We start from the raw sequence: 57,671 nt of genomic DNA on the forward strand, positions 1-57,671 counted from the left end.
CTGTGCAGGTCGACGGGCACGTCCGGCGGGGCGACTATGTGAGCGCCGAGACCGCATCGAGGAGAGCCAACTTGCTGGCCAACATTTCGATCGGGATCTTTGTGGCTATGGTGGTGTGCGGGATCTTGTTTGTGATCGTCGGCGTCGCGACAGGGCAGATGCATTAGCTCCAACCGATTGCGATAAGGCAAGTCGGCCCTCCTGTTGGAGGGCCATGAAGAACTAATGCTTCTTCTTTCGGCGGCGGCCAAGCGAGAGAATGCCCAGCCCAAGCGCGGCGAACGATGCAGGCTCCGGTACAGGCGATCCTCGCAAGCCCATAGAAAAGTCGTACCTTCCGTCGAAATCGGTCCCGACCGAATTAAAGAAGGCTCCATTTTCGGCCGAGGTCCAGAAGGAATTTCCATTCGCTAATGGGCTGCCAATTCCGTTGTCGCCCGATGTCGTCGCTACGAAGTACCACGATGTTGGATGGTCGACCGCTAGACCAAGGAAATAGGTCCCTGGTTCCAGAACGAAAGAATCCACATCGCTATCGTATAAGTAGCCAGGATTGCTGCCATCGATAATGTCTCCATTGGACGTCACTGTTGCGTTACTGACAGTTCCGTCGTGAACAACAGTTCCTCCGTCGTGTGGGGTAATCCCTTTCCGGATTTCCCAGTAAAGGGTGTGGGAAAGCGTGGGATTCCCGATTGTGAAAAAGTTGCCGAAGACTCCGTCTATGCGGGTTTCCGTCGTGACCGTAAAGTCGTCGTAAACGACCGAGTTGTAGTAGCTTTCAGGGAAGATAGAATTGATTTCAGCGACGAGTGCGCTCGCGCCATCCCAGTCGCCGCCGTAAAAGACGGTCTGAGCTTGTGCCCCAATCGAGAGGCCAAGGCAAGCGATAATTGCAAGTTTCTTCATAACCATTCCGCTTATCGAAGAGATAAACAATTGAATCGTATCACTTGAATTTACTGTATAAAGCGCTCTAGCTGACAAATGAAATAAATTACTGAGAATCTGACATCTATCCTACGAAGATTAGTCTATGTAATGAGTTAGTATATTATATAGGCATAGCAATACTTAAGGCAAATTGCCTTATTGTATCGCTTAAGATATCGCCCCAATGTGAGGTTACTTTTGATCCTTTGACGCCAAGGCGAGGTAGTTGTTCCGCCATTGCTGAATAACCGAAGATTCTTTCGTTTGGGGGAGAGGGCAGTTTGTTTGAATCGCTAGCTGATCTCCATTTGCGACTCTACCCAAAACTTCGTTTCCTGGCTTCGTTGCTCCTTGTGCCGTTAGAAGGCAGAGAGCAGAGAGCAGGGAGCAGTGCCGAGTGCGGAGTGCAAAGTGCAGAGTGCATTGAGCGCAGAAGGCAGAAGCCAGAAGGCTTCCTTCGCCGCACTCCCATTCCTGTATAATCCGATTTCGATGATGGTTTCTTGGTGGGGATGGGGCGAAAGTGCCTGACTATTATGTGATTGGTCCAGAAGGGGAGAAATTCGGCCCTGCGTCGGCAAAGGTTCTCAACGAGTGGGCGAACCAAAACCGCGTCAACTCGTTCACGATGGTCGAAGAGCAAGGCACCGGGCGGCAAATGCGGATCACCGGCGTTCCCGGCTTTATCGCACCACCGGCCCACGCACCGCCGCCGATGGGTTACGGACAGGCGTACAACCGGCCGTACATCCCGGTTGAGAACCACCTCGTCAAAGCGATTCTCTCGACGTTTTTCTGTTGCCTGCCGCTCGGAATCGTGGCGATCGTGTACGCCTCGCAGGTGGATGGACACGCGCGTCGCGGCGACCATCAGATGGCGCTCGACACTGCTCGCAAAGCGGACATCTGGGCGAATTGGTCGATCGGCCTCGTGGTGGTGTACATCTTTGGCTATCTGCTTTTGGTTGGCCTTGCCGCCTCGTCGGGGCATTCGACGTATCGGTGAGGGAGCTCCTAGCCGCAAGCTGTGCAGAGTGCACGGAAAGCAGAATGGGGTTCATCTTTCCTGAATCCGTCACCCCCCTCCGGTTCGCCTACGGTCTGCTCACCGACTCCCCTTCAGGGGCGTAGCGTGGCTAATAGGCTTGGGCAGAGAGCAGTGCAGAGTGCGGAGAGCACAGTGCGGAGAGCACAGAAGCCAGAAGGCCACAAAGCAAAAACCAAAAAGCCCCAAGCTACAAACAAAACCGCTTGAGGCTAGAGGCTAGAGGCTAGAAGCTAAACCCTACTGATTCAGCTTGTTATACAAGTACCGCATGATCGTCGCCATCACGTGCGGACGCGACGTATCCTTCCCGATCGAGTGGTTGTCGCGCGGGTAGAACATGATGTCCGGGTGCTTGCCCGCATCGATCATTCGCTGGACCAGGCGCGCCGTGTCCTGGAACAGCACGTTGTCGTCCAGAATGCCGTGCACCAGCAGGAGATTGCCCTTCAGGCCATCGGCATACGTGATCGGCGAGCACTTGTCGAACCACTCCTTGTCGTCCTTCACCAGGCCGAGGCGTCGGCGGGTGTACCACTCGTTGTAGCTCTTCCAGTCCGTCACGCTGGCCACCGCTACGCCGGCATAGAACTCGCCCGGCTTGGTCAGCATGGTCATGCAGGTGAGGAAGCCGCCATAGCTCCAACCCCAGATTCCCACTCGGTCGCCGCGAACGTACGGCAGGCTGGCCAGGAAGTTCTTGGCCGAGACCGCCTCGTCGGCGTCCACGATGCCCATGCTTCGGTAGTAGCTGGCGTTGAAGTCGCCGTCGTAGCCCCAGCTTGATCGGAAATCGACCGACAGCACGACCATATCCAGGTTCATCGCCGCGTAGTTTTCCATGAACCCGGCCCACGCCGCCTTGCCCGAATCGGCGTAGATGTTGCTGAGGAGCGCGGGATGCTTCTTGGTCATATCGAGGCCCGGCTTGGTGTACATCAGGCCGTGGATCTCGCGCCCGTCGGGCGACTTGAAGGTCACTTCTTTGATGTCGGCCCATTGAACCTTTTTGTAGTCGGCCGTCTGGCTCTCGGTCAGGCGCTTTTCGACCGGCTCGACCGCGTACAGCTCAGGGTTCAGCTTGCGCTCGCTGGCGAGGGTGGCCATCTTCTTGCCGTCGTCGCTGATCAGCGGCAGTTCGGCCCAGTTGAAGGCCTTTGGCGTCGAATAGCCGTCCTTCATCACCACGTGCACGGTCTCCTTGCCGTTGGGCTCCAGCACGCGAATCTCGGTGGTGAGCGGGCTTCGGGCTGCGGTCACCAGGATCAGGCGATCGCTGTCCTTAGGTCGCATAAAGCCGCCCACGTCGTGGAGCTTCATGTACACCGGCTGGATGTCCGAGCCATCGGCGTTCATCGAGAACACAGAGCGGTTGATGAAATGGTTGTCGTGGATGTCGGTGCCGAACAGGATTCGCTTGGAATCGCGGCTCCACGTCGCGTCGCGCCAGTCGTTGAGGGTGTAGCGAGGGGCGACCTCGTGGTACACGTCCTTCTTAACTGCCGTCGTGGGGTCCACCACCGCGATGGTGTACTCCTTAAAGTCGTCCTTGAACCAGCCGACCTCGACCTTCTTGCTGTCGGGCGACCAGGTGACGTTCTTGATCCAACTGTAATGCGGGATATCGGCCACGAACTTGATGAGGCCGCCGTCGGCCGAGACGATGCCGATTTGGTTGTCCTGCGAGAGATCGCCGTTCCAGTCGCGCTTGATCGGCACCACGGTGGCGCGATCCTTGCTGAAGTCCATCATCTGGTAGTTGCCAGTCTTCGAGCTGTCGCTCCACTGCACCACGATCCATTTGCCGTCGGGCGAGAACTGGTAGTCGTCGATGGACGTGTTGGCTTTGGAGATGAAGGTGAGCTGTTTGGTGACGCCGGTCTTGCGGTCGCGTAGGAAGACGTTTTGGCCGTTGCTGTAGCTCATCGACTTGCCGTCCTCGGTGTACTTGATCGCACCGATGCCAGATGCGCCATCGAAAATGGTTCGCAGGTTGGAGCCGTCCGGGCTAACCAGCCAGACGCGGCCCTTGTAGCTGAACATCAGCTCTTTGTCGTCGGGTGACCATTCGGCCCCGCCAATGCCGCCGTCGTACAACTCGGCTTCCTTCTTTTCCAGGTCGGTGCGGCTGTCGTCTTGTCGCGGCAGGTCCTTGATCGAGGCAGCTTCGACGATGCGTTTGGGCTTGCCGTTGGGAAAATCGGTGACGTAGAGGTCCAGCTTTCGGTCGCCGGTGAGGTTCCATCCGAAGGCGATCTTTCCGCCCTCGTGGGACATGGCCGGTGCTGAGGGTGATCGTCCTTGGACGAGGGGATAGGAGTTCAGCCGCTCGATGCTAAGGTCGGATTGCGGTAGGTCTTGGGCGAAGAGTGTGGCAGAGGCGAAGACGAGCGCTAAGGCTGTTTTCGCACGGGAAGAGAGCTTGATCATAGCAATGAAGTCTGGCGCAGAGCTTACCGCGTACTTTGGTTTGGGATCAGCTTCTAGCCTCCAGCTTCTAGCTTCTAGCGGGTGGCGCTCAGATTTCTGCCTTCTGCTCTCTGCTCTCTGCTCTCTGTGCTCAGTGCTCTGTGCTCAGCGCTCTGTGCCCTCGGCACCGCTTGCGGCTTGTAGCTAGTAGCTTGAAGCTAACAGCTCACGCCGCCTCATCCACCAAGACTCGCGGGACCGAACAGTCGGGTTGACGGATTGGCAATCGAATAAAAAATGTCGTGCCTTTCCCCACTTCGCTCTCGAAGGTCAGCGAGCCGTTATGCGTCTCTTCGACCACCTGGCGAGAGATCGCGAGCCCTTGGCCGGTGCCTTTGCCGATCTCTTTGGTGGTAAAGAATGGCGCGAAAATCTTGCTCTGAATGTCCTTCGGAATACCGCCTCCGGTGTCGGAAATCTCGACCACCACGTCGCTCTCGTCGCGACGCGTGCGAACCACGATACGGCCCATTTCGCCGGTGCAGGTCGTCACTTCTTCGACGGCATGCGCCGCGTTCACAATCAGGTTCAAAAACACTTGGTTGATCTCACCGCTGTGGCACTCCACGACCGGAATCGGGTTGAATTCGGTTTCGACGCTGGCGAAGTACTTGTATTCGTTTTTGGACAGCGAGAGCGCCATTTTGAGAGCGGCGACGAGATCGTAAGGTGCCATCGCCTTCTGGTCAGGATAGCTGAACGCCTTCATCGACGCGACGATCTCGCGGATACGGCCGAGGCCTTCGACGGCGCGTTCCAGCGCGCGGGGAAGTTGTTCGGCCAGGTACGGCAAGTCGTATTGGTCCTTGAGGTGGCGAATGGTCGCCATCGCCTCTTGGCACTTCGGCGAAAGATGCTCGGTTCCATGGTCCATCAGGGCGTTGAGTTCACCCATCAGGCAAAGCAGGTCCTGCACGCCTTCTTGCACGAAGCAAACGCTGTCGCCAACGAACTGAACCGGCGTATTGATTTCATGGGCCACGCCGGCGGTCAGGCGTCCGATGGCTTCCATCTTCTGCGCCTGCAAGAGCTCGGATTGGGCCAGATTGAGGGCCGAATAGACCTTCTCAAGCTCTCGCGTTCGCTCCGAAAGCTCACGCGACTTGCACTCGACCATGCGGTTGAGCGCGATGGTGATATCATCGTGGGTCGCCTCGGCTTCCTGTCGGTAGATCTTCTCAATCAGCCGATCGAGAAGGTCGGCCTTTGCCTGGATCTCCTTTTGGTACGAAGACTCAAATTCGCTCATTTTCTGCCCTGTAAGGTTCACTACGGGATCAAGTTGTCCCATAAATAGGTACTATTTATATCGGCTTATCTGTGATAAAAACTTAGCTTCTTGCAGTTTTCCTAGGCCGCCGTCTGATGGACGATGCCGGTCTGCTCGACGGGGAAACGGAGGAAGAACGTCGTACCCTTGCCCAGTTCGCTTTCGAACCAGATCTCGCCACCGTGCATCTGCGTGACCACCTTATGAGCAAGCGCCAAGCCTTGGCCGGTGCCCTTGCCGACCTCTTTGGTCGTAAAGAAGGGATCGAAGATTTGATTGCGGATTTCGAGTGGGATTCCTGAACCGGTATCGGAGATTTCGACCACGACACTGCTTCCGTCTCGCCGGGTGCGAAGGGTGATCTTGCCCTGCTCGCCGGTCTTCTTGTGGACGTCTTCGATGGCATGAGAGGCGTTGATGATCAGGTTCAAAAAGACCTGATTCATCTCGCCGAGATACCCTTGCACGAACGGAATCTCGCCGAATTCGGTCTCAACGTTGGCGACGTATTTGTACTCGTTCTTCGCCACGGTCAGCGTGGTCGCAAGGCCGCTGTTGATGTCGACCGCCGACATTGTTTTCTGGTCGGGATGGGCAAACGCTTTCATCGACTGCACGATCTCGGCGACGCGCGCAAGGCCATCGGCCGACCGCTTCACCGATTTAGGAATATTCTGCGTCAGGTACTCGTAGTCGTATTTTTCGCACAGGGTCTCGACCGTTGCCTCGACCATCTGAATCGACATCTGCCCGTTGGCGATGTCGTTCATGACGACGAGGAGCTCGGACATCAGCGAGAGGATGTCATCGATGCTTTCGGCCAGAAAGTGGATGCTATCGCCGACAAACTGAACCGGCGTGTTGATCTCGTGGGCGACGCCCGAGGCCAGACGACCGATGGACTCCAGCTTTTGGGCCTGGAGGAGTTCGGACTGCGCCATGCTAAGCGCTGCATGGGCGTTTTCCAATTCCATATTTCGTTCCTCTAGTTCGTGCGTCTTCTTGGTGACGATGTGCTTCAGCGTCGTGTTGGTGGCCAAAGTTTGGAACGCGCTGGTGCCTTCGGCTTGCTCCTTACGGAAGCGGTCGACGAGGACGGTCAGTGTTTTGTCTTTGGACGCAAGCTGTTGCTCAAGCTCAGTCACCCGAGCCTTCAGCGCTTCGATCTCGGTCGTGGGTGTCGATACTTGGTCCATGACTAGGCTCCGATGGCGATTCCTGTGAATGTCTGGTTGACGTGGACCGCGTCCCACTGTTCGCCATAGGTGTTAAAGCCGACGACGTTGTTCATCAAGTAGATTTCGCTCATTGGCCCATTGATGTTCTTTTCGTTGAACTCCAGTCGGCGCAGAATGCAACTGCTTCCGATCGTCAACTGGGGACGGCCGATCTGAGCCGCAACCTTGTCGAATGCCTTTCGGGCTGTTTCCATCGGGTCGAGAGCTCGACCTACGGAGAGGATGACGCCGTCTTCGATCGCGCAGAAGAGGGTCAGCGATCCATCTGCATTCGCCGATTGGATCGAGCGCACATAAACCTCACCACTCAATTCGAGGATGAGCGGATGGCTAGCGAAAAGCGTGGAATTGAAGTCCTCGACGGATACGCCCAGTTCGGCGGCATAGACCTCGGCCGCGGGCAATCCGTTGATCTCCTTCACGACTCGAATTGCAGGATCCGAAGCGGTCACAACCAGCGGATTCGGCGTTGGCTCAAAGTGTTGGAACTTCACGGTCTGAAAGGCGTGATGGGTGGCGATGGTGGTGAAGACCGCCATACCACTCTGAAACTTGCCATCAGAGAAGACGTAGGTCTTTTCAAACTTTAAGTCGTCTCCGGCCGAACCTCCAATAATCGGAACCTCGCCCAGCTCTTGGTACAACGCTGCGACCAGGTGTTCTTCGGACAGCGACAGGCCATCGACGAGCAGGACGGCAAAGCTCCGTTCTGCATCGCTACTTTTTGGCTTATCGGCGATCGCTTGTCCAATTCGGTGGGCTTCGCCCGAGCAATCTTGCAGATCAATCGCATAAAGATCGGCTCGGACATCCCCAGAGAAGCTCATTCCCGTAATGCTCGAGTTTGTAAACCCGCTTGGCCCAATTTCGCCAGCGGTTGTACAGCCGACCACCTTACCAGGGAACAACCGATTGACCTCGGCCTCGATTTCGGCAAGATTGTAGTTGGAAGAACAGAAGAACATGGTTAGTTCCACGTCTTCCTGATGAAGCGCTTCGTATAGCTCCCGAACTGCAGTCGCAGCATCATTGGACTGCGAACATCCGCTTCGAATTTGAAGCGGCGAAATATTAGAAGTTTTCATACCCCGTATCCATATCTTAGGTCTTACATTGATAAAACATTACGTATAAGAATTGAGTCATCCAAATTTAGGACGAAGCCTAAAGATTTGGCCCTAAGCTGCCGAACGAAGGCGTTCGTCTGTCGTCGATGTCTGAGCGATCGGGAGCGTAATGGTAAAGGTGGTGCCTTGACCCTGCCTGGTTCGAAAGCAGATCGTTCCCCCGTGCATCTTCTGAATGACCTTCTTGGCGAGCGAGAGCCCCTGCCCAGTTCCTTTGCCCACCGGCTTGGTGGTAAAGAAATCGTCGAAAATCCTTGCCTGAACCTCGGTTGGGATTCCGGTACCGGTATCTGAAATCTCGATCACGACGTTCTCATCCTGGGTTCGAGTTTCAACGGTAATGGTTCCGCGGATGTTGTCGCTGGACTGCGCTTCAGTAATGGCGTGGGCGGCGTTGACTACGATATTGAGAAAGGCCTGATTGAGTTCGCCGGCGAGGCAGCGAATCTTGGGGATTTCTCCGTATCGAGTCACAACATCGGCGACATATTTGTACTCGTTCTTGCTGATTGCGAGCGTGCTTCTGAGACCCTCGTTGACATCTGCCATGGTCATGGTCGTGCGGTCGGGATGTGAGAACGACTTCATAGATCGAACGATTTCGGTGACGCGGGCGATGCCCTCCCCGGCTCGCTTTAGCGAGGCCGGAAGCTGTTCGCGAAGGTACTCGTAGTCGAGCTCTTCGCGAGCCGTTCCCACCTGCTCCTGGCGGGCCCCGGCTTCCGCTTCCGATGCGGTTTCCGTCAGTCGTTCAACCAGGTCGAGAAGGTCGGTCAGACCTTGCTCCAGAAAGAACAGGCTGTCGCTAACGAACTGGATAGGCGTGTTGATTTCGTGAGCCAAACCTGCCGATAGCCTTCCCAGAGACTCCATTTTCTGGGCTTGATACAGTTCGCACTGGGCAACCTCGAGCATCTTTCCAATTGAATCCAACTCGGCCTGACGTTCCCGAAGTTCTTCGGTTTTCTTGGCCACCAGCTTTTGGATTGCGGAGTTGGTCGAGAGGACATTGGCCGCGGCCTTGGCCCGGATATGCTCGTGATGAGTTCCGGCGGCGTGACGCTGGAGTTCTTGCTCCAATTCGCAGATTCGGTGTTTTAGCCCTTCGTTCTCCGCCGCGAAGTCGTGCATAGTGGCTCCTAGATGAGGCTCAAGAGAAGTCGAACAGCTTCGCCCGATCCGATGATGTGACCGTTTGAATCGAAGAATTGAAGCTTGCCGGAGAGGAACATCTCGGCTCGCTCGTCGTGGTCGAGGGCCTGAAATTCTTGTGGGGTGAACTCCCGGTTTCCGTCCTCATGAACGATTTTTGCCAGCTCGGCACCGGAGTTGAGAATGTGTCGAACCTCGTGGCGCTGGTGGGTCTGGAGTCGCTCGGCTGCGATCTCCAAAGCTTGCTGGACCGCATTCTCCTCGGTTCGAGCTTTGGCCCGGCAAAGCGTCGCACTGGGATCGAGGTTGGAGACGATGCAGACGTAGTCTCGCCCTACGGAATAGGTGAGCACGTTCAGGTTCCAATCGGAAACCTTCACCATCTGCTCCTTGTAGATTTCGTTTTGCATGTCAGGCCGCCTCCCCTTCGACGACCGGAGCATTTGGCAGTCGGCTCCAATAAGACATTGAGCGATCGTAGTTCTTCGCCTCATAGCCCAGCAGTTCGTGGAGAACGAACCAACTCAGGCTGGCGCGCTCGCCGATCGCGCAATAGGTGATGATCGACTGTTCGCCAGAGACGCCGTATTGAGCGTAGAGAGCCTTCAATTCTTCGGGCGATTTGAACGACCCATCGGCTCCGCAATTAAGGTCCCAAGGCACGTTGAGCGCGGTAGGGATGTGCCCGCCGACCGCGCAGGTTTCCGGCATTCCCACGCCGGGGCCGAGAAGTTCGCCGCGATATTCGGCCTTGGAGCGCACATCGAGGATGCGGCTTGAATCGGGTGCCAACATGGCTTTCATCACGTCGGTCGAAGTGGCCTGGTAATCGTGATCGGCTTGCTGCACCTCATAAGACGTTGGCACAAAGCTTGGGGCGTCGGTCGTAAGCGGTCGTCGCTCGGCCAGCCATTTGTTGGCTCCGCCATCGAGGATCCGGACATCGTTATGTCCGTACGACTTCATGATCCAGTAAGCCCAGCAGGCAAACCACCCATTGTTGTCGCCGTAGAGAACGACCGGCGTGCCGTTACCGATGCCGGTTCGCTCCATCAGGACTCGGAAACCGGCTTCATCAATAACTTCTTCAGTGGCGGGGTCGCGAAGGTCCATCGCCCAGTCCCATTGGCGAGCGCCGGGCACGTGCCCGTGGTCGTAGGCCACCGGATCGACGTCGACTTCGACCACGACGACATCCGACCCCAGAAGGGCTTCAAGCTCAGACGTGGTTGCCAAGACGTCGGGGAAATGGGGATGTCGATATTGCTCCAAGAAAACCTCTGCAAGTCCCATTAACCCCTATTTTTTAGGAGACAAATTTAGGCTTACGGGCGAATCGTTCCACAGATCGTTGGGAATCTACCACGTATTTTTTATCAGGAATTTACGTATTACAGGAAACAGCCAATAGCGGTGGTGACGGGCATGGAGATCGGCTTGCCTGATAGGTACTCGTCCAGCGCGATGCGGAGGTCGTGGCGATAGCCAGGGCGAATCACGCCATGCTCGACGTTTTGATCGTCGATTCGACCTCGATAAATCATCATGCCCAGCTTGTTCACCACTGCAACTTCGGGTGTGACCGTCACGCCGGTTTCTTTGACCAGGCTCCGCTTGGGGTCCAGAATCGCGGTCATAGGAAGGCTATAGTCCTTGCCGTGCTGGGCAACCTCGGCGACATGAGACTTATCCAGTACGTACACGCGGTAGCATCGGACACCCTTGGTGGCATAGTCCTTCGCAATGCGGCCGATCTCGGGAGCGTAGCGGTTTGCGATCGGGCAATCGGTCGCAATAAAGAAGAGAACGCTAGCTTTCGAGCGGCTGTAGGGAACCGCAGCCGCTTTCGCCTGGAGGTCGATTCCTCCCGTTAATTTGAGCGGGTTTCTCGGCAGTTGTCCGACGATGAGGCCAAGCAAGAAACTGGAAAGCATGCTCCATTGTAACGTGTTGTAGAATCTATGGGAAGGGACGAAGGCGTCATGAAGGGGTTGTCGATACTGGGATTTGCCGCATTGCCGCTGGCTTTTGGCCTCGCTCCCAAGCGCGAAGAGGTCACCTACGCCAACCGCATCGAACCGATGTTTCGCGCCAAGTGCCTGCCGTGCCATGGGGCGGCTAAAGTCGGCCCGTTCGACTTTTCGAAGTATGAAGGCATCTCGGTTCGCCCGGAACTCATCCGCACCCAACTGCTCTCGCGGAACATGCCACCCGTTTGGTCACACTCGGACTACGGTCAGCTTGCCTCGGTTGAAGCCGTCACTGATCAGGACATCGTCGACTTCCAGGAGTGGGTACGAAAAGGAATGCCCAAGGGCTCGGCGCCGGTGGACGAAACCAGCCCGGCGACGACCGAAAAGCCGGTGGCGATTGTACAGGTTGAGCCGACCGAGAAGCTTCGCACCGAGGGGACGCCTTACTGGATGGTGCACACCGTCGATCTACCCAAGAACCTGAAGGATTTCGACGGCTTCCGAATCGTTCCCGATAGTCCACGATCTCTCCATTCCGCCACCCTCGCCATGGTGCCCTCCGACGCCAAGCTCCCCAAGGAGACCTTCGGAAGCATGGACATTCCCGGCCACCAACTGATCGGCGTTTGGGCGGCGGGTTACCGAGAATGGCGACTGCCCGAAGGGCAAACGATGAAAGCCCTGTCGGGTTCCAAGCTGGCGATCCAGGCTCATTACAGCCCGACGGGGCGAGGCGACTCGATCGGCTTTCGCATCGAATTCCTGCGTCGTGACCGTGCCGCCAATGGCCACCCCGCCTGGGTGGACATCGAGCGGTCTCCACTCCTGATCGACGCCAACAGCTCGCCCATCATCGAGCTGAAGCTGGACATCGAGAAGGATGCGAGGCTGATCTCGATTCTGCCGGAAGCCCGGTTCTTTGCTGGACGGGTCGAACTGTTCTACGACAAGCCTGGCCAGCCACGAAAGACGGTGTTCGAATCCACCCGCTGGGACCCGTACTGGCTGGGCAACTTCATGTTCCCGACCCCGATCAAGGTGGAGAAAGGTGCGAGCCTCACCGCGCAGTTCTACTACAACAACGACGAGAACTGCCGAATGAACGAAGGCCGCCCGATCGTTCCGATCAAAGGCGGCCCTGGCGTTTCCGACGAGGTGTGCCGCATGCACTACCTCTTCGAAAACTAACGGGTGATGCGGAAGTTGAACTGGTTGATCGTCGTGGCCTGAAGTCCAACTGTCGCCGTCGTGGTCCACTCCATCTGAGCTTTCACCTGTCGATCCGTCGGGTTGACGTAGCGACTAGGATCGCCCGGAACCGTGATCTCGTACGGATTCTCCACCGAGCTGACGAGCCGAGAATCGACCTCGACATAGGCATTGGCAACCCAGTCGAACATGCGAACATGCTGAGTGATGTTCGGCGTGGTGGATTTGAGTTTGCCGCTAGCGGTTGCCTGCACGGTGAGGCGAATCTTGTTCGGAGACGTATCGTAGGCGGTGCCTGTTACCGTCATGACGAACGGGTTGGCGGTTTGTCGCAGAGGGTTGATGCGGTTGATGGTCACCCACGAGCTATCGCTGGCGGCGAGGTCGGATACCGAACCGATCACCCGCGCATTGGTCGGGAAGGTCATCGCGCCCGGGACCACGTTGCGTGTGGTTGCCTCGGTCACGTCCAAGATGTAGAGACCGGTGTTAATGTCGCTGACGATGACGGTGCCGCTGGGGAAGAATGGATAGTTGCTCCAAGCGCCGCTGAAGTTGTCGTCGTCACTGCTGGGATAGGTGTCATAGTAGCCAACTTGAACCGGCGCTTCCGGGTTGCCCGCAAGGTCGAAGATGCGGAGCCCGCTGCGGTAGTTCGCTTGGAACGTGAAGCCGTCGGTGACGTACTGGTTGTGGTCGATTGAAGGAAGGCCCGACGTGAACGACGTGACGTATGACGCGTGAGCGATGTCCTCGACGTTGAAGATCAGTGAGCGAGTGTTGATCGTCCCGCCGCTATTCATTTCGTCCAGTTCGTCGTCCACATAAAGATACTTTCGGTCGGCACTGAGCCAAGCTTGGTGACAGTAGCCCATCGACGGGTAGGTGATGCGCTTGAGCATGACCGGCGCATTCTTGTCGGTCATGTCGTACACGTCGACGCCGCGGCCTTCGCTGCAGCCGAACCAGATTTCATGGCCCGCATATGGACCCGACGTGTAGGTCACGACGTTAGCGTCGTGTTGATAGTCGGTGGTGAGTGAGGCGACACCGACCTGAACCGGATTGGCGGGGTCGGCAAGACTGAAGCACGTGGTGGTGCCGGTGCCTTCTCGCGAGCCCACGGTGTAAAGGTAGCCGCTGGCAGGGTTCAGGACTAGGTTATGGCTTCGCCCTGGCGACATGATGGTCTTGACCAGCGTAACCACGCCGGAGTCGATCTGTCCCATGTCGATGACCTGGATGCCGGTGCCCGACGTCTCGGTGACGTCGTAAGCATAGTGGCCGTACACCTTGATGTCGCACCAGGTACTGCTGGAATGGGGGATAGTGGCGACGATCGTCGGCGAGGCGGGATTGGTGATCTCGACGAACGCGACTTTGTTGTTCAAACCCATCAGGGCGTACTCGCGGCCTGACGGCGAAACATAGCCCCAGCAATCGTTTCCGGCGCTGGAACCGAAGGTCGAAAGCGTGATCTGTTTGATCTTGGTGACGTTGAGGTTGCCGGCCTGGGAAAGGGAAAATGCGGAGAGCCCTACCGATAACGCAGCGGCGCCGGTGCGCAAAAGTGAACGTAACGACATAGCAGTGCCCGCATTTTAAGGGGTTTGGCAGGAAAGGTCAATACTGGGTTTAGGTACAACTTAGAGTGCTTATGCAGGAAATCATCGTTCTCCAGGATCAGGCTCTCGCCGAGGTGAAAAGTGCCGCCTCGACGGCTGAACTCAAGGACCTGAAGATCAAGTTTTTGGGCAACAACGGTTTGATTTCTGGCAAGCTCCGCGAGATCGGCTCTTACCAGGGCGATAAGAAGGCATTCGGCCAGGCGGTCAATGCCGCCAAGCAGACGGTTGACGAAGCTCTGACGGAGAGGGAAGAGGCGCTTCGGGTTGGCGAACTCGTGGCTCAGTTTGAGAATGAGCGGATCGACGTCACGATGCCTGCTCGGGTCACGCGCGTCGGCTACGAGCACATCCTTCAGCAGACCACGAACAAGATCAAGCGGGTCCTCGGCTCGCTAGGCTTCGAGTACCTCGAGAGCCCGGAATTGGAGCATGTCAAATACAATTTCGATGCCCTGAACTACCCGCCGGACCATCCGGCGATGGACGATCAGGACACGTTCTACATCGACGACGACTACCTGCTCCGCACCCAATGTACGGACCTACAGGGGCGCGTGTTCGAGGAAGTTCGCGACGGAAAGCGCACGTTGCCTCTGCGTGTGTTCACGGTCGGACGAACGTTCCGAAACGAAGCCGTGGACCGAACCCACAGCCACACTTTCCACCAGGTGGACTGCTTCATGGTCGACGAAAAGGTGTCGATGGCGAACCTGAAAGGCACGCTGGGCATCTTTGCGCGGCAGATGTTCGGCAAAGACGTCACCGTCCGCTTCCGACCCGACTTCTTCCCGTTTGTCGAGCCGGGAGTGGACTATGCGATCTCAACGCCAAAGCTGTTCAACGGCCGCTGGGTCGAGCTTGGCGGCGCGGGGCTGATCCATCCGAATATTTTGGAGAACTACGGCATCGATACCGAGCGGTACTCGGGTTTTGCGTTTGGCCTTGGGGTCGAGCGAATCCCGATGATGTCGTACGGCGTGGACGACCTGCGGCACTTCTTGGAGAACGATCTGCGGTTCCTGGAGCAGTTTAAGGCTGAACCGGTCGAGCTTTAGGTTCATGGCCATGGCTCTTCGTTTGACCGTAAAGGCCCTTAAGTTGGCGCGGTCCTTCAGACCGCCTATTTTTGGTCGATTCGAACCCAGCCCTGGCGGACTGGGCTAACTTGGAACGGACCTTCGGCCCTTTGGTTGGTGACAGAACGGCGCAAATTTCCGCCCTCTCAGTCCGAAAGCGTTCGGGAACAGGAAGTATCGTCAGTTCGAGCACCTTGATGGCAACATCGTGGATCCAAAATCCCACAAGCCTCAACGAGGCGGTCCAAGTGATGGACCAGGCTAACTTTCGGAACGAACCTTAGGCCCTTTGGTTGGTGACACCGCGACGCAGGTTTTCGCCCTCTCGGTCCGAAAAGCGTTCGGGAATAGGATAGTGTCGTCAGTCCGAGCATCTTGGTTGAAGCATCAGGAATCCCAAAGCCCACGAGCCCCAACGGGGCGACCCAAGTTAGCCCAGTCCGCCAGGGCTGGGTAAAGGTTATCGTTAGAAAAGCGGTCTGAAGGACCGCCTCAATCCCAAACATAGCGTTCGTCGAACGTAATTCCAAATTCGACCAACAAGCGTCGATATTCATCTTGAAACGAAAACACTTGGTGGTGAGTTTCTTGATTGGCGATGTATGCGACTGTCGATTGCTGGTCTCCTGGGGACACGCTGAATACACCGTAGCCGTGTTGCCATGCGAAATCTGCAATGCTGAACTCCTCCTTCATCCATCTTGAACTAGAGGTCTTTGTCGCGGACACAGCGCTGGCGATCGTGGCCGTTCTTGAAAGGCCGAAATGCATGTGAACATGGTCGGTATGACCGCCAACGATGATAGGCACATGTCCATCGTTGGCCAGAACCGTCGAAAGGTAAGCGTGGAGGCGTGGTTGCAGTTCTGGAGTGATCGAAGGCGTTCGAACTTTGGTGCTGTAAACCAGGTGAACAAGAACCTGCGATAGAGATTGCGGCATCCTCGAAGTTTAACCAGATTAGAACCATCCTTCCGACCTTGGTTCTTTGAGCACCCGGTACCCAGCCCTGGCGGACTGGGCTAATTTGGAACGGACCTTCGGCCCTTTGGATCGTAATGGGTACGGATTCACGCTAGAGATTCAAGGCTCCGCGAGAATCAGCTCCCCGCGTGATCCGAGAGCCACTTGGTGAAACCTTCCACATCGTCCAGGAACGGCGTGGAACCGACAACCGTGCTACCGTCCGGAGACACAACCACGTACGTCGGAAGGGTGACCGTCTGCACCAGTTTCTGCTGCAGGTTCGAGTTCTTGGTGTCGGATTCAGCGTACTTGGGGTTCTTGATTCGGTCGGTGTAAAGCGAGACCTTGTTGAACTTCTCGAACTCCTTCTGCACCTGCGGCGAAGGGAAGATGGTGTTCTCCATCACCCGACAGTTGGTGCAGAATTGGCCGGTAAAGTCGATGAAGATCGGCTTGCCGTTCTCTTTCGCCTTTGCCAGAGCTGCGTCGTAGTCCTCCACAAAGTCGCGATTCCAGGTTTTGCCGACCTGCGACGTTCCTGGGTACGGCGACGGAGGCAAGTAGCCTTCGAGCTGACCAAGGGTGCCGCCGTTGAACGCCTTACCGATCCATAGGGCCAGAAGAAGGGTGCCAACGCCAAACGCGAGGCGAAGCGGGCCGATCTTGCCATCGTGAACCTTCGGCAAGCGAATCCAGCCGAAAAGGTATGCGGCGGCAAAGACGAGGAGCAGGAACCACAGCGCAAGGTTCATTTCGCGAGTGATCAGGCCCCACTCAAAGCTGAGATCGAACGTACTGAGGAATTTCACCGCTGCGATCAGCTCGATAAAGCCCATGTACGCCTTCACCGTCACCATCCAGGCACCCGATTTGGGAAGCTTGGCCAGCGCCTGAGGGAACAGGGCCAGCAGGAAGAAGGGAAGGCAGAATGCGGTCGAGAACCCGAGCATGCCCACGATCGGATAGAAATACTTGCCGTTGGCCGCGCCGACCAGCACCGCACCAACGAACGGCAAGGTGCAGGTGAAAGAGGTGAGGCTGAAGGTGAGTCCCATCAGCACCGGAGCGAGGAGCTCCGATTTGCCGCTCGAATCGAACTTATTGACGAACTTCGATGGCAGGCCAAGCTCGAAAACGCCAAATAACGACAGCGCCAGTACGATGAAGATCGTCGCCAGCAACAGGTTCACCCATGGATTATTCGCGAGTTGGGTAAGGCCGGTCGCACCGAAAAGGATCGACACCACCATGCCGAGAACCGTAAAGGTTCCGATGATGCCCGCGCAGTAGAGCAGGGCTGGTTTGATGCCCGAGCCTTCCTTCTTCTGCTTGCTAAAGAAGCTGACGGTGATGGGAATCATCGGGAAAACGCACGGCGTGAGGAGGGCGGTGAAACCAGCCAGAATCGCCACCCAAAGGTAGACGAGCAAGCCCCCCTTTTCGGCGTCTTCAAGCTTTCCCTTTTCTCCAACTGGCCCATTCTTGATGGTAGTCCCTCCCGTTGAGGAAGGCGGAGGCGTCTTCTCCTCCGAAGCCGAAACCGGATCGGGCGACTTGGCGGGCATGGTGGTTGTCGCCACCACCGGAACGTCCTTCAGCGCCAGCGTCGAAGGCTGGGGCGGGATGCAGATTCCGTTGTTGCAGACCTGATATGTAACCGTAATCGAGGCGTTGGCGATACCCTTCGGGCCAATCGTGACCGGAACCCAGAACGTCGCTTTATCGCGGAAAAAGTTGATGTCCTTCTTGAAGCCCTTGTCCTTCTCGCGAATCAGCGGCTGTTCGACGATCGCTTCCGGCGCGCCGACCGTCAGATCGGCCCCTTCGAACAGAGTTGGAAAGGGACCGTTGCCATCGGGCTTGGTCTGGTCTAGTACCGAATACAGATGCCAGCCAGACTTGATTTCGGCTTCCAGCTTCACGTCGGCTTTCGCGCCAGGAGCGGTGCTTCCTTCGATCTGCGTGACCGTCCATTTGACCTCGCCGTTGGCCCATCCAAGGGCAGACAGCATCACCAGCAAGACAATCGTCAGGACTTTTCGCATTCTCGTATTACTAAGTATGAAGGGGTCAGGAGAGTTCCATTGAACTCTCCTGAATTTTGTTAGAGGGTGCCGCGGACGGCTTGCTCGCGCTCGATCGACTCGAAGAGAGCCTTGAAGTTGCCTTTGCCGAAGCTAGTCGCGCCCTTGCGGTTGATGATTTCGTAAAACAGCGTCGGCCGGTCGGTGATCGGCTTGGTGAAGATCTGGAGCAGGTAGCCCTCGTCGTCACGGTCCACCAAGATGCCAAGCTCGGCCAACACCTCGATGTCCTCGTCGATCTCACCCACCCGGTCGGGGAGCATGTCGTAGTACGTCTTCGGTACGCGCAGGAACTCGATTCCCCGAGCCCGTAACCGGCTGACTGTGTAGACGATGTCGTCCGTGCGGAGCGCGACGTGCTGGACGCCCGCGCCACCAAAGAACTCGATGTATTCGTCGATCTGGCTCTTCTTCTTGCCCTGGGCTGGTTCGTTGATCGGGAACTTCACCCGCCCGTTGCCAGAGGCCATGACCTTCGACATCAGCGACGTGTATTCGGTTGAAATGTCATTGTCGTCGAAGCTGATGAGGTTTTTGAACCCAAGCACGTCCTCGTACCACTTCACCCAAACGTTCATTTGGCCAAGCTCGACGTTGCCCACGCAGTGGTCGATCTCGATGATGCCGATGTCGTCGCCGGGTTCGTTTCGCTTCTTGAATCCGGGAAGGAAGTGGCCCCGGAAGTTGTCGCGGTTGATGAAGGTGTGGATCGTGTCGCCGTAAATATGGATCGACGCAAGGCGAACCTCGCCTTCATCGTTCTTAAGCGAAAACGGCTCGCGGGCTGGTTTCGCTCCGCGGCGAACCGCCTCGTGGAACGACCAATCGACGTCGTCGACTTCAAATGCAATGTCCTGAACGAAGTCACCGTGTATGGCCAGCGCTTCGGCGATGGCATGCCCGGGTCGGACAGGGGCGGTCAACAGGAGCCGAACGTCGTTCTGCTCCAACAGGTAGTCCACCTCGTGCTTTAAGCCGGTTTCCAGACCGTGGTAGCCGGTGATGCTGAAGCCAAAGACGTGTTGGTAGTAGTACGCCGATTGTCGAGCGTTGCCAACATAGTGCCGGATATGGTCAACCTTGCGAATGGGAAATGTATCTTGCATCGTCGCAGTGTCCTTTTCCCTTATTGTACTTGCCAGCCGGTACGGTTACTGGTCCAGACCGTGGACTTCTCGGAAAGTCCCAATCCAACTCGTCAATTCGGGCGCGTACGTTGCCGAGTCAGTGGGCATCTGCGAGGCGCCCTTGGCGATCGACTCGACCGTCGCCGGTTTGAGGTCCCACAGTCGGTGCGACGACAACTGATTGTTCTGAACGATGGCGATACCATCCTGGATTGAATACACCTGGGCGGGTTGTCCATCGATGTTGGCTTGGATCGGGCTCGCCTCGCTCGTCGTCAGCACGAAGTTGCTCAACCACTGCTTGAACTGCACCAGGTTTTCGTACTTCTTGATCATCACCATGCCTTGGGTCGAAGTGGCTCCCGGTGAAGCCTGAATCTCGGCGGCGACGCCCGCGTAATCGTAGGCATTGGTCTTGGCGGCGATGTCGGAAATCTGGTCGGGAGTGAGGGAAATCGAGTCCGACGGAGCGTTGTTGTTCGCGGGGTCGTTTGCTGCCTGGTTATTGGCTACGGGGGCGTTATTGCCGTCCTTAAATCCGAGCCTCTGACGGATGTCCTTGGCTACTTCGCCATCAGCCTTGCCCATCACGAATCCTCGGCCGTCGCGGCGGGCCTGCTCGTCGGCGGACTTTTGCGCGGCTCGTAGAAGAAAGATCGGCGAGGCGGCTGCGAAGATGAGGATGACGGCGGCGATAAGGAAAAGCGCTCCGCGACGACCAGTCGCACCATCGACTGCGTCGATGTTAGGCGCGACAAATAGCGAGTCGGCGACCTGCTGACGGATCGCATCGTCGATCGGCGGAATTTCGAAAATCGGAATCGCTTCGGGAATGTTTCGTGCTCGCCTTGGGCCGAGGTATTTCGCCGAAAAACGAACCTTGTCCTTCACCATATCGTGGAACTCGCGGGACATGGCGATTGAGTCTGGACGGGCAAGCGTTTCGATACGTGAAGCTTGGTTGACGCCGTCGCCCATCGTATTCTTGCCGTTGAGGATGATATCGCCAACATGAACCCCGATACGATGCTGAAGTACGCCGTCGATTGGTCGGCTGAGGCATTGACGGTGCAGGTCGCCCTGGATGGCAAGCGCGCACTGCATGCACGAAGTGGCGCTGTTGAAGACGATCATCATGCCGTCGCCCATAGTGTTCAGCACCTGGCCACCGTGGGCGGCTACCTGACGGTAGATGATGTCGAAATCACGGTTGAGCGCACGAAGCGTGCGCTGCTCGTCGATGGCGCTGTGCTTGCTAAAGCCGGCCACGTCGGTGAACATGATGGAGAGCGTACGACGCTCACCCCCTGTAGGGGCGATTCTCTGACTGCCTGGCTGGCCTGACATTCTGTGATCTTCCAATAAGATTTTCCTCCGACCTTGAGAAGTTTAGACGGCACAAGTTCCGTTTTTGTGCCCTGAAAGGGTATATTCGTTGTCTCACATCAGGCCGATGTAGCTCAGCGGCAGAGCAGCTGTTTCGTAAACAGCAGGTCACCGGTTCAAATCCGGTCATCGGCTCCAGAAGACTTCGAGGCCTTTCGGTGCTTCTTCTTAACATTACTTACCCAATTGACGATTCGTTCATTGTGTAAGAGAAATCATGCATTTGGTTTCCACCCCGCCTCTCACCTAACAATCTAAGCCGAAACTTCGTTCGCAAGATTTTCAATATATTCCTGAGCGGCTGTCCGATTCTCCGTTTCCCATTCGTTGTCCCTTCGAAATCGAGCCAAAAAGCTCGTTCGAAAGGAAAGCCATGACCACGACACGAATTTCATCGACGATCGGCGCGGCGGAAGTCAGCCGTGCCCAACTTTGGACCGGGCGCGTGCTCTGGTTCCTCACCGTCCCGTTCCTTATCATGGACGCGGGCATGCACATCGCCAAGCCTGCTCCAGTCCTCGAAGCTTGTCAAAAGCTTCAATTCCCGGTCGGAGCCATGACCTGGCTCGGGTTGGTCCAATTGGTCTGCTTGGCCCTCTACTTGATTCCGAGAACCGCGGTGCTGGGGGGCGTGCTCCTCACCGGCTACCTCGGCGGAGCCGTGGCAACCCACGTGCGGGTTGGCGATCCGCTCTGGTTCCCGATCCTCCTCGGCGCGCTCCTCTGGATCTCGCTTTACTGCCGCGATGCTCGCGTTCGTGCCCTGATTTCACCCAGCAAATAAAAGAAGAAAACCATGAAAACACTCAATCCCTATCTCAGCTTCGGCGGAAAGTGCCGAGAGGCTATGTCGTTCTACAAGACCTGCTTTGGCGGCGAATTGAATATCATGACCGTCGGCGAATCGCCGATGGGCGCTCAGAGTAGCGACGACGAAAAAAGCAAGATCATGCACTCGTGTCTGATGTTCGAGGGCGGCACCATCATGGCCACCGACATGAGTCCTTGCAACGCAGCACCGAACGCTCCCACGACCTCGATCGCCCTCGACTGCACGTCGAGCGACGAAGCCGAGCGACTGTTCAAGGCGTTCGAGGATGGCGGCGCGGTGGTCTGCCCCCTTGGCCCAGCGTTCTGGGGCGGCATCTTCGGTGCGGTTACCGACCGATACGGCGTCAACTGGATGATGACGTTCAACGACCAGGCTCCGGCGTAAGCTCCTTGGTTCTAGCCTCTGCCGGTTTGGCAGAGGCTACTGCACTCTTTTCAATGAGAGGAAGGCGTACTTGTCGTTCTTCGCGCCGAGCACGATCAGGTTGCCATCGTCGTCAACATTGAGACCCTTAACGAAGTCCCATCCGTCCTGATTCGGCGCGACATTCTTGAGGTCGACGGCCCTACCTCCCGAATAGATAAAGGCTGAGTCCGTCCCAAATGAGTTCGGGAAGGAGCCAGTTGCATATCCAAGCGTCGATGAGCCCATCACGATGCCAAACGGAAATCCAACGACAGGGCGCATGTCGACTGGGCTTGTCGTTCCGGGCAACCAAAATGAGGCAATGGGGTAGCTGGGGCCGAGCCCGTAAGCGCCACTGATGGTGCCATCGGATGAAACCGAAGAGACGGTCGAGTACGTCGCGTCAGGAGTGCCCGAAATCAATTGGGCGCTGGCGGTGCGATCCTTCACGTAAAACGCATTCCCAGGCTGGCCAACGACGACCCCGCCAGATTCGTCAAGGTGAAAGAGGTTTGCGTTGTAGGCATCGAAGGTATCGGCTGCGTAAATTTGAGGGTCAGCGTCTTCGTTGGCCCAATAGATGAGGTGGTACGCCGAGTAATTGATCGAAGCCACCCCGATGATCTCGCCCTTTTTGTTGGCGGCTCTGGCTGAAGAGTAGGTTGCGCCAGCCGGTTCTCTCAGCACTTTGATATGTCCGGTATCGAGGTGGTAGACGAGCCCAAACGGGTGGATGTATGAGTTGGCGGTAGGTTGTATAGTTCCCACGGCGATGTCGGCGTCGGAAAGGTTCAAAATTTGAATATAGGAATAGTCGATTCCGTCGTACGAACTATCAAATGCTTCGGCAACATGGTTTTTAGCGGTTGGATCCAACCAAACGTCGATACCGGTACCAACACGCGCGACATGGCCCTTCGAGTTAAAGGCCATAAACGGAACGTTATCGGGAAAGAAGGTGGTCGTGCCGTCTAGCATGACCGGTGCGGCATATTGGAGCGAGTCGACGCTAGGACCACCCGTTGGACCCAGGAACATCGTCGAACCTCCACACGCCAGAATTGTAGCTAGAAAAGCCGAAGAAGCAACGCGCCGCATGACCTTCATCCCAATAAACTATATCCCTTATGGATTCGGGCCGTCCGGCAATCGTGAAATTCAGACTAATCTTTAACGCTCTCCGTGGTCGGCTTTGAACTCAGCTCGGACAAATTAGCCCTGGGTTTGTTCACAAATAGCTGCAGAAAAATTCTCCTTTACATGGAGTGTGTATAATCCCGATCCTGTTATGCAATTTGGAGTTCAAGATGCGGTAACGCTCCTAGTGGAAACAAAACTAAAGGACGAATCTGGTCGGACACTTTGGATCGCCAACCACGCCATTCACTATTCCTTCATTGCGCCGCTCTACGCTCGTGAAGAAGGGCTTTGCTTGAGCGCTGATCCAAGAGAGAGCTACTCTCCAATGCCCTCGGGAAATGAACTGATGGTGTATCAAGCCGCTGGATTGATACCGAAGCATCTGCCAGAACCCAGACTCCAAACTTCCGACTGGATCTTTGGATTTTTGCTTTGGTGGGTATTCATTGGAGTCACTGCTTACGAATTGATCAAGCGGAAAATTAAGAAAAAGTTTGGTCGCGAGAAAAGTGTAGCAACCCCCGCCGTAGAGCCCGTAGGAGAGCCGAAGACCGAGCCTCAGTCACAGGAAGCCGTTCCAAAGGACGAGGAATACGACGACGATTACGACGAGGAAGAGGAATAACTGCTCAGACCGATCGCCAGCGGCACCAGTCAAACTCGGCGTAGCCGGACTTGGTCGGGCTCATCGCATAAACTCCGACCAGAGCGTCACCCGGTGATCGGAAGGGAAGTTGGATCGAACCGACCACTTCCATGCCTTCAATAATCTCAAAGCGCATTTGGCCTGCTTCGGCTCGCACTCGAAGGCGGGCGGAACCAAACTCAGAACGTTCCATGTCGAGCACAATCCGAGTACTTCGAAAGTCGGTAGTCCGCACTCGGTAACCAGCGGGCGTCACAAAAAGCTCGCATCGAAGCGTGGCGCTTTGGATACTGATTCCGGCTTCATCGTCGCCGGTCAAGAACGCCTCGATGCTGGCTTCGAACTCAACGTTCGCCAACTCACACACTTGACCGATCCACGTGCATCGGCTGTCGTCGGGACCGTATGGGCAACCGGTAAGGATCAGATACCCGAGGCGCTCTTCGAGGGTGAGCAACCCCGGGTCTGACTCGTCGAACACCACCCACTCCGACGATAAGAGACCGTCAAAATCCTCGAACTGCCCCAAATCCTCGACCAAGCGAAGCAATGCCGGCGACGGCTTGTGCGGTGTCGCGGCTTGCTTGCGGTTGAGGGTCTTGGCGCTTTTCATGGCGTTACTTTCCGGTCAAGGCTTTGAAAACGGCTTCGAAAGCGGGTTTCGGCTTGTAGCCCTTGTCGAACAACAAAGCCGCCCCGCGCTTGCCCTGGGTTGAATCGGGAATCCAACTATGCCCATCGGTCATCCCCCAAAGCTGGATGCCTTCGCAGTTCTTGTAGCTGAGGCCCATCTTCACAAACGCTTCGTAGGAGGCCGCCTGTTGCTTCAGGTCGTCGGGGTTGGCCGGAATCTGACCGTAGCTGGGATCGTTTCGGGCCGCCTTTTCGATGGGAACCGAAAGGTCGAGTTCGGTCATCATGAACTTCAGATTGCGGTTTCGAATCTCGTCGAGCACACCATAGAACTTATCGCCTGGTTGTGGAACCTCCACCGCCCAACGGTGGAATTGAAGGCCGATGCCGTCGATCGGCACATTTTTCGACTTCAAAAAGTCGACCATCTTCAGCATGTTCTCGGTCTTCGCTCCGCCGGTTTCCACACTGTAGTCGTTGTAGTACAGGTGGCACTTTGGATCAGCTTCGTGGGCAAATTGAAAGGCGTAGACCAGGAAATCGGTGCCCAATTTGCGATACCAGAACGAGTCACGCAGGTTGAACGGGCGCGTGTTCGGCGCGTCGTCAATGGCTTCGTTGACCACGTCCCACATGGCGATTTTGCCCTTGTAGCGCCCCACCACGGTTGTGATGTAGTCGTGCAGAATCTTCTTCGCCTGTTCGGGCGTGATGTCCTTCTCCATTTGCATCAGCCAGCGGGGAATGGTGTAGCCACGGTCGCTGGCGTACACCAGCACATGGCCTCGAACCTTTAGCTTGTTGGCCTTCGCCCAGTCGATCAGGTAGTCGGGCTTGGAGAAGTCAATCTCGTCCAGACCCTTCCACATTGCCGGAGGCTTCAGGTCGTTCTCGGGCTCGATCATCGTAAAGTGGTCGAGAATCGACTGGCGGTACTGGCCGTCATCGATATTGTTCTTGACCCAGTCGCTCTGGACCGCGACTCCAAAATTGAGTCTATTCTTCTCGGCGAGGGGACGTAAATGATCCTCACCGGGGCCGGCATTGGCCATTAGCATTGCCACCACAACATAGCAGGCTCGCGTCATCGCTTGCCGTTACTATACATGATTTAACGAAAAATCAGAACAGATACCTTAAAGATTGAACGATTTCCACCGGGCGATAAGCCTTCGTGCCTGAGGAGGCTCGATCAAGCCATTCTGGCTGATGTGGTGGTCAAGTTCCTGGATCAGCCAATCTGTCTCTGCCTGAATGAACGGCTTCAAACCTTTCGACTCGCCATACCCGGTCAGGTACTCGCGAGTGAATCGTCGCGTCATGCGGGCAAAGTCCTTTTCTGATCGATCGAGCAGGGGCGTGCAAAGCAGGAGCGAGACGGTGCGTGCGACGTCGCGTCGCGGATCGCCCCAACTGGAGTTCGTCCAGTCAATGACGGCCGCGATGCCGTGAAAGTCGACCAAGATGTTGAGGGGATGATAGTCGAGGTGCAAGAGACTGGTACCGTCTTGGCGCATGGTGTCTTCGTGCAACCGGCGATGGAGCCGACCAGCGGCTCGGCCCAGATGCGACATCGCCTCTGGCGAATCGCACGCATCCGAGAGCGTTTTTCCGTCGATCCATTCGAGCACCATGCACGGGTGGCTTCGGAACATGCCGGAACGCAGAACGCCAGGAACCGGAATCCCAGCCGCCGAAGCCAAATTCATCGCCTGGATTTCGAAGCGGAATTGCTCGGCCTGTTCAGGACGAAAAACCCGGAGGGCGGCGTAGCCCTCGTCGATCATCACCTTCCAGATTTGGGTGTCCATTCCCCCGGTCTCCTTCTGCATGACGATGAAATCGCCGCAGTCGAGATACCGCAGAATGTCGGCAGGGTTGAACTGGATAGTTGCGTTAGGGGTAGCCATCAAGCGCCTTCGACCCAAAACGCCCGATAAACGACGCCGTCGTCGCCAATCTTGTCTTCGGTCCTAAACTGGGGAGCCATGGTTGCCAAGTGGGAGACCCAATCGTTGCGTTCGCTTTGCGTCAGATTCTGAAACATGGCTTCTTCGTCTTGATTCCAAGGGCGGCCCTTGGCAGCTACGAAGAGGTCGGCAAAGCTGAAACAGCATTCGGGTCCTCGCATGCTCCCAGTTTACATGCGCAGGGACGCTACCCTTCAAATAGTACGAAATTTGTCGATGCGATCTGGTGACGGCGAGCGGTTAAACTGGCACCAGCATGTCTCGCGCAACCAAGTTCGCTCTTCCTCTCTTCCTGCTTGCCGCTTTGCCCGTCTGTGCGTCAGCGCAGGATGCCGACCTCACTGCGAAGATCAAGGCGATTCCTCGCGTGATCAGCGTTCAATCCAGCGGGGCGAACTACGAGATCATGTTCGACCAGCCGTTGGACCACACGAACCCCAGCGGAGCCCACTTCCAACAGCGAATCTTTCTGCGTAATGCGGGGCCAGACAAGCCGGTGCTCCTCGGTACTGAAGGCTATTCGGCTCGCGGCGTGTACGGTGGCGAACTCAAGACCATCCTGAACGATCCCAACCAACTGACGGTCGAACATCGGTTCTTCGGTAAGTCGATGCCCTCGCCGGTGGAGTGGAAGTACCTGACGATCAAGAATGCCGCCGACGACATGCACGACATCGTGACCGCCTTTAAGAACCTGTACAAAGGGAAGTGGGTGGCCAGCGGCGCCAGCAAGGGTGGTCAAACCGCGCTGTTCTTCAAGGCTTACTATCCGAACGATGTCGATGTAACAGTGGCCTACGTCGCGCCGATCAACCTCGCGCAGGAGGACCCGCGCATCTATCAATGGCTGAATTCAGTGGGCGACGAAGGCACTCGGCAGAAGATCAAAGACTTGCAGATTGCGCTGTTGAAGAGGGAAGACGAGGTGCTTCCGCTTCTGAATGCCGACCCCAAGGACTATGCGATGGGTGTAAACAAGGCGTACGAGTACGGCGTGCTGGAGTTTCCGTTTGCGCTGTGGCAGTACGGCACCAAGCCGGAAGGGCTGCCCGAGCCGGACGCTCCTGCCGCGGAGCTTGCCAAAGCCTATCGGCAGGTCAATTCGATGTTCTACTACTCGGATGCGGGCATCAAAACTTTCCAGGCGTTCTACTATCAGGCGTTCACCGAGATCGGCTACTACAACTACGACATCACCGATTTTCGGCCTTATCTAAAGCACAATCCGAACCCAACCAACCTTGATCTTTGCCCGCCGGGAACCAAGGATTCGATCGTGTACAACCCGGCGACGCTCTCCTTCGTGTACCACTTCCTGCAATACGAAGCGAACAACGTCATCTATGTGTACGGCGAAACCGACACGTGGTCGGCGACCCAAATGGAGCTGATCGGACGGACGAACGAGGTGAAGATTTTGGTGAAGGGCGCGTATCACAATGCCAGCATCCGGCTTGCTTCGCCGTTGCAGAAGAGCCAGGTGTTAGCCGCAATGGAAGACTGGCTGGGGATGCAGCTGACGAAGGTCTGATTATGAGCCGCTCGCCCGAATGAACGTACTCTCCGGTGGACCGAAGTAGCTCGGCTTCAGTCCGCCGGTGTCCACGACGATCTTTTGCAAAACCACGCCAGGGTCGACGCCCCAAAACCGAATCTTGTGCCTCCCTGGCTTTACCAAGGCGAAAGGAATCGTCTTGATGATGGCGTTCTGCGCCACCGACGCTTCCCAACTCGGCGTGAAATACACGTACTTCTCGTGCATGTTCACCTCGACCGGCTCGCCGTCGTCGAGTGAGACGGCGAACCGCAGGCCCGAACCCGGCTTCAACAGTTGCGTAGGTGACAAGATGGTTTGAATCTGGATCGGTCCGCTTGAGAACAGATAAATTGGGTATTCCAAAAAGACTTGATCCTTCGTCGGTATCAGCGGCGCGGCGGTTGTAGGAACCAAAGCGACGCCCGAGTCGGTTCGGCTCAAGCCGGGAAGCTCGGCAAAGCGCACCTTTCCGTTGTCGGAATGGCCTTTGAAATGGTTGGCCTCGATGGACACATAACCGTCTCCCTCGACAAAGCCATCGACGACCGTATTGGGATAGGCGAGCAATGGTCGCACAGGCACGGAAAGTTGGAAAGACGAACCGTCCGAACCCATGATCGTAATCGACCCGGAGGTGGCGGTTTTAGGAACCCGGATCCAGTTGGCGGAGACATAAATCCGCTTGTCGTGGCTTAATTCACCCTCGGATGAACTCAAGCTTAGCCAAGGATTAGCGGTGGCGGTGAACGTCAGCTTGCCCAACCCCTTATTGAATAGGTCGAAATAAACATCTCCCGACGAATAGGCGCTGAGGAGTGGCAGGACGCCTTCCGCGCCGCCTTCAGGAGCCATACCCATCGCGGGCCGATCCTTTGGAGTGACCCGTTCAACCGCAGGCGGGGTGTCTTTGTCCGGTTGTTGCCAACTGGTGTATCCGATGTGCGTCTGGTCCATCATGTGGTCCCATTTCCCATCGTGGATCGTGTGATATTGCCGCTGGAGGTCGCGATCTTTCTGGAACAAACCACCGACGATATTGGCGGCAATATTCGCCGAAACCCGCCCCTGCTTCGCCCAAAGGTGGTTCAGACCGGCCGCGTAATAAAGCAGATTGAGGTTGGCGCTCGCCTCGACCGGATAGCCGACCAACTGGAAGTACGCGTCGCGATACTCCTGGGGAAGAAGGTTCTGAACGGCCTGCGACTGCTTGGCCAGGCTCTCCCAATCGTCTGCCACCCGCTCCGCCTCGCGGTAGTTCTCCAGGCTGTAAGTTGAAGGGGATAGAAGCTCCGGCTTGCGCCGACCGTTGAACTTCGTGTACTTCTCGATCAGGTCGGCGATCGAAGGCGAATGCTCGTCGCCAAACTCTCGTCGAACCCAGTTCTCGGCATATTTCCCCAGGGTCGCCGCCGTCCAGCGGTCGGGGTCCCAGCCCATGCGAATGAAGAACTCGGTCGGGAATTCGTTCGGCTTGATGTCACCGACGTTGGCGATCCATATTCGATCTGCCTTCCATTCGTACGCCATGTGCATCTGCTCCCAGATTCGCGGCAGGGGACTGGTATCCACCCATTTGTAGTTGCGAGGCCCACCCACATAGTCGAAGTGGTAATACACCCCCGCCCCGCCGGAGCGCTTTCGCTCCTCGGGCGTTGGTAACCGTCGAATGTTGCCCCAGTTGTCGTCGGCCCAAAGCAGGGTGACGTCGTCCGGCACCCGCATGCCCTTGTCGTAGTAGTTCTGGACCTCCTTGTACAGGCACCAAAGCTGAGGAACCTTGGTGACGTCCGGGTTCACTTCCTTGGCCAGGATTCGACGCTGGGCGGCCACGATCTTCTCCAGCAAGCCGATGTTTTCGTCCTCCGACATCGGCGTGTCGATCTTGCCGCGCATGGCGATGGTCGTGATGCTCTCGTACGGCTTGTTGCGCCGCACGCCATCGGCCCAAAACTTCTCAAGTTCGTCCGGGTTCTTGAGGTAGTTCCACTGGTCGGCGGTGTAGCCAAGTCGGTTCCATTCCTTGTCGGCCCGCATCATCGGCTCCACGTGCGAGGTGCCCATCACGATGCCGTATTCGTCGGCCATCTTGGGGTTCAGTGGGTCGTCTTCGTTGAAGCAGTTGTTCCACATGGCAGGCCAAAGATAGTTGGCTCGCAGGCGCAAAAGAAGCTCGAATACGTGGACGTAGAACTCGTGTTTATAGTTGCCAAAGTTCTTGTAGACCCAGTTGCTGAGGCACGGCGCTTCGTCGTTGATGAAAATGCCGCGATACTTCACTTTCGGCGATTTCTGCACGTATCGACCGGGAGTGACGGCTAGTCGGGCATGCTTTTTGACCGGCACATCGGCCCACCAGTACCACGGGGAAACTCCGGCTTGCTCGGATAGCTCGTAGGCTCCATAGATGGTGCCCCGCTTGTCGCTCCCGGCGATGACGACCGCCTTTTCGACGCCCCTCATCGGGTGCTCGACGGTTTGAACCACGAACGACTCCCACGTGCCCTTCACCCCGTGAACATCGAGCTTGTGGTCTCGAACCAATTTGTCGACGAGCGGACACTTGCCGATGGTTCCCAGGATGATCGCGACCTTGCCACTTCCGTTGATCCTCGGTCTGTGGCCGGTCACGCGCTCGATGTCGTCGCGCAGATCTCCCGCAACCCGCTTAACGCCCGCCCAGTCTTCGTCCGCGACCAGGATCGGCACTGCGCCGACTGGACCCGCGATCTCGATTCCACCGGTCTCTCGCACGAAGGTTGGCGTCATGAACTGCACTTCTTCGCCAAAGGCGGCGGCCACGCAAGCAATGGGTAGGAGGAGCAGAAGAATTTTCATGGCTTGGGCGGGATCGTGGTGGCGAGTACCTGATCGACGGTTGGGCCCTCGTAATGCGCTGTCTTGGCCCCTTTGGGATCGACGATCGGGCGCAATTCGCGGTCAAATTTGATCAGTTCGGGCTTAGGCTTGCCGTCTGGACCTGCCCAAACGTACCACTTCGCATCCATCCAACCCACCTTGGCGTTTGGACCGACGCTCGGTTGGCCATTGGACTTCAATTGGGTCACGCGCTTCTGCAAATAGTCGTCCAGCGAAGCGTAAGGCGGACGGTTGAGAAGGTAGGTCGTGGCAAAGAACAGTGTCAGCATTGCCACCGCTCCAGCCACGATCGCTGGCAGTGGAACCCGCTTCTTGGGTTGTGTGGGGTCCACGGTCGGCAGGATCAAGTGAATGCATAGCAGGCCGAAGAAGTAGAGCGTGCCCGCCATGATGAACGGCAAGGTGTATGAACTGGTTTTCTCGACCCATACGCCGATGATCACCTGCATGAGCGCCGCACCGACCGCGCCGAACGCGGTCATCACACCGACCGTCGCCGCGACTGCCTTGCGAGGCATCGTATCCGAAGCGAGGGTGAATAGGTTGCAACTCCATCCTTGGTGGGCACCCGCCGCGATGGCAATGATGGTCAGGGCGACGTAGATCGTTGGGATTCCGGCGATGTCCGGCTTGCCAACCATGAGGCCGACGAGCATGACCGGCGTCACACACAGGGCGCTCGCCAGCATGGCGACTTTGCGCGAGAAGCCAACCGATTTGCCCGCCTTGATGAGCCTCGATGAAAGCCAACCGCCTAAGACCGAGCCGATGTCGGCGATGAGATAGACGAAGACCACCGCCCCCGCCATGAACTCTGCGGAGAGCTTGAACTGGTCGACCAGGAACTTGGGGAGCCAGGCAAGATAGAACCACCAAGGCGCGTCCGAGAAGAATTTGCCCATCGCCACCGCGTACAGCGGGCGCATGCCAAATAGCTCTTGGTACGAAACCTTCTCGCCCTCCGGCTCGGCGTCGCCCTCGATATGCTCGAGCTCTTGCGGACTGAGCGACGGGTGATCATGAGGCGAGGCGTACAGCTTCGCCCAGAACAACAGCCAGACCGCGCCGATGCTCCCAAGAATCAGAAAAGCGGCTCGCCAGCCGAACTGCTTGGCCACATAGACGGCCAAAAAGGGAGCCAGAACCGCGCCAATATTCGTTCCCGAGTTGAACCAGCCGGTGGCCAACGCGCGCTCCTTCTTAGGGAACCACTCGGCCGTGGTTTTGACGGAAGCAGGGAAGTTGGCGGACTCGCCGACGCCCAGCATAAACCGAGCGGCGATGAAACCCATGAACCCGCCCACCAGCGCATGTGCCGCCGAAGCGATTGTCCAAACAAAGAAGCCCCAGCCGAGCCCCTTCTTCGTCCCGATGCGGTCGATCAGGCGTCCGACGAACACCATTCCGAAGCCGTACGCCAGCAGGAAGCTAGCGTTGATGAGGGCAATATCGACGGGCCCGATCCGCAGTTCGTTGTCAAAGAAGGGAACCAAGAGTGCGAAAAGCTGGCGGTCCAAATAGTTGATGGTCGTCGCCGCGAACAGAAGTCCGCAAATAGTCCACCGCACCCGCCCTATCGCCTTCACCATCGAAATCGTCCTGCTCCCACGACGGCGCGGGAACGCTTAAAGCCTATATGATTTACCGGTAGATTCGCAAGCGGCCCGATTTGCCTGACATCGAGCGCCAGCCTGTGATATGATTTCTATGATTTAGCCTTAAATCTTATGAAAACAACGATGCGACAGGTGGCCGAGGCGGCCGGAGTCTCTGCGATGGCGGTCTCGTACGTCCTGCACGGCACGGGCAAGAACGTGCGTGTAAGCAAGGAAACCGCCGAGAAAATTCGCCGGGTTGCGGCGGAGCTTCGCTACCAGCCAAACAACGTGGCCCGCAGTCTGCGAAACCGACAGACGCACATGATCGGCGTCGTTTTTCAGCACTTCAGCCGCCTCAGCGATGCCAACCCGTACTATCCGCAGTTGCTGAACGGCGTGATGTCGGCCCTGTTTCCGCAGAAGTACACGCTCGCCCTGTGCCCCGAACTCGCGATGGGCACCGCCGAAGAAGCGATCTTCGATGGTCGTTTTGATGGAATCCTCTGGGCCCGTCCCGACTTCAACGAGGCATCCATCGAGAAGTTCCGCCACGCCTCGACGCCGCTTGTTCTGATGCACGCTCCCCCCGGAACCGCCGAAGGCGTTCCGACCTTCTGCGCTGACAACGAAGGCGCTTTGCGGCTGGTCACCCGCCACCTTCGCGATCTCAAACACGAAAACATCTGCTTCGTGGTGGACGAACTCAGCGAGCCGACCGCCGAGGGTAAGGCGCGCATCTCGGCTTTTCTGTCGGCGGTCGAAGAAGAAGGAATTTGGGGCGAAGTATTCGTTTGGGACGAGAATCCGCGGACCTTCAAGGAGTATCTGCAGGCCCATCCGAGAATCACGGCGATGGCGTGCTTCAGCGATACCATCGCGGGAACCGTTCTTCAAACCTGCAAGGTGCTGGACATCCAGGTTCCGTGGGACCTGTCCGTCATAGGTTTTGACTCTTCGTCATTTTGCGAGCGCACGCATCCGCGCCTGACCTCCGTGCATCAGCCGGTGGAGTTGATCGCCTTCGAAGCGGTGACGCACCTGCTGTCGATGGTCCGCGATCGAGCAAACGGGATCGAACTTGAGCCCGGCGTCCCCACGACCTACAAGTGCGGCCTGGACCTGCGCGACTCGACGACGACCCCCTCAAAGAAGAGGTTTTGACGGGCGATAAGCCCGAACGGTAAGAAGAATGGCGATTCACGACCCTCAAACCATGCTCGACGCCGAGCCGAAGAACCCGGTGGCCAACGCCAAATTCTTCAATGCCCACCACTCGCCGGTCGGCGCGTTCGCCAGCTTTACGTTTGGGTGCAAGGGCGCGCTTGGCGGACTAGGGATGGAGCTCAAGGGTCCGGCCGACGAGGGAATCTATATTGGCGTCGAGGACGCCAAGAACCCAGGCCACTTCGTGGCTCTGCCGTTCTTTGAGGGGCAGGAAGAAGAGGTCGCCGCCGAGGACTACGACATTGAGGGTCTGAGCGACTATCAGTTCGCCCGGACTACGCGGCTGTTTGCCGATGGCGACGTCACGCGCACGTTCGGTGCCTGTACCGACCAGTGGACCGCTGGCGATCTGACTTTTCGGGTAGCAAGTCCCTTATCCAAGCTTCCCGATCCCTCGTCGGCATCTGACGAGCTTTTGCGTCAAACGTTTGCGCCGGTCGTTTTCGCAGAGCTGACTATTGACAACCGAGCGGGGACGACGGCCCGAAAGGCGTTCTTTGGCTATGCCGGTTCCAACCGGTCAAACTCGATGCGAACCTGGCGGCGCGACGGTGCCGTGGGCATCGCGCAGGGAAGAGAGATCGCGATTGCGACCAACGACCCAACCGCCTACGCGGGCGTGGCCTGGCAACCAGAAGCGATTTTGAGTCCCAGACACGGAGAGAATGTTGACTTCATGCTTGGCAACATCGGGCTGGTGGTGGTCACGGTCCCGGCGGGCGAACTCAAAACGATTCGTTACGCCATCGGATTCTTCCGTGAGGGAACCGCAACCAGCGGCATGGAGTCGAGATACCTCTATCGGCGTTGGTTCGACAATTTGGAAGAGGTCGCCACGTACGGATTGTCGCGCCACTCGGTGGCTTTTCGAGATTCGGCCGAAATCGACCGTCGTTTGAGCCAAAAACTAGATCCAGTGCGCGCCCTGATGGCGGGGCACGCGATCCGGAGTTACCTTGGCGCGACCCAGATGCTCGAACTCGCCGACGGAAGCCCACTGTGGGTGGTGAACGAGGGCGAATACCGCATGATGAACACGTTCGACCTGACGGTCGATCAGCTCTACATGGAGCTTGCGCTGAACCCGTGGACCATCCGCAATGTGCTCGACCTTTTCGTCGAACGGTATAGCTACGACGACGACGTTCGGTTTCCTGGCGACGAGCAAACCCACCCCGGCGGCATCGCGTTCTGCCACGACATGGGCATCGGAAATGTGTTCTCGCCGGTTGGACATTCCTGCTACGAGCAAGCCGGACTGCGCGGCGTGTTCTCCTACATGAGCTTTGAGGAGTTAGTCAACTGGGCGCTGTGCGCGTGCCTGTACCTCCAGCACACCGACGATTGGGCGTGGGGCGAAAAGCACCGCGAGGTCTTCGCGCGAGTGGTGCAGAGTATGGCCAGCCGCGACAATCCTGACCCGGCCAAACGCAACGGAGTGATGGGCCTGGATGCCGCCCGCTGCAAGGGCGGCAAAGAGATCACGACTTACGACAGCCTTGATGCCTCGCTAGGTCAGGCTCGAAACAACCTCTACTTGGCCGTCAAAACGTGGGCGGCATACGCGCTCATGGCTCCAGTTCTCGACCGACTTGGGAACTCCGACGCCGCAAACTTGGCCCGACTGCAAGCCGAAAAGTGTGTCTCCACGCTTCTGGCAAGTGTGGACAATGAGGGGCTTTTGCCAGCAGTGATCGGCGAAGGTGTGGAAGCGAGGATCATCCCTGCCATCGAGGGCTTGATCTTCCCCTACGTGGCTGGCCGAGCCGACCTCGTGCCTGCCGATCTGCAAGCTGCCCTAGAGAAGCACTTCGACCGCATCCTACGCAAAGGCTTGTGCCTGTTTGATGACGGCGGTTGGAAGCTCAGCTCGACCAGCCGAAACTCATGGCTGAGCAAGATTTACCTTTGCCAGTTCATCGCCGAGACGATTTTAGGGAAGCCCGCCGACCAGCGTGCCGACCAAGCCCACCTATCCTGGCTAATGGATGAAGACAATGCCTATTTTGCTTGGAGCGACCAGATGCTCGCGGGCAAGGCCCACGGAAGCCGATACTATCCTCGCGGCGTGACGAGCCTGCTGTGGCTGGCCACCGACAGCGGACAGGCAATCGGTCAAATCGAATCGGCCATCTTTGGCTAACCCTTTCCCCTTGGTCTCGCCGGAAGGGGAATCTCAAGGCCTGAACTCGAGAACATCCAGTCCGTGAAGAAGAAGCCATCAAAGATGTCGGGCCAGACAGCTTTCATCGGCGAGTATCCGAGCGGACCCGCGATCTGCTGATTGTGAAACGGCGATGTCGCCGGTAAGGCGTGAAAGTCCACGAAGGCGTAAGGGTGCCCCACGTTGTGAAGCCACCCCTCGATGGAGTCGTCGCTGGCGGTATCGAGGGCTTGGTCGCCGAAGAACGGGTTGCCGATCCAGCCGTGGTGGGCCACGAATGCGATGGTGTACATTCGCTTGCCAAGGGCCTCATGCGCCCAGTCTCCCATATCGCGCAGGTTCTTGTAGCTGAGCGTCGGAAGCTGGGTATCGATCTGTGACGGATTCCGCATCAGGTGGAAACTCGCGGCCCACACGATGATCTTTCGGTTCTTGTAGGGACCGTTCGCCAACCAAACAAGATTCTCGCCCATGCGCCGGTCGCGCGGGTTGTTGGAATCGACACCCGAGGTGTTGCCCTTGATCATCGCTAAAATGGCTGCGTTCCCTAAATAGCGAATCATTCTTTCGGTTTTGGTTGCTCCCACCTTGGCTTCGAACGCCACCCCATTCTCCGAGATCAGCTTACTAAGAGATTCGAACGTTTGTTTGGATTCCGAAGCAGTTCCGCCGTCGGAATTAAGGGCGGTGTAGCCACAAGCTATCGACAGCGCATGGCGAAGATCGGCGGCTAGCGGCATACCTGCATCGCTAAAGAACTTTGCCACCGATGCTTCAAATCCATTGGAGGCTTGGCCAGAAAATTGCGGATCGGCGCCGGACATCTGCAAAGGATTTTTGGTCTTCCAAGTGGAGGCGGCGTACTCGAACAACTGCCGAACCGGCGGCGTCTTGCCCCAGATCGGAAAGATTCCTTGGTCGATCGCCTCGGTCCAGCTCCTGCCGTCGGCTAGCGTCTGATTCATCTGATCGCAGTCGTACATTCCCGATTCCCAAACCAGCACGTCGAATCCGCACTTTTCGTGCAGGTACCGAATCAGCCGGGCTTTGGCCAAGAACGTCGCTCCGTCCTGGTGACTCGGCTCGCCTAACTGGACGATCTGGGCGTCGCCGATCGCGTGCCGAATGGATTGGAGATCGGAGAAATCTGTGTCACCAATTTCAATTGACCGGACCGGGTGCACCGCCTGAGCGACGGTCGCCGGAACCTTCGCAGGCTTGGCCGGTTCGCCAGCTTTCAACCGAATATCGGGCAATACCGATGACGCCGACGGAAAGCGCATCGAGTTCTTCTCCCACCATTCCACCCACCACCTCGCATCCTGCGCGCCGAAGTAGTCGATGTGGTTGGGCATGCAGATTGCGAAGTACCCGATGTCGTACTTCATCGAATCGCCATAGGCTCGGATTGCGGCGACCAGATAGGGGATAGCGCGAATTCGGTCGGCTCGGTTCAGGGTGTTGCAAAGTTTCTCCCGCTTCTTGGCATCGAGAAATTCGCCTTTCGAGGCGCTCTCGACAAACAACTTTGCTACCTCCTCGAAGGACATTTCGGCGTCTGCTTTTTCCGCTACCGAGGTTGATTGGATTGTCACCTCTGGCATGGGAAAGTCTTTCAGCGCCGGGTAGTCCTTAGCGTGCTGGGTCCACCAATCTCGCCACCATTGGCGCGTGTGCAAAGCGTCGTACGGAATTCCGGTCAGGGGCGAAAGTCCGAAGTAATCCAACCAGTATTTCCAGCCGTCAGGTCCCAGGATGATGAGCCGAATAAACTCGGGGATTAGCCGGTCGTCCTTACGGTCGTTGGTGCTAGGTGTCAGGAGGCTGATATGCTCGCCGATGGGTCCGTCTGGGGCGGCGGCGAGTTTTTGGAATTGGTCGAGAATCGCGTCTTTCGCCCAGTCCGACGATTGGCGAGTGAGGATCATGACTGCCTTGCTGTACTTATCGCTGTCCTTGGGGTTCGCCAACACGGGAAGAATCTCGTCGCGGACCACCGTCGAGTCCGCGCCAAGCTTGGCGATGAAATCGTAGACCGTCGTCAAAGGTTGATCGCTTTCCAGAGCCGCCTTCCAGAGCTTTTGGAAGACCTCGTTGCGTGTTTGGAGATCGATAGATTCAGGAATCGAATGTCCGTAGATCGAAGAAAGGAGGGCGTCGGCTTTGTGCAATGCGTCCTGCGGATTTGACTTCACAAGCGCGTCGAAGAACAACTTCATGACCAATGCGTTGAGGCCGGCTTTGGATAAATCGTTGTGGTCCCTTGCCCACGCTAACGCCTCGGTAGAGGATACAAAGCAGGTGAGGGATTGCTGGCTGAGCGAAGTCAGAGCCCGTCCCCGGACGCCGAGGTCGGCGTCGCCAAAGGCGAGTTCGAGGAAGGGAAGCTGGTTTGCGAGCTTCTGCGACTGGATATTGGTGAGAAGAGACTGTTTCGACAAGGGAACAAGTTTCGACCAGCCGTCACTCAAAGCCTCCGTCGGTGACTTGGTCAGGTTCATCATGAGCTGATTGGAGGCTCGAAGTTGTTCTTGCGTAGGTTCAGGAGCCATCGTCGAGGATTCGACCGCCTGGCGGTTTTCGGCGTACCAAGCCTTCCACCAATCCGCGTTAGTATCGCCCTCCCAAGTCACCGAGGTCACCTGCGGAAGCAGACGCGAGCAGATGCCCCGCGTCACCGTAGGGGGCGCGGTGTCGAGGATGCTTACTAATGGCTCGATAATTCGCGGATCGTGAATGTTTTGATAGTAGAGTTCGAAGTAGATCATGCTGCGTTGCAGGCGCTCGGGGTGCTCGCAGGTGAATCGAACCATGCCCAGCATCACATCGTTGGTCCAAGGCGACTTCATCGAATAGAGAACCCGCAGAGCCTGCTCTTCGTTTTTGCCCTCGTACCAACCGGGCACGAGATTCGCCTTGGCGTATCGTTCAGAAACCCCGACTGTATCCATAAGGTCGTCGAAGTCTCGCAAGCTGCTTGGATCGACCTGCCGCTTTGCTTCTTCCGCGCTGAGCCTTTGGTAGATCGTGTCGCGTTGGTCATCGGTCCACATCTTGGGGAATTCACGCATACCCATCGAATGGGAATAAAACGAAACCGACCAGTCCAGGTCACGTCCAGATTGCTTGTGCAGTCGGCGATACGCTTCGGCCGCCAATCCGGTCATCGCTTCCTGGCGAGACTTTCCGGCGTTAGCGCGGCTCCAAGCTTGAGCAGCCCGAAAGTCGTAAGATGATGGATTCGCCATCTCGCGCATTAGCGTTTCCAGGCAAGTCGAGACCACTTCGCTTTCGCCATCGTGCAGGCCTAAATCCAGGCTGGGCATCAGGCCGAATCGGGAGCTCCGAGAGAAGTACACGACCAGTTCGTTCTTTCGCTTCAGACTCATTTTTGGCCAAGCGGCGCGGAGAAGTCGGTCCATCTGGCCATTGCTCAGGTTTCCCGTCTCATTCTCGATCGTCTGCCAAACTGGCTTGCCTGCGACCAGTTTTTGCACCAAGTCGTTGGAAGCTTGTCCAAACACCGTACAGGCGAGGGGAAGCAAAAGAGTGGTCATCGAGAGGCGTTGCATTGGTCTGACTACGATTGTAGTCTCACTTTCGCAAATTTTGGACTACAATTGTAGGCAGAAGGGAAAAAATTTCAAAAATGAGACTTGGCGACTCCGAACTTCAGCTTCTCAAATACATTCAAGACAGCGGCCCGTCTTCGGTCCGACAAGTGGCGGATGAGTACGGAGAAGCGAAGGGTTTGGCCCGTACAACCGTCCAAACCGTGATGGAGCGCCTGCGCAAAAAGGGCTTCCTTGAGCGCGAGGAGCGCGAGGGATCCTTTGTGTACTCCGCTCGTCAAGGCAAGGAACGGACTTTGCACGACTCCATCGATTCGTTTGTCAAGAACACGCTCGGCGGGTCGATTGCACCGATCGCATCGTACTTTGCCAACGCCAAGAACCTCACGCCCGAGGAGGTCGAGATGCTCCGCTCGGTGGTTGAAAAACTTGGTGAGGATGGAAAATCATGATCGAATTCACGATCAGCCTCCTATCCATTGCCGCGACGATGGGGATCTTTACGGCTATTTTGGCGCTCGCCCTTCGAAAGTTTGCCAATGTTCCACCTCGCCAAGTAGCGGGAATATGGCTTTTCTTCGCGTTCGCGCCGGTCATCTTGTTGGTCCTCGGCCTAGCAGGACAGCAATCGGGACGCTTTGATTTGGTTACCACAGCCCAATCGGTGGTGCTGAGGGGGGCCAGTGTCACCTTAGTGGATAATTCGCTTTTCAGGCTGTCAGATGGCAATTGGCAACCAATGCCGGGCGTTATGATATTGCTTCGTGTCTTCTTCGCCATATGGGCGGTCGGCGCCTTCGCGCTTCTGATCATCCGTGGCTACCAGCTTTTTCTGGCCCAACAGTTTTCGGTGTGGGCCAACGATTTAGAAGATGAACGGGTGCGGGACGAAGCCAAATACATGGGCTGGAGTTTTGGCATGGCGACTCCTCAGATTCGAGAATCGGTATTGGTTCGTTCTCCGTTGGTGGTCGGTGTCCGTAAGTTCACGCTTTTGATGCCGGCTGGCATGTCCCGAGACCTCACTGACGACGAGCTTCGGGCTATCCTCGCCCATGAGTTTTCGCACATCGCCAAGGCCGACACCCGCGTCCTTGCTCTGCTGATCATCAACGAATGCCTCTTTTGGTTCAGCCCGTTCACTTGGCTGGTCCAACGGAATTGGGCCACGTACCGAGAACTCGACGCGGACCGCGAAGCGATCCTCCGTTCTTCGATCGAACCGAAGCGGTTCGCCAATCTCCTCGTTCGGATCGTGACCTCATCCAAAACGCCGTGGCTTCAGACCGCGATTGGCGCGACAAGGGATTTCAAAGCTCTCAAAAGGCGGATCCTCAACATGAGTCGACCAACGACCGACTTTCCTTCGTCGCGTGGTTTCGTGTTCCTCTCCTGTTTCATGGGTACTTGGCTTGGAATGTCAGTGTCGTTGAGACCGACATTCGAGCGGATCACCGACTCCAATCTCGTCATCGACGGTGGATTTGAAAGCGGGTTGGAGACCTGGCGACCCGGCACGATGCCGGAGGAATCCGACACGGGCGTGACCTACAAACTCGACACCGAGGTCTACCATTCTGGCCACGCGAGCCTCAAATACACCAAACAGCGCCCCACCTATTTCCCGATTCAAGTGATGCGGCCGCAATTGATGCCGTACCGCATGACCAAACGAGTCGAAACGACCTGCTGGATGAAGGCTCGGAATGCGGGCAAGGCTACGATCTGCCTCGTGTTTCATCGCAAAGGTCATGAGTCGGACTACCATTGGGCGGTCTATGCATCGGGGCCAAAACCCGATGTCGGTGTCACGCATGACTGGAAGCAGTACCAAAGCGTGGTCGCCGTTCCGGAGGACACAACCTCGGTAGAAATGCTAGTGCAGATGTACGGGCCGGGAGAGGCCTGGTTCGACGATGTATCCCTCAAGTTCGTCGCTGACGAGACACCGATCGTCGAGGCTGTCGATATGACCAAGGGCTAGAGATAACTCTCTAGCCCTTGGTCCGCTTTAGTTCTTCTTGACGAAGACCCAGGTGTAGTCAGCGTGGCCCGTGGCCTGAGCCAGTCCGTACAGGTTGCCGTTGTCGTCCATGAATTGGGCCGTTCTCATCGTCCACTGACCAGGAGTGCCAATCAGATTCTGGAGCGTTGAGAGGTTGTTGCCTAACTTGACGAAGGCGCTCAGAGTGCCGCCCGAGTCTCGCTGGTAACCGCATCCGTTTCCGTTGGAGTCATAGGCGGATAGGGTCGCGTCGGCAATTCCAGAGGTGAATCCGATCTCCGTCTGGGTCGTCGAACCCGCCGCCCAATAGCCGGGATGCGAGCCGTTGCCGTTAGAATTGATATGGCCGCCGTAGGCGATTCCGCCTGGTGTCACACCCACCATGTAGGCTTGATTCGTGCCGCCGCCAGGCGTCATTTCGACGGGATCGGAGGTCGTCGTCGCCCACTTCACCCACTTGCTTCCGATCGTGCCGAAGATTTCACCGGCATTATCGACAAAGTTAGCCGTTGGGTTACCAGAGAAAGCGCCCAGAGACAGCGCGGCCGGGTCAGCATCTTTGTCAGTCCAGTAGCAGGCGACTTGGGTCGAGTTGGTCAGGTAATAACCGACGATTAGACCCGAATCGTTCACGGAGTAGGCCAGTCCCGTGAAGAAGTTCTGTGGCAGATTCAGAATCTTCGGGGCGACCGTGGGACCCGAGTAGTAGATTGGCTTCCGAACCGACGAAGGGCTCGACACTTCACCAACCATTTCGCCTGTCGCGTTGACGCTATAGAGTTGAACATAGTCGTCGGTGGTTAATCGCTGAAGTTCGGTTGGGCTGGTAGGCGAAGTCCACAGAACCGGTCGTCGAGGGCTACTTCCGTCAACCGCTACAAAGCCGAGAATCTTGCCATCGTGACTAACGCCCGTGATGACGAGGTCCGCGTCGTTGTTGGAGACCGGCGTGAGCGTGGACGGAGTCGCGAACGTCCCCGCCGTTGTGGCGGTCGTTGCCGTAGTCGACGTTGTTGCTGTTGTGGCAGTTGTAGCCGTAGTAGCGGTTGTTCCCGTCGTATTGCCGCCCGGTCGCGTGAGATCGGCGGTCGATGGGTCGGTCACTGTGTCCGAAGTGCTGTCGGGGTACGAGATCACCAGCTTTCCGTCCGCGCCTAAAACGGCGTTCGCGGCTCCGCTGGGAGTTTGCAACTGCATCGTGAAGAGGCCATCGCTAGGCGTAAACGAACCCGTGCCCGTCCAGCTTTCCGGCTGAATCGAGACGTGGCCCGTCATGGTATCGAACGGATTGCCGGAGACGTTGGTGAGGGTAAAGGTCGAGGCTGGCGTCGTGATGGTCACCTGGCCGGACGAGTTTTGAGTATTGGACAAGGCCAAGTCGATGTTGATCTGCACATTCGTGGTCGGAAGAGTGAGCGAGCCTTGCATCGTATTCGCGCCCGAGCTATCCTGGTAAGTCAGTGTCAGCGAACCATTCATCGGAATCTTTCCGCCCGTCACGTTCGCCGTCGCCGAGATCGTCTGCGGATAGGTCGAGTAGTTGGTGTCGAACGAGCTTTGACCGACCATCGTGATCGTCATATTGCCCGCGGCCTGGGTGCCGATGGAATCGGTGAAGTAGCTGATCGTCATCGTATTTCCGGCCGTCCCGACGCTGTAGTACAGACCCAAGAAGGGAAGATAGTCCAATGCAGCCGCGCGGCTGGCCTGATTCGGATCGGTGACCTTCTGTTTCTTTGTATTGAAGAGCGCCTGGGCGAACGCGGTGGTCTTGCTGAGGCCGCTACCCGTCGGCGCGGTGCGCTTGAGGGTCACAAACCCAACGTTGAGCCCACCCTGAAGCGACTGGTGACTCGCCACCGAGTTTGCGTAAACCGCGTCCTTATCGGCGCTGGCGAATTCCGTACCGCCTCCACCGCATCCAAAGATGCCCACGGCGAGGATGATGATTGCGGCCACACCGGCCCAAATACGACTTGTCTTCATACTCCTTGAGTCCTTGTTCCAATGATAAAAGGCGGGTGTGACAGCCGCGTGACAAGACCGGTTTCCAAGGCGGGTAACATGCCGCTGACCCTTGAGGGGGAGTTCGATTCGATGAAGAAGTACTATTTAGTTCTCCTAGGTTGTCTGGCGGTGGGAATCGCCCATGCGCAGGTTCCTGGCGACTTGGCTCAGGCCAAAAACTACCGCGCGTTCAAGGCGTCCAGCGCCGATCCGACCGGACATAACGCCGACGCCCGCGGGATCGCGCCGGGCCAGACCATCACTGTGGCTGACGTGAAGGGTGCAGGTGAATTTACGCACCTTTGGATGACCATCGCGGCGCAATCGCCCGACCATCTTCGGCAGTTGGTGATCCGCATGACTTGGGACGACGCGGCGACGCCCGCCGTCGAGTGCCCGATCGGCGACTTCTTTGCGCAAGGCCCCGGTGAAGCCGCCGAGGGGCGAGGCTATGTCGAGTTTCACAGCGCCCCGGTCTCCGTCGGCGGACAGTTCGCGCTCAACTGCTACTGGCCGATGCCGTTCAAAAAGCACGCCGTGATCACGGTCACTAACGAGGGCGACAAGCAGGTCAATGCGTACTACTGGAACTACGACTACCGAATCTACGACCGACCTCAGCGCGACACGTTGTACTTCCACACGCAGTACAAGAACTATTTCCCGGCTCCAGAAGGAAAGCCACTGACCATCACCGAGGTGAAGGGCCGAGGGCACTATGTTGGGACGGTTGTGCAGGTTCTCGCCAACAGCGATGGCTGGTGGGGTGAGGGCGATGACAATTTTTATGTCGATGGCAACATCCAGCCGTCACTATCGGGAACGGGAAGCGAAGACTACTTCTGCGGCGCATGGGATTTCGGCCACACGTTCGAGACGCCGTACTTCGGAGTCACCTATTACGACAACCCCAAGAAGGGCGGCGAAAAGAGGGGGATATACAACACGGTCTATCGCTGGCACATCCTCGATCCGGTTCCATTCACCAAGAGCCTGCTATTCACGCTCGAACACGGTCGCGGTGGCTGGGACGAGAAGCGAAGCCCCTTCACCAACCACTACACCACCGTTGGGCTCTACTATGTGGACCACGCAGAGCGCGACGGCGAGGCGATCCCTCCTTACTCGAAGCGAATACCGAAGCTGATCCCGCTTCCCGGCGACAAGGGCTAGGAACGATTTCGTTTGGGGTGGGGACCTTCGATGACGTAGACCCGCCCCGGCGAACACGACAGAAGGATTTCTAGAATCGCGGGAACGCAGTTGATCTCGTTTTCGAGAATGTTAGGGTGGATGTCAAGAATAAGAAAGGCAAATGGGTGAGTCGCGACATTCTGCTGATGTTGCAGGTTTTTGTCGACGGTGACAAAGGCTTGGAAGCCGTTTTCTGAGGCAAGCTTCAGCAACTTTCCATTGATGATGCCGTTCCACCCTAAGTGTGTAACATGGAGTACTTCGTGCCCGGGAAGATGGGCAACTAAGTCCTTGTCAAGGTTTTCGTCGAGAAGAATTCTCAAGATGCCAGGCCAAGAACAAGTCTAGAGTTTTCGGATTGCCATTCCAAAACCTTCTTTGCTTGGGCCTCGCTGACCGAGGGAAATCCGTCCAGGAATCGTTCTAATGAGTGCCCTGTTTCGATGTAGTCGAGAAAAGTTTCGACCGGCACCCTAGTTCCTGCAAAGCAGATAGTGCCCCCGAGAACTTCGGGGCTAGAGGTAAGCACGCCTTGCAATGAGCACGGGATTTCCATGGTCGTAAACACTATTGTAACGTAATCCCCGGTGATCCCGGGAATTACGTTTCGGCTTAGTCCCAAAGGTGCGGATTTTTCCGCCAATCCTGGTCCTTTTCGTAGCCCATCGCTTTCACTCGAGGACGCCGTTCGCGGAGCCGAACGGATTCCAGACCCAGGTAGTAGCCGCGCGAAGCGGGGTTTTTGCCGACGCATTCCAGCCGTAGCGTGTACTCGCCGGGATCGGGCCAGAAGTCCATCAAATGAACTTCTCGATCCGTCGTTTCGGTGGCGTACAGGTCGATGGGGCCGCCGATCTTCACGCCGTTCAGGTACGCCTGGTAGATGCCGAAGTCGTACGACGTGCAGGCATTGAGCAACAACCGAAGCGGTTCTTTCTCCTTCACCGTGAACGGGATTTCGAGGAATGCACCGTCCTCCGCCTTGGGCTGGTAGAGCAGTTGCGAATGATCGAAGAAGTCGAGGTCCTGCGGACCGGCCGATCCCGATCCGTGTTTGGCTGCTGGGTCGGTCGCATAGGCGATGATCCGTTCCAGGCTAGGCAACGTTCGCTCCTTGGCATCCGGGGCGCGGGCGGTAAAGGTCGACTCGCCGGTCTGATACCAAAACGCCACGCTGGAGAAGTCGTCCTCACGCTCGTTCCAACTCATCGACTTATGGTCGGGGTTCTCGTCGGGAGGTATCCAGCCGAAATGCTCGATGGTGACCTTGATGCCCTTTTGAAAGACGATCGGATCATTGATGTGCCACCGATAGGCGCTGGTGTGGCCGCCCACGATGCCCCATTGGTCGAAGTACGGTGTCCCGAAGTACGGCGTCGAATTACGCTTGAGGCCCCACGCGGCGAGGAAGTAGTCCTCCGTGCCGGTGCCCCAAATCGAGGCTGACTTTTCGCCGTCGATGTAGATCTTCTCGTCGCCTTCACCGAACCAGCTTGGGCTCCTGGTCCGCACCGAGAGGACGGTGCCGACGTAGTGACCCTTGCCGGTCGTTTCCAAAATCGTATAGTCCTTGCCATGCTCAGCCGGATATTCCTGGCGGTATTGCGCATGGAAGAGCGGCGTGTCTTTCGGCAGGCTCGTCCGTTTGATCCAGTCGATGTTGTAGTAAAGCAGGTTAATGTTCTTCGTGCTCTGGTTGACGATCTCCACTCGTGCCGACTTGTAAAACGGCATGGGCCAGAAGCAGTTGTAGGCATCGCCGTCATCGACGATCACGGGCAAGCTGTTGACCTCCGATCGCCGACCAAATGCGTTGGCGAAGAAGTCGCCCACCGGGGCTTCAACCTGGGGCTTTTTCGCTCCATCGAAGTAGATGCGAAGAAGCATTTCCTGATGATTGGCCGAGCCTTGCGGCGCCCAATTCTGCTTTTCGGGACCGAGGAAGGTCAGCCACATGTGGGTGATGACTCCCGGACCCTGGCGATCCATCAGGACGTGGGTTTGGCCCGGGCCGACTCGAAAGTTGTCGTAGTTGCTATGCTCCAGCAGGTCGCCCGTGGGCGGAGCCTTGGGGTCATATTTGCCATCTTTGCCCGCGCGGAAGGTCGAAGACTCGCGCATGCTTCGCCCGTCCTGGGGTTGCATCAGATTTCCAAGCGGTCCCGATCCGGTTTGCGCCCACCCCAAGCAACCCACCGCGATCAGGAATCCCGCCATTGAGATTCGTCCGATCATGGCCCATTCTTGCATAGAATCGGTGGGTAGAATGCACGAAGTTCAACGTATGCGAACTCCCGCCCAACGAAGAAGTTGGATAGTCACGTTCCAAAAATATCAGGGCTTCGTTGGCCTTGCCATTTTGTTGGCTGCGGCCGCCTACATGGACCGCACCCACTTCTTCTCGTCGGCCAACCTCGCGAACATCCTGAACCAACTGGCCGTGCCCGGCATTCTCGCCGTCGGCATGACGTTCGTCATCCTCACCGGCGGAATCGACCTCAGCGTTGGCTCGCTCCTGGGCCTTCTGAACTGCGTTTGCGCCACCTGGCTAGTCGGCGGAGCTTCGACGCCTACGACCATTGCCTTCGTGCTGTTCCTGGGAACCGCCATCGGCGCGATTATCGGCGGCCTCATCAGCGTGTCCAAGATGCAACCGTTCGTGGTGACTCTAGCCGCGATGGTGAGTTTACGCGGCATCGCCTATGTGTACACCAACAACGGAACCGTTAGCGGCTTGGGCGACAAGCTCGAATTCCTGCTCACTCCCAAGCTCGGCATTCCCACCAACGCGTGGATCATGCTCGTGATTACCGCTATCGCTGCGATCATCCTGTGGGCAACCGTCTTTGGTCGCCGGATCTACGCCCTTGGTGGCAACGAGCAGGCGGCCAGGTATTCCGGCATTCCCCTCACGAGGGTTAGAATGGGGGCGTATGCCATTAACGGGCTCTGCATCGCCATCGCTGCGCTCATTTTTACGGCGCGAAACACTAACGGTGATCCAGGCGCGGGCATGGGGTACGAACTCGATGCCATCACCGCCGTCGTGGTGGGCGGCACCTCGCTCTTGGGCGGATACGGGAACATCGTCGGAACCTTTCTCGGCGCGCTGTTCATTGTCTGCCTCAACGTCCTACTCATCCTCAAAGGCGTCAATACCTACGTGGGGATGGGCTGGAAAGGACTCGTTATTCTCGTCGCCGTTTACTTGCAAAGCTTAGGTAGGAAACAAGACTCATGAAATATCTACTGCCACTGATCGCTCTCCTTTTCGTCGCCGGGTGTGGACCCAGCGGCGACACGAACTCAACGTCGAGTACCCCTTCTGGCGGTACGGTCTCATCGGGCGAAAAGCCCCTGGTTGCGTTTTCGCAGGCTAACTCTCAGGACCCGTGGCGAAAGGTTTTCGATGCCACAACCAAAGCCGAAGCCGACAAGCATTCCAGCGAATTTAGCTTTGAGGAGCAAGACGCATCGGGCGACTCCAAGAAGCAAAACGACATCATCGACACCTTCATGGTCCGCAAGCCAAAGATCCTGCTCGTCTCGCCCAACGACACGGCTGTGACCAAGTCGGTAGAGAAGGCTTTTGACGCGGGAACGTCGGTCATTCTGCTGGATCGCGCCATCGAAGGCGACAAGTACACCTGCTACATCGGCGGCGACAACAAGGAAATCGGACGACAAGCCGGTCAATTCGTGGCCGACAAGCTCGCCGGTAAAGGCGTGGTGCTAATGATTCAGGGCATCGCCGACGCGACGCCGACCCACGACCGACGCGACGGCTTCATGGAAGTCATCAAGAAGTACCCGGGCATCTCGATCATCGATGGCGACGACTGCGGCTATCAGCGACAAAAGGCTCGCTCGTACATGGAGACCTTCCTTCAGACCGGCAAACACATCGACTGCGTTTACGCCCACAACGACGAGATGGCGATCGGCGCTCGCTTGGCTTGGGATGCGGCGCATCCGAACGACAAAGCCCCGCTCTTTGTGGGAATCGACGGATGCCAAAAGGAAGTGGTGAACATGATCAAGAGCGGCAAGCTCGACGCGACCTTCCAGTATCCGACGCCAGGTGCGAAGGGAATCGAGATCGCGGCGGAAATCCTGAAAGGCAACATGCCGAAGGACAAGAAGATCATTCTGCCGACGGTTCGAGTGGATAAGGATTCGGCTGACAAGTACTTGGCGGACAACCCCAACCTCGCTCCGTAGGTCGATATGTTGACTTCAGCCCTCGCTCTCCAGGCAATTCTTCTGACGACCCAGAAGAAGCCGATCATCGTTCAAGGAAAGGACGTAGCTTTGCGGCTCGACTTCGTGAACGGGGAATGGCTTGAAACCTTTCTTGCAAAGGATGAGAAAGGCAAGTTTCGCGAGGTGCTGAAGTCGGCTACCTCCCAAGGATTACCCTTGGAGGAAGGGAAAACCGGCGTCACGGCGCTTTCGAGTCCGTCGTCGAGTTCACTTTTTGCTTCGGCGCCAACATTTGGATTCACGGATGCGAGCGTGGATAACTTGCAGTCTACGGGCACGCGCCGTCCCGTCTATCTGCACGTTGTCCGCAATGGCGTTCATATTACGAAGGCCCTGTCGGTGCCATACACAGGTCACGAGATTAGGGTCAAATTGGAAGTACGCTTTGATGAAGCGCGACCCCAAATCGAATATCTATTCAACTCCTACGCCTTTGCGCCCGATGGAAAGACCATCAAGCAAGGTGGAATGCCGGACTCGACGTTCAGTCCAGGTTTGAGAAAGGAGAGCGACTTTGTCGTCGGAGATCACTTCTTCCGATCCCCGGCTATCAGTGCGCAGAAGGGAAGTCTGGCCGCCGTCCTGATTCCCGATGTCGAGAGCCTGAAGAAGGATCGGGTAATGCCGACCGTACTCGACCTCGACTGTCGTAATGGCGTCGTCGATGCGCCGCTGATGTCCTACGGATTCTGCGACTATCAACTTGCGGGTCATGTTTGGTACAGCCACGACCGCTCGATGGTGCGACATGTGCCGCAGACCCTGCACCTGGGCATGACGGTCATTGTCGATGCCCAAACCCGACCCTATTCGGCCCACGAATTGGCGGCCGACTACTCGTGGAAGGTCGGGCACGAATACTTCGACAAGATTCTGCCCCAGGCGATGCCGTTTGCCGACTACGCGAAGGTCTGCTATCCGGCGGTGTTCGATGAGCACTACGGCAACCAAAAGAACGGTTGGTTCGATGTCACGATCGACGGGAAGCCGTGCGGCGGCATCATGTCCGGTTGGGGCTGGCAGAACGGATGGGTGAGCTGGCAGGACTGGTTCAACAACCTTCGATCTGCATGGGGCATCCGCTGGTGGGGCCAAAAGCTGGACAAGCCGGATTGGGTCGATAAGGCGGACAAAATGCTGAACTTGGCGCTCGCCGCACCGATGAATCAGGGCGCTTGTCCGACCACCTACATGAGCAAGGAAAAGCAGTGGAAGGGATGCTTGATCACTCCTACGAAGGACTGCTACTACGACCTGACCAACATGGCTTGGAAAGGGCTGTGGCTCCTCAAGTTTCTTGAGTTCAAGGACTGCCCACGGCGCCGCGATATCGACCGCGCTTGCTCCGAAATGGCCCAGTGCATCATGCGGTATCAGAACGCGGATGGCTCGTTCCCAACTTGGCTGACCAAAGACCTGAAAGTCGTACCCGTCCTCGATCACAGCGCCCAGACGGCCTTACCGGCCTGGTTCCTGGCCGAGATGGCGAAACTCCCGAACTTCAGACCCAACTACCGGGCCGCGGCCACCAAAGCCGCCGACTTCCTCGTCAAAAACGTCGTCGATCAACAACGCTACTACGACTTTGAGACTTTCTTCTCCTGCTCGCCGAAGGTCTGCATGCAGACGGGAGCAACACTGGACAACCCAGACATGCACGATCCGCACACGCTTTGCCCGCCGCAAAACACGCTGTCGATGCAGTGGACGGCCGAGGCGCTACGCGGTGTTTCCGAATTGACCGGCGACAAGAAGTACATGCCCTACGCCCTCAGCGCATTGGACATGATGTGCCTGTATCAGAATGTGTGGCCCATCAGCTACCGGGTGACGGCGTATACCTACGGCGGATTTGGAGTTCAGAACTCCGACGGCGAATACGACGACGCCCGACAAGCCCAGTTTGGCGAGACCCTGTGCGACTTTGGCGCTCAGCTTGGTCGCCAGGACTATTTTGAGCGCGGCGTCGCCGCAACGCGGGCGACTTTGACCCTCATCAATCATCCGCTCCACGACGAGTACGGCATCTATCCGAATCCGAACTATCCGCTTGGCATCGAGCCGGAGAATTGCGGGCACGGTGGGGACGATACTCAGGCCGGTCGTAGTGGCTTCGACTGGGGCGAGGGCTCTGGTCTGACGAGCATGGCCCTGTTGCTGAATAAGTACGGCGAAACATACAAGGCTAAGCGATGGAGTGTGCTGGTCGATGGCGGTTCGAAAGGCATCGACATGCTCAAGAAGCAGAAGCCGCTCACCGATCCGCATTGGGATTTCTCCGATTGGACGATGCTCGGCTGGCACATCGTGGGCGACTTTGCCGAGGTTCCGACCAACTCGGATCGCTTGGACTTCAATGCGGGCGGAAAGGACTTCGTCGGAACGTGCGAGAACGGGCACGGCGGCTTCCGCGATGAGTACCGTGGCGTCATCGAATCGCCTCGGTTCCAGGTGACCAAGTCGACGATGGAGCTCTTGGTCGGAGGCGGATCTGGCAAAGGCGTATACGTCGAGCTGATCGACGTAAAGACCAAAGAGCAGTTGAAGGTCGAGCACGGCAACAATAGCGAGACGATGGACGAGCGAACCTGGGACATCTCCGGCTACAAAGGGCGAACCCTGCAAATTCGAATTGTCGACAACGAGACGGGAGGATGGGGCCACATCAACGTGGGCAACATCCGATGCCAATAACCAACCATGAGCTCCTACCAATTACCAACGGTCAAGAGTCCGCAGAAGGCGGGCCATAACGAAGTCATCTTGGTCGCCAGCGGCGACTGGCGTCTCGCGGCGAACCTGGTCGGCTGGCCGGAACAGCATGTCGTCGAGCAGAAGGTGATGGCGGCGTTTGCCGCCGAGGGCTACACCGTGCGCCGGGCCAACCCAATCGATCCTGAAAAGGGTCATGGCTTCATCGACAGTCAGCGCATGGGCATGGACGTATTTGCTGGAATCGACCCCCACGCCAAGCTGATTGTGGTGGAGTCGGTGTGGCAGTATAGCCACCACGTGCTCGCCGGACTTCGCAACCATCAGGGGCCGATCCTCACGATCGCGAACTGGAGCGGAACCAATCCGGGGTTGGTTGGACTTCTGAACTTGAACGGCTCGCTGACCAAGATGGGCGTCAAATACAGTTCGATTTGGAGTCAAAACTTCGACGACGCGTTCTTCCGGCATGGCATCCACGAGTGGTTGGCAACGGGCAAGATCACCCACGACCAGAGCCATATCCATTCGTTCGAGGGGCACCATTGCGGTTCGGATGAGCACCAGCTTGGTCAAGCTTTAGCGGCTGATGTGCGCCAGAACATGGCCATCTTTGGCGTCTTCGATGAAGGTTGCATGGGCATGTACAACGCGATCATTGACGACGAAATGCTGAACCGATGCGGCGTGTACAAGGAGCGGCTGAGCCAATCGGCGCTTCTGGCCGAGATGCAGTTGGTCTCGGAGGCTGAGGCCCTGGCCGTGTACCAGTGGCTTCTCGATCGCGGGATGAAGTTTGTGACCGGTACCGACCCGGTGACCGACCTGATCGAGGCGCACATCGTCGGTCAGTGCAAGATGTACGTTGCGGCTGTGCGGATGGCGGAGCGGTATCGGTGCGACGCTATCGGAATCCAGTATCAACTTGGCCTGGCCGACATGGCCCCGGCTTCGGATTTGGCGGAGGGAATGCTGAATAATCCCGATCGTCCGCCGGTGTTCCACCGAGAAACAGGCGAGGAGCTATACAAGGGCCTGGCTTTGCCGCACTTCAACGAAGTCGACGAGTGCGCCGGATTGGATGCGTTCGTCACGAATCGGGTGTGGACGGCAATGGGAATGGACCCAAGCACGACGCTTCACGACCTCCGTTATGGAGAGGACTTTGATGGGCAGTTCGTGTGGGTCTTCCTGATCTCGGGCGCGGCTCCGGCCTCGCACTTCGTCGGCGGCTATGCCGGTGCGAGTAGCGAGCGTCAGCCGTCAATGTACTTCCGACTGGGTGGCGGGTCGCTAAAGGGCGTCTCGCGGCCCGGAGACGTGGTCTGGAGCCGAATCTACGTGATGGACGGGGCGTTGCACTGCGATCTCGGACTCGCCTCGGCGGTGTCGTTACCGCCCGAGGAGACGGAGCGGAGGTGGCAGATCACGACTCCTGCCTGGCCGATCATGCACGCGGTTCTGCATGGCGTATCTCGGGACCAGATGATGGCGCGGCACAAGGCGAACCATATCAACGTGGTGTACGCGGATAGCGCGGAGATGGCGAAGAAGGGATTGTGGGCGAAGGCGACGATGCTCCAACAGATGGGGATTGTTGTGCACCTTTGTGGCGATTGCTCGTAGGTGATCGTCGCCTCATCCGGTGCACGGGCTATGCCCGCTTACCGACTTCTCCATCCGGAGGAGTATCTTAGGTTCTAAGAAAGCCTTTCGATAATCACCATATCTCTGGTTCTTTAAGCGAGTTGTAATCTTGGCCAGCCATAGGTACTTCTCCGGATGGAGAAGTCGGTGAGGAAAGAACCGGATGAGGCGAAGGTGGGACTTATGTCAGCCCGACCATCAGCCGAACGATTTTCTCTTCGGATGCCTCCTTGGTTGGCATCTCGGCCACGATGCGGCCCTCACGAAAGACGAGGATGCGGCTGGAGACTTGCAGGAGTTCTTGGAGCTCGGAGGAGACCATGATGATGGCTTTGCCTTGGCGGGCAATTTCGCGCACGATCTCGTAGATTTCGGCTTTCGCGCCGATGTCGACACCGCGCGTGGGCTCGTCGATCATGAGGACGTCGCACTCGGCGGCAGCCCATTTGGCGATGACCACTTTTTGCTGATTTCCGCCGCTGAGGCCAAGCGTTTGGTATTCGGGCGAGGGGGCCTTGATGCGCAGGCGGTCGAAATACGTGACCGTCGTTTTGTTCTCCAGCAGGCGGCCAATGAAGCCAAGTTTGGCGAGACGCGGCAGGATGGGCAGGGTCATATTTTCGCGAATCTTCATGCCGAGCACGAGTCCATGGCGCTTGCGGTCCTCGGGGACGAGGCCCAGTTTGCGGCGGATGCCGGCTTGAGGATTGCCGAGGCGGTGTGGTTGGTCACCAAGCGTCACGGTTCCGCTGGCGTCGCGATCGAGACCGAAGATCGACTCGACGACTTCCGTTCGACCCGCGCCAACCAGACCGGCCATGCCGAGGATTTCGCCTCGTCGAAGCTCGAACGAGACGTCTTCGAATTTGCCCGGACTTTGGAGGTTGTTGACCTTGAGAACGACGTCTCCGACAGGGATCGGCTCGGCGTTTTGGGCGACCAATTCCCGTCCGATCATAGCCGCGGCGAGGGTGTCGGGGGTGAATTCGGCGGCGGGTTTGGTAACGATGTGTTGGCCGTCGCGCAGGATCGAAATCTCGTCGCAAAGGCGGAAGATTTCGCTCATTCGGTGCGAGACGTAGATGCAGGTCACGCCGTCGGCTTTGAGTTGGTCGATGAGTTCGAAAAGCTGTTCGGATTCGGCGAAGGAAAGGGAAGAGGTCGGCTCGTCGAAGACAAGAATCTTGGCACCAGTGTGGAGCGCACCCGCGATTTGGACCATCTGCTGTTGAGCCACGGGCAGGCTTCCGAGCCGGACGGAGGGATCGACTTTGGCGTTGACGCGCGCAAGGGCCTCATTGGCGCGGCGCGTGATCTCGCGTCGTTGGACGAAGGCGCTTCGGTGGGGAAGATCGGAGAGGCAAAGGTTCTCAGCGACGGTGAGGTTGTCGCAGAAGAGCAATTCCTGGTGGACCATGCCGATCCCGGCCCGGGCGGCATCGGACGGATTGCGGATTTCGGTCTTGGATCCGCCGACGTAGATATGCCCTTCGTCGGGCGTCACTAATCCCGCAAGAATCTTTCCGAGCGTGCTTTTGCCCGCGCCGTTTTCGCCCATGAGGGCGTGAACGGAACCTTGGCGGACATCAAGGCTGACGTGGTCGAGCGCCTGGGTGCCAGGATAGGCTTTCGAGATTCCTTCGAAACGCACAGCGGTGGGCATTTGCCTCCTAGTTTATTCCCATTGTGGTTCGGTTGAATGGCACAAAATGGCACGATTTTCGGGTGGGGATGATTCGATTACCGAACGAGGCGGTGAACTTGCCTTACGGTCTTTTCGTCATGCGAGATATGTTGGTGGTTGGGGAGGTGTCGGTTTCCAATCGGGTCCTGTTTTGGCTTGGCATTGTGCACAGCGCGATGATTGTCAGTCCCTACTTCGTTTGCGAGAAATTGATGCATGGAGTTTGGGACCGAGACATGTGGTCTATGTTTGCCGTCGCTCAATCTGCGGCCCTGTTTTACGGGGCGGACTATATGAGCGGGCCCTTTTGGGTCCGAGTGATTACGAGCGCTGTTTATCGAATCCTTGTGGCGTGCTTCGTCGGCGGACTCTTTTGGAGATTCGGCTACCGGGACGTCTTCTTTTGGAATGGGACGTGCTTACCAACCTCGGGGCCATCGCTGGCTGTGGTTCCGCAGATCGAGGCGGTCCTACTCTTCGCGGCACCACCCTGCTTTTTACTCTTCGCTGGGTTTCGACGGTTGAAGGATTGGCCACCCGGTGCCCGCAAGAACGGCTGTGTGGAGGGTGGTGCTCCCGGCACAAAGGCGGTCTTTTGAGCGTAGAAAGGATGATTGGCTAAAGTCAAAACGGTTGACAGCCAAAGATTTCAAGACGTATCAGCCGGACTCGAAGAAGCAATTTTTGGAAATTTCTTCACCAAACGTTGACATTGGCTTTGGGGGCTGGTATAACTTCTCTTCGCCGCTGAATGATTCGCAAGAAAAAACAGCGACAACGAAGAGGAAAGGGAAAGAGAAATCTTACCTAACCGAAGAAGTTCTTTGAAAGCCGCATAGAGTAGAGAAGCGCATCGAGCAACTCTGTAAGAGCTGCATTTAATAAGCTTAAGAGGGCCGACGATGAATGCCTAGGGACAAATTGCCGAAGAAGGACGCGTAAGCGGCGAAACGCCCAGGGGAGCTGCACAGAAGCTTTGATCCTGGGATTTCCGAATGGAGAAATCCGGCTAGAGTCATGTTTAGTCACTCATATCTGAACACATAGGATATGTAGAGGGAACCTGGTGAACTGAAACATCTAAGTAACCAGTGGAAAAGAAATCGAAGAGATTCCGTAAGTAGCGGCGAGCGAAAGCGGATTAGCCCAAACCAGCAGGCTTGCCTGCTGGGGTTGTAGGACCACCACCAACTTCTTCTAACTAAGTCTTCTACGGAAGATTTGATTAGCGGAAGTTGGAAAAACAGTGTTAAGGATTAATAGAACAAGTTTGGAAAGACTGGCCATAGAGGGTGACAGCCCCGTATATAAAAATTCGAAAACAATTTGTAGGTGGCACCTGAGTAGCACGGAGCACGTGGAACCCCGTGTGAATCTGCCGAGACCACTCGGTAAGGCTAAATACAATTTGTCACCGATAGTGCATCCAGTACCGTGAGGGAAAGGTGAAAAGAACCCCGGGTAGGGGAGTGAAATAGAACCTGAAATCGTCGAGTCCACAAACAGTCAGAGCACCATGTTCGGAGCAATCCGTTCAAGTGCGATGGCGTACCTTTTGCAGAATGAGCCTGCGAGTTACTAGTGTTGGCAAGCCTAAGTGTTTTAGACATGGAGGCGGAGGGAAACCGAGTCCGAATAGGGCGTCAAGTCAGCATTAGTAGACCCGAAACTGCGTGATCTAGCCATGGTCAGGTTGAAGTGATGGTAACACATCATGGAGGACCGAACTCATTGACGTTGAAAAGTCTCGGGATGAACTGTGGTTAGTCCGGTGAAATGCCAATCGAACGCAGAGATAGCTGGTTCTCCCCGAAATGCATTGAGGTGCAGCGTCTGGAATTGTTTAATGGGGGTAGAGCACTGAATGGGCTAGGGGTCTTACCCGATTACCGAACCCAACCAAACTCCGAATACCATTAAATTGAGCCAGGCAGTGAGACGGCGAGTGATAAGATCCGTCGTCAAAAGGGAAACAACCCAGATCGACAGCTAAGGGCCCTAAACGATGACTAAGTGTGAAACGATGTGAGATCGCGTAAACAGCCAGGAGGTTGGCTTGGAAGCAGCCACCCTTTAAAAAGTGCGTAACAGCTTACTGGCCGAATGTGATCTTGCGCGGATAATGTAAGGGGGCTAAAGTCATCTCCCGAAGCTTCGGGATCATCGTAAGATGATCGGTAGGGGAGCGTTGAGTGTGCTGTGAAGCTATAGCGGAAGCAATGGTGGAGCGCACGCAAGTGAGAATGCAGGCATGAGTAGTGATAAGAAAGGTGAGAATCCTTTCCGCCGAAAATCTAAGGTTTCTCCGGCTATGTTCGTCAGACGGAGGTTAGGCGGTCCCTAAGGTGAGGCCAGAAGGCGTAGCCGATGGACATCCAGTAGACATTCTGGACCCAGTTATATGAGCCAAGGGAGGACGTTTCTCAAGATCTGATCCCGCACTGTTGGTAGTTGCGGGCTAGGCCGAAACTCTAGATCCTGTTAAGGGATCTTTTCAGAAGAGCGGGGCCGGGGAAGGAAGCCCTTCGGGGTAACCGAACTCAGATTGCGAGGGGCCTAGAAAAGTCCCGTAGCATTAATTGTATAGCTGACCGTACTGCAAACCGACACAGGTAGATGAGTCGAGGAGACTCAGGCGTTCGAGAGAACTCTCGTTAAGGAACTAGGCAAACGAGCCCCGTACGTTCGCAATAAGGGGCGCCCCGCAAGGGGCCGCAGCGAAGCATCCATGGCGACTGTTTACCAAAAACACAGGTCTCTGCTAAGGCGAAAGCCGAAGTATAGGGGCTGACACCTGCCCAATGCTCGTAGGTTAACAGGAGATGTTAGGGAAACCGAAGCATTGAATCGAAGCCCGAGTGAATGGCGGCCGTAACTC

Annotated in this window: 45 protein-coding genes, 1 tRNA gene and 1 rRNA gene (2 of these 47 only partly in view); 20 read left to right on the plus strand and 27 right to left on the minus strand. The window is 56.9% G+C overall.

Annotated elements, in window-relative coordinates; genetic code table 11:
- Nucleotides 1-167, plus strand: partial view of a hypothetical protein gene (locus tag GC165_10225; protein MBI1333243.1) — the 3' end only. The gene continues 322 nt to the left of window position 1, outside the view; the window shows 167 of its 489 coding nt (coding positions 323-489); the start codon falls outside the window, past its left edge; the stop codon is at nt 165-167.
- A 55-nt stretch (nt 168-222) separates the two neighbouring features.
- Here GC165_10225 and GC165_10230 read toward each other — a convergent pair whose 3' ends face one another.
- The gene (locus GC165_10230) at nt 223-915 is read right to left on the minus strand and encodes a PEP-CTERM sorting domain-containing protein (protein ID MBI1333244.1); all 693 of its coding nucleotides are present in this window, start codon (nt 913-915) and stop codon (nt 223-225) included.
- Nucleotides 916-1,648: 733 nt separating this feature from the next.
- Here GC165_10230 and GC165_10235 point away from each other — a divergent pair.
- Complete coding sequence (locus GC165_10235) at nt 1,649-1,939, plus strand: CD225/dispanin family protein (GenBank protein MBI1333245.1); 291 nt, start codon at nt 1,649-1,651, stop codon at nt 1,937-1,939.
- Between the two features lie 279 nt (nt 1,940-2,218).
- Here GC165_10235 and GC165_10240 read toward each other — a convergent pair whose 3' ends face one another.
- From GC165_10240 to GC165_10275, 8 genes are all read right to left on the minus strand, one after another.
- A complete protein-coding gene (locus tag GC165_10240; GenBank protein ID MBI1333246.1) occupies nt 2,219-4,408 on the minus strand; it encodes a prolyl oligopeptidase family serine peptidase in 2,190 nt (729 codons plus the stop codon).
- Nucleotides 4,409-4,613: 205 nt separating this feature from the next.
- Nucleotides 4,614-5,738: an ATP-binding protein gene (locus GC165_10245; GenBank protein ID MBI1333247.1), complete on the minus strand. Its 1,125-nt coding sequence runs from the start codon at nt 5,736-5,738 to the stop codon at nt 4,614-4,616.
- A gap of 59 nt (nt 5,739-5,797) precedes the next feature.
- Entirely contained in the window at nt 5,798-6,913 is a 1,116-nt protein-coding gene (locus tag GC165_10250; GenBank protein ID MBI1333248.1) for an ATP-binding protein, read from the minus strand.
- Between the two features lie 2 nt (nt 6,914-6,915).
- Entirely contained in the window at nt 6,916-8,040 is a 1,125-nt protein-coding gene (locus GC165_10255; protein MBI1333249.1) for a hypothetical protein, read from the minus strand.
- A 93-nt stretch (nt 8,041-8,133) separates the two neighbouring features.
- Complete coding sequence (locus GC165_10260) at nt 8,134-9,213, minus strand: histidine kinase (GenBank protein MBI1333250.1); 1,080 nt, start codon at nt 9,211-9,213, stop codon at nt 8,134-8,136.
- An 8-nt stretch (nt 9,214-9,221) separates the two neighbouring features.
- Nucleotides 9,222-9,644, minus strand: a complete 423-nt coding sequence (locus tag GC165_10265) for a hypothetical protein (protein ID MBI1333251.1) — start codon at nt 9,642-9,644, stop codon at nt 9,222-9,224.
- 1 nt (nt 9,645) lies between these two features.
- Nucleotides 9,646-10,527, minus strand: coding sequence for a sulfurtransferase (locus tag GC165_10270; GenBank protein ID MBI1333252.1), 882 nt, complete (start codon nt 10,525-10,527; stop codon nt 9,646-9,648).
- 98 nt (nt 10,528-10,625) lie between these two features.
- Nucleotides 10,626-11,345 carry a redoxin domain-containing protein gene (locus GC165_10275; protein ID MBI1333253.1) on the minus strand — a complete coding sequence of 240 codons (720 nt, stop codon included), beginning with the start codon at nt 11,343-11,345 and terminating at the stop codon, nt 10,626-10,628.
- Between GC165_10275 and GC165_10280 the strand changes: the two genes are divergently transcribed.
- The gene (locus GC165_10280; protein ID MBI1333254.1) at nt 11,316-12,395 is read left to right on the plus strand and encodes a hypothetical protein; all 1,080 of its coding nucleotides are present in this window, start codon (nt 11,316-11,318) and stop codon (nt 12,393-12,395) included. The two genes, GC165_10275 and GC165_10280, sit on opposite strands and share 30 nt — an antisense overlap.
- Here the strand turns inward: GC165_10280 and GC165_10285 are convergent.
- Entirely contained in the window at nt 12,392-14,002 is a 1,611-nt protein-coding gene (locus tag GC165_10285) for a choice-of-anchor B family protein (GenBank protein MBI1333255.1), read from the minus strand. The two genes, GC165_10280 and GC165_10285, sit on opposite strands and share 4 nt — an antisense overlap.
- Nucleotides 14,003-14,073: 71 nt before the next feature.
- On the opposite strand from GC165_10285, the gene pheS reads away from it, so the two are divergent.
- Nucleotides 14,074-15,099 carry a phenylalanine--tRNA ligase subunit alpha gene (pheS, locus tag GC165_10290; protein MBI1333256.1) on the plus strand — a complete coding sequence of 342 codons (1,026 nt, stop codon included), beginning with the start codon at nt 14,074-14,076 and terminating at the stop codon, nt 15,097-15,099.
- A 513-nt stretch (nt 15,100-15,612) separates the two neighbouring features.
- Here pheS and GC165_10295 read toward each other — a convergent pair.
- From GC165_10295 to GC165_10310, 4 genes are all read right to left on the minus strand, one after another.
- Nucleotides 15,613-16,062 (minus strand): transposase, encoded by a 450-nt coding sequence (locus tag GC165_10295; protein ID MBI1333257.1) that lies wholly within the window; start codon nt 16,060-16,062, stop codon nt 15,613-15,615.
- A gap of 158 nt (nt 16,063-16,220) precedes the next feature.
- On the minus strand, nt 16,221-18,131 hold the full coding sequence (locus GC165_10300) for a thioredoxin fold domain-containing protein (protein MBI1333258.1): 1,911 nt from the start codon (nt 18,129-18,131) through the stop codon (nt 16,221-16,223).
- A gap of 59 nt (nt 18,132-18,190) precedes the next feature.
- On the minus strand, nt 18,191-19,276 hold the full coding sequence (hppD, locus tag GC165_10305) for a 4-hydroxyphenylpyruvate dioxygenase (GenBank protein ID MBI1333259.1): 1,086 nt from the start codon (nt 19,274-19,276) through the stop codon (nt 18,191-18,193).
- Nucleotides 19,277-19,321: 45 nt separating this feature from the next.
- Nucleotides 19,322-20,644, minus strand: a complete 1,323-nt coding sequence (locus GC165_10310) for a hypothetical protein (protein MBI1333260.1) — start codon at nt 20,642-20,644, stop codon at nt 19,322-19,324.
- Nucleotides 20,645-20,746: 102 nt separating this feature from the next.
- Here GC165_10310 and GC165_10315 point away from each other — a divergent pair.
- The 3 genes from GC165_10315 (at nt 20,747) to GC165_10325 (ending at nt 21,899) form a co-directional block, all read left to right on the plus strand.
- Nucleotides 20,747-20,821 (plus strand) — tRNA-Thr (locus GC165_10315).
- Nucleotides 20,822-21,071: 250 nt separating this feature from the next.
- Nucleotides 21,072-21,467 carry a DoxX family protein gene (locus GC165_10320; GenBank protein ID MBI1333261.1) on the plus strand — a complete coding sequence of 132 codons (396 nt, stop codon included), beginning with the start codon at nt 21,072-21,074 and terminating at the stop codon, nt 21,465-21,467.
- Nucleotides 21,468-21,479: 12 nt separating this feature from the next.
- A complete protein-coding gene (locus GC165_10325) occupies nt 21,480-21,899 on the plus strand; it encodes a VOC family protein (GenBank protein ID MBI1333262.1) in 420 nt (139 codons plus the stop codon).
- 36 nt (nt 21,900-21,935) lie between these two features.
- Here GC165_10325 and GC165_10330 read toward each other — a convergent pair whose 3' ends face one another.
- Nucleotides 21,936-22,958 (minus strand): hypothetical protein, encoded by a 1,023-nt coding sequence (locus GC165_10330; protein MBI1333263.1) that lies wholly within the window; start codon nt 22,956-22,958, stop codon nt 21,936-21,938.
- 250 nt (nt 22,959-23,208) lie between these two features.
- Between GC165_10330 and GC165_10335 the strand changes: the two genes are divergently transcribed.
- The gene (locus tag GC165_10335) at nt 23,209-23,685 is read left to right on the plus strand and encodes a hypothetical protein (protein ID MBI1333264.1); all 477 of its coding nucleotides are present in this window, start codon (nt 23,209-23,211) and stop codon (nt 23,683-23,685) included.
- A gap of 4 nt (nt 23,686-23,689) precedes the next feature.
- On the opposite strand, the gene GC165_10340 is transcribed toward GC165_10335, so the two are convergent.
- The 4 genes from GC165_10340 to GC165_10355 all read right to left on the minus strand — a co-directional run bounded on the left by GC165_10340 (nt 23,690) and on the right by GC165_10355 (nt 26,470).
- On the minus strand, nt 23,690-24,319 hold the full coding sequence (locus tag GC165_10340) for a hypothetical protein (protein ID MBI1333265.1): 630 nt from the start codon (nt 24,317-24,319) through the stop codon (nt 23,690-23,692).
- 4 nt (nt 24,320-24,323) lie between these two features.
- Nucleotides 24,324-25,427: a hypothetical protein gene (locus GC165_10345; GenBank protein ID MBI1333266.1), complete on the minus strand. Its 1,104-nt coding sequence runs from the start codon at nt 25,425-25,427 to the stop codon at nt 24,324-24,326.
- Nucleotides 25,428-25,475: 48 nt separating this feature from the next.
- Nucleotides 25,476-25,973 (minus strand): phosphotransferase, encoded by a 498-nt coding sequence (locus GC165_10350; GenBank protein ID MBI1333267.1) that lies wholly within the window; start codon nt 25,971-25,973, stop codon nt 25,476-25,478.
- Nucleotides 25,974-26,248: 275 nt separating this feature from the next.
- Nucleotides 26,249-26,470 carry a hypothetical protein gene (locus GC165_10355; GenBank protein ID MBI1333268.1) on the minus strand — a complete coding sequence of 74 codons (222 nt, stop codon included), beginning with the start codon at nt 26,468-26,470 and terminating at the stop codon, nt 26,249-26,251.
- 95 nt (nt 26,471-26,565) lie between these two features.
- Between GC165_10355 and GC165_10360 the strand changes: the two genes are divergently transcribed.
- A complete protein-coding gene (locus tag GC165_10360) occupies nt 26,566-27,840 on the plus strand; it encodes a peptidase (protein MBI1333269.1) in 1,275 nt (424 codons plus the stop codon).
- On the opposite strand, the gene GC165_10365 is transcribed toward GC165_10360, so the two are convergent.
- Both GC165_10365 and GC165_10370 read right to left on the minus strand, forming a co-directional pair.
- A complete protein-coding gene (locus tag GC165_10365) occupies nt 27,841-30,681 on the minus strand; it encodes a glycosyl hydrolase (protein MBI1333270.1) in 2,841 nt (946 codons plus the stop codon).
- Nucleotides 30,678-32,312, minus strand: a complete 1,635-nt coding sequence (locus GC165_10370; protein ID MBI1333271.1) for an MFS transporter — start codon at nt 32,310-32,312, stop codon at nt 30,678-30,680. The genes GC165_10365 and GC165_10370 overlap by 4 nt, the downstream gene beginning before the upstream one ends.
- 138 nt (nt 32,313-32,450) lie before the next feature.
- Here GC165_10370 and GC165_10375 point away from each other — a divergent pair, with 138 nt between their 5' ends.
- Together GC165_10375 and GC165_10380 are read left to right on the plus strand one after the other, a co-directional pair.
- Nucleotides 32,451-33,482, plus strand: a complete 1,032-nt coding sequence (locus GC165_10375; protein MBI1333272.1) for a LacI family DNA-binding transcriptional regulator — start codon at nt 32,451-32,453, stop codon at nt 33,480-33,482.
- Nucleotides 33,483-33,561: 79 nt separating this feature from the next.
- Nucleotides 33,562-35,688 carry a beta-xylosidase gene (locus tag GC165_10380; GenBank protein ID MBI1333273.1) on the plus strand — a complete coding sequence of 709 codons (2,127 nt, stop codon included), beginning with the start codon at nt 33,562-33,564 and terminating at the stop codon, nt 35,686-35,688.
- Here GC165_10380 and GC165_10385 read toward each other — a convergent pair.
- A complete protein-coding gene (locus GC165_10385; protein ID MBI1333274.1) occupies nt 35,685-39,281 on the minus strand; it encodes a hypothetical protein in 3,597 nt (1,198 codons plus the stop codon). The genes GC165_10380 and GC165_10385 overlap by 4 nt on opposite strands.
- Before the next feature lie 77 nt (nt 39,282-39,358).
- On the opposite strand from GC165_10385, the gene GC165_10390 reads away from it, so the two are divergent.
- Together GC165_10390 and GC165_10395 are read left to right on the plus strand one after the other, a co-directional pair.
- Nucleotides 39,359-39,733: a BlaI/MecI/CopY family transcriptional regulator gene (locus GC165_10390; protein MBI1333275.1), complete on the plus strand. Its 375-nt coding sequence runs from the start codon at nt 39,359-39,361 to the stop codon at nt 39,731-39,733.
- Nucleotides 39,730-41,265 carry a M48 family metalloprotease gene (locus GC165_10395; GenBank protein MBI1333276.1) on the plus strand — a complete coding sequence of 512 codons (1,536 nt, stop codon included), beginning with the start codon at nt 39,730-39,732 and terminating at the stop codon, nt 41,263-41,265. The genes GC165_10390 and GC165_10395 overlap by 4 nt, the downstream gene beginning before the upstream one ends.
- 27 nt (nt 41,266-41,292) lie before the next feature.
- Here the strand turns inward: GC165_10395 and GC165_10400 are convergent, their stop codons facing one another.
- Complete coding sequence (locus tag GC165_10400; protein ID MBI1333277.1) at nt 41,293-43,272, minus strand: hypothetical protein; 1,980 nt, start codon at nt 43,270-43,272, stop codon at nt 41,293-41,295.
- A 21-nt stretch (nt 43,273-43,293) separates the two neighbouring features.
- On the opposite strand from GC165_10400, the gene GC165_10405 reads away from it, so the two are divergent.
- Nucleotides 43,294-44,466 carry a DUF2961 domain-containing protein gene (locus tag GC165_10405; GenBank protein MBI1333278.1) on the plus strand — a complete coding sequence of 391 codons (1,173 nt, stop codon included), beginning with the start codon at nt 43,294-43,296 and terminating at the stop codon, nt 44,464-44,466.
- Here GC165_10405 and GC165_10410 read toward each other — a convergent pair.
- From GC165_10410 to GC165_10420, 3 genes are read right to left on the minus strand one after another with little or no spacing between them, the layout of a single operon-like run.
- Nucleotides 44,463-44,810, minus strand: coding sequence for a hypothetical protein (locus GC165_10410; GenBank protein ID MBI1333279.1), 348 nt, complete (start codon nt 44,808-44,810; stop codon nt 44,463-44,465). The two genes, GC165_10405 and GC165_10410, sit on opposite strands and share 4 nt — an antisense overlap.
- Nucleotides 44,807-45,043, minus strand: coding sequence for a DUF433 domain-containing protein (locus GC165_10415; GenBank protein ID MBI1333280.1), 237 nt, complete (start codon nt 45,041-45,043; stop codon nt 44,807-44,809). Before GC165_10415 ends, GC165_10410 begins: the two co-directional genes overlap by 4 nt.
- Before the next feature lie 56 nt (nt 45,044-45,099).
- The gene (locus GC165_10420; protein ID MBI1333281.1) at nt 45,100-46,737 is read right to left on the minus strand and encodes a DUF2961 domain-containing protein; all 1,638 of its coding nucleotides are present in this window, start codon (nt 46,735-46,737) and stop codon (nt 45,100-45,102) included.
- On the opposite strand from GC165_10420, the gene rbsC reads away from it, so the two are divergent.
- Genes rbsC through GC165_10440 form a run of 4 tightly spaced genes read left to right on the plus strand, consistent with a single transcriptional unit; the run spans nt 46,607 to nt 53,088 of the window.
- Nucleotides 46,607-47,728, plus strand: a complete 1,122-nt coding sequence (gene rbsC / locus GC165_10425; protein ID MBI1333282.1) for a ribose ABC transporter permease — start codon at nt 46,607-46,609, stop codon at nt 47,726-47,728. The two genes, GC165_10420 and rbsC, sit on opposite strands and share 131 nt — an antisense overlap.
- Nucleotides 47,725-48,708 (plus strand): substrate-binding domain-containing protein, encoded by a 984-nt coding sequence (locus GC165_10430; GenBank protein MBI1333283.1) that lies wholly within the window; start codon nt 47,725-47,727, stop codon nt 48,706-48,708. The genes rbsC and GC165_10430 overlap by 4 nt, the downstream gene beginning before the upstream one ends.
- 6 nt (nt 48,709-48,714) lie before the next feature.
- A complete protein-coding gene (locus GC165_10435; GenBank protein ID MBI1333284.1) occupies nt 48,715-51,444 on the plus strand; it encodes a hypothetical protein in 2,730 nt (909 codons plus the stop codon).
- Between the two features lie 6 nt (nt 51,445-51,450).
- A complete protein-coding gene (locus tag GC165_10440; protein ID MBI1333285.1) occupies nt 51,451-53,088 on the plus strand; it encodes a fucose isomerase in 1,638 nt (545 codons plus the stop codon).
- Between the two features lie 202 nt (nt 53,089-53,290).
- Here GC165_10440 and GC165_10445 read toward each other — a convergent pair whose 3' ends face one another.
- On the minus strand, nt 53,291-54,772 hold the full coding sequence (locus GC165_10445; protein ID MBI1333286.1) for an ATP-binding cassette domain-containing protein: 1,482 nt from the start codon (nt 54,770-54,772) through the stop codon (nt 53,291-53,293).
- 68 nt (nt 54,773-54,840) lie between these two features.
- Here GC165_10445 and GC165_10450 point away from each other — a divergent pair, with 68 nt between their 5' ends.
- Both GC165_10450 and GC165_10455 read left to right on the plus strand, forming a co-directional pair.
- Nucleotides 54,841-55,392, plus strand: coding sequence for a hypothetical protein (locus GC165_10450; GenBank protein MBI1333287.1), 552 nt, complete (start codon nt 54,841-54,843; stop codon nt 55,390-55,392).
- Nucleotides 55,393-55,674: 282 nt separating this feature from the next.
- Nucleotides 55,675-57,671: ribosomal RNA gene (locus GC165_10455) — 23S ribosomal RNA — on the plus strand; it runs 950 nt beyond the window's last position.

This window comes from Armatimonadota bacterium, assembly GCA_016125185.1.
Taxonomy (GTDB): Bacteria; Armatimonadota; Fimbriimonadia; order Fimbriimonadales; family Fimbriimonadaceae; genus Fimbriimonas.

What these genes read in the sequence shown, in the direction of transcription:
- GC165_10230 (MBI1333244.1), bottom strand. Translation starts at nt 915, where the DNA reads ATGGTTATGAAGAAACTTGCAATTATCGCTTGCCTTGGCCTCTCGATT.
- GC165_10235 (MBI1333245.1), top strand. Translation starts at nt 1,649, where the DNA reads ATGGGTTACGGACAGGCGTACAACCGGCCGTACATCCCGGTTGAGAAC.
- GC165_10240 (MBI1333246.1), bottom strand. Translation starts at nt 4,408, where the DNA reads ATGATCAAGCTCTCTTCCCGTGCGAAAACAGCCTTAGCGCTCGTCTTC.
- GC165_10245 (MBI1333247.1), bottom strand. Translation starts at nt 5,738, where the DNA reads ATGGGACAACTTGATCCCGTAGTGAACCTTACAGGGCAGAAAATGAGC.
- GC165_10250 (MBI1333248.1), bottom strand. Translation starts at nt 6,913, where the DNA reads ATGGACCAAGTATCGACACCCACGACCGAGATCGAAGCGCTGAAGGCT.
- GC165_10255 (MBI1333249.1), bottom strand. Translation starts at nt 8,040, where the DNA reads ATGAAAACTTCTAATATTTCGCCGCTTCAAATTCGAAGCGGATGTTCG.
- GC165_10260 (MBI1333250.1), bottom strand. Translation starts at nt 9,213, where the DNA reads ATGCACGACTTCGCGGCGGAGAACGAAGGGCTAAAACACCGAATCTGC.
- GC165_10265 (MBI1333251.1), bottom strand. Translation starts at nt 9,644, where the DNA reads ATGCAAAACGAAATCTACAAGGAGCAGATGGTGAAGGTTTCCGATTGG.
- GC165_10270 (MBI1333252.1), bottom strand. Translation starts at nt 10,527, where the DNA reads ATGGGACTTGCAGAGGTTTTCTTGGAGCAATATCGACATCCCCATTTC.
- GC165_10280 (MBI1333254.1), top strand. Translation starts at nt 11,316, where the DNA reads ATGTTTCGCGCCAAGTGCCTGCCGTGCCATGGGGCGGCTAAAGTCGGC.
- GC165_10275 (MBI1333253.1), bottom strand. Translation starts at nt 11,345, where the DNA reads ATGGCACGGCAGGCACTTGGCGCGAAACATCGGTTCGATGCGGTTGGC.
- GC165_10285 (MBI1333255.1), bottom strand. Translation starts at nt 14,002, where the DNA reads ATGTCGTTACGTTCACTTTTGCGCACCGGCGCCGCTGCGTTATCGGTA.
- pheS (MBI1333256.1), top strand. Translation starts at nt 14,074, where the DNA reads ATGCAGGAAATCATCGTTCTCCAGGATCAGGCTCTCGCCGAGGTGAAA.
- GC165_10295 (MBI1333257.1), bottom strand. Translation starts at nt 16,062, where the DNA reads ATGCCGCAATCTCTATCGCAGGTTCTTGTTCACCTGGTTTACAGCACC.
- GC165_10300 (MBI1333258.1), bottom strand. Translation starts at nt 18,131, where the DNA reads ATGCGAAAAGTCCTGACGATTGTCTTGCTGGTGATGCTGTCTGCCCTT.
- hppD (MBI1333259.1), bottom strand. Translation starts at nt 19,276, where the DNA reads ATGCAAGATACATTTCCCATTCGCAAGGTTGACCATATCCGGCACTAT.
- GC165_10310 (MBI1333260.1), bottom strand. Translation starts at nt 20,644, where the DNA reads ATGTCAGGCCAGCCAGGCAGTCAGAGAATCGCCCCTACAGGGGGTGAG.
- GC165_10325 (MBI1333262.1), top strand. Translation starts at nt 21,480, where the DNA reads ATGAAAACACTCAATCCCTATCTCAGCTTCGGCGGAAAGTGCCGAGAG.
- GC165_10330 (MBI1333263.1), bottom strand. Translation starts at nt 22,958, where the DNA reads ATGTTCCTGGGTCCAACGGGTGGTCCTAGCGTCGACTCGCTCCAATAT.
- GC165_10335 (MBI1333264.1), top strand. Translation starts at nt 23,209, where the DNA reads ATGCAATTTGGAGTTCAAGATGCGGTAACGCTCCTAGTGGAAACAAAA.
- GC165_10340 (MBI1333265.1), bottom strand. Translation starts at nt 24,319, where the DNA reads ATGAAAAGCGCCAAGACCCTCAACCGCAAGCAAGCCGCGACACCGCAC.
- GC165_10345 (MBI1333266.1), bottom strand. Translation starts at nt 25,427, where the DNA reads ATGACGCGAGCCTGCTATGTTGTGGTGGCAATGCTAATGGCCAATGCC.
- GC165_10350 (MBI1333267.1), bottom strand. Translation starts at nt 25,973, where the DNA reads ATGGTGCTCGAATGGATCGACGGAAAAACGCTCTCGGATGCGTGCGAT.
- GC165_10355 (MBI1333268.1), bottom strand. Translation starts at nt 26,470, where the DNA reads ATGCGAGGACCCGAATGCTGTTTCAGCTTTGCCGACCTCTTCGTAGCT.
- GC165_10360 (MBI1333269.1), top strand. Translation starts at nt 26,566, where the DNA reads ATGTCTCGCGCAACCAAGTTCGCTCTTCCTCTCTTCCTGCTTGCCGCT.
- GC165_10365 (MBI1333270.1), bottom strand. Translation starts at nt 30,681, where the DNA reads ATGAAAATTCTTCTGCTCCTCCTACCCATTGCTTGCGTGGCCGCCGCC.
- GC165_10370 (MBI1333271.1), bottom strand. Translation starts at nt 32,312, where the DNA reads ATGGTGAAGGCGATAGGGCGGGTGCGGTGGACTATTTGCGGACTTCTG.
- GC165_10375 (MBI1333272.1), top strand. Translation starts at nt 32,451, where the DNA reads ATGAAAACAACGATGCGACAGGTGGCCGAGGCGGCCGGAGTCTCTGCG.
- GC165_10385 (MBI1333274.1), bottom strand. Translation starts at nt 39,281, where the DNA reads ATGCAACGCCTCTCGATGACCACTCTTTTGCTTCCCCTCGCCTGTACG.
- GC165_10390 (MBI1333275.1), top strand. Translation starts at nt 39,359, where the DNA reads ATGAGACTTGGCGACTCCGAACTTCAGCTTCTCAAATACATTCAAGAC.
- GC165_10395 (MBI1333276.1), top strand. Translation starts at nt 39,730, where the DNA reads ATGATCGAATTCACGATCAGCCTCCTATCCATTGCCGCGACGATGGGG.
- GC165_10400 (MBI1333277.1), bottom strand. Translation starts at nt 43,272, where the DNA reads ATGAAGACAAGTCGTATTTGGGCCGGTGTGGCCGCAATCATCATCCTC.
- GC165_10405 (MBI1333278.1), top strand. Translation starts at nt 43,294, where the DNA reads ATGATAAAAGGCGGGTGTGACAGCCGCGTGACAAGACCGGTTTCCAAG.
- GC165_10415 (MBI1333280.1), bottom strand. Translation starts at nt 45,043, where the DNA reads ATGGAAATCCCGTGCTCATTGCAAGGCGTGCTTACCTCTAGCCCCGAA.
- rbsC (MBI1333282.1), top strand. Translation starts at nt 46,607, where the DNA reads ATGCTTCGCCCGTCCTGGGGTTGCATCAGATTTCCAAGCGGTCCCGAT.
- GC165_10420 (MBI1333281.1), bottom strand. Translation starts at nt 46,737, where the DNA reads ATGCAAGAATGGGCCATGATCGGACGAATCTCAATGGCGGGATTCCTG.
- GC165_10430 (MBI1333283.1), top strand. Translation starts at nt 47,725, where the DNA reads ATGAAATATCTACTGCCACTGATCGCTCTCCTTTTCGTCGCCGGGTGT.
- GC165_10435 (MBI1333284.1), top strand. Translation starts at nt 48,715, where the DNA reads ATGTTGACTTCAGCCCTCGCTCTCCAGGCAATTCTTCTGACGACCCAG.
- GC165_10440 (MBI1333285.1), top strand. Translation starts at nt 51,451, where the DNA reads ATGAGCTCCTACCAATTACCAACGGTCAAGAGTCCGCAGAAGGCGGGC.
- GC165_10445 (MBI1333286.1), bottom strand. Translation starts at nt 54,772, where the DNA reads ATGCCCACCGCTGTGCGTTTCGAAGGAATCTCGAAAGCCTATCCTGGC.
- GC165_10450 (MBI1333287.1), top strand. Translation starts at nt 54,841, where the DNA reads ATGATTCGATTACCGAACGAGGCGGTGAACTTGCCTTACGGTCTTTTC.